This window comes from Brachybacterium endophyticum (genome assembly GCF_003130585.1).
Classification (GTDB): domain Bacteria; phylum Actinomycetota; class Actinomycetes; order Actinomycetales; family Dermabacteraceae; genus Brachybacterium; species Brachybacterium endophyticum.
This window is the reverse complement of record NZ_QFKX01000002.1, coordinates 172,333-229,187: the sequence shown is the minus strand read 5'-3', so window position 1 is coordinate 229,187 and position 56,855 is coordinate 172,333. Positions and strand designations below refer to the sequence as shown.

Below are 56,855 nucleotides of genomic sequence, written 5' to 3'. Positions count from 1 at the left end.
CGTCCGCGAGACAGGGTCACTCGCCGCGGCCGTGCGCGCCCTGCGCCCGGCCTCCGCGGGACGCTCCGCGGGGACGGCGGTGCGATCGCTGACGGCGACCATGGCGGCCCTCCCCCATGCTCTGGCCGACGACCTGCGCGCCCACGGAGGCCGCATCCTCACCGGTACGCGCGTCACCGGCCTGCGCAGGCGCGGTGACAGCTGGGAGGCCCGCCTCGACGCTGCGACGACCACCGCCCCGGACGCCGCGACCTCGGACACCGGGGAGCCGCTGCACGCCGCGCACCTGGTGCTGGCGACGGATCCCGACACCGCCCGCGGCCTGCTGTCCGGGGGAAGGCAACCCGCCGAGGAGCAACCCGCCGACGATCCCGCCGCAGCGGTCGCCCGCGCGATCCCGGAGACCCCCGCGGTCCCCGTGCGCCTGGTGCTGCTGGCCCTCACCGACGCCGCCCTGGACTCCTTCCCGACCGGCACCGGCGCCCTGGTGGCGCCCGGCACCCCCGGGATCCGCGCGAAGGGGCTCACCCACTCCAGCGCGAAGTGGGAGCACGTCCAGCAGGCAGCCGTCGAGCAGCTGGGACCGCACTCGCACGTGCTGCGGCTGTCCTACGGCCGTCCGGGCGAGGTGCTGCCGGGCGATGACGGACTGGACGAGGAGGGAATCACCGACCTCGCCCTCGCCGACGCCTCCGCGATCGTCGGCATCCCGCTCTCCCGCTCGCAGCTGCGGGCATCGCACACCGTCACCTGGCGGCGCACCATGCGGCAGGCACGCCCGGGTCACCGCGCCGCCCTCGACCACCTCGAGACCACCCTGGGCAGCACCGGGCTGCCCCTCGAGCTGACCGGCGCCTGGCGCGCCGGCACCGGGCTCGACGCCCTCGTCCGACACGATGGAAGGACATCATGACCAGCTCCGACAGCCACACGACCGAGACCACCGGGAAGGGCGGCACCACGGAGTCCGCCCAGGTGATCCGGTACACCTCGTACACCGTCTTCACGCGTGCGCAGGCGGCACCCGCCCCGCAGGCGCAGATCGCCGCCGAGATCGGCACGTTCCTGGCCGACGTCGAGGCCCAGGGCACCGTGGTGCGCGGGATCTACGACGCCTCGCTGTTCCGGGCCGACGCGGACCTGCTGCTGTGGATGCACGCCGAGACGCCCGAGGCCCTGCAGGACGCCCTGCGCCGCTTCGAGCGCACCCACGCCGCCGAGGGCCTGGTGCGCTCGTGGTCGGCCGTCGGCGTGCACCGCGAGGCCGAGTTCTCCCGCACCCACGCCCCGGCGTTCCTCTCCCCCTCGCGCACCCCGCAGCAGTGGGTCTCCGTGTACCCCTTCACCCGCTCCTACGAGTGGTACCTGCTGCCCGACGACGAGCGCCGCGACATGCTCATCGAGCACGGCAAGCTGGGCCGGGAGTACCCGCAGATCCACGCCAACACCGTGGCCGCCTTCGCGCTCGGGGACTGGGAGTGGCTGCTCTCCTTCGAGTCCGACGACCTCCACGACCTCGTGGACATGATGCGCGCCCTGCGCTACACCGGAGCCCGTCTGCACGTGCGCGACGAGCTGCCCTTCCACGTCGGCCGCCGTCTGAACTCCCCCGAGGACGTCGCCGCCATCCTGGTCTGACCCCGCCCGGGCCCTGCCCCGCCCGCGCCGATCCGGGCCACGCCCGTTCCCGTCCACCCCGCCGAACTCGTTCACTCGCCTGCGCCGCCCGACGCGCGCACCAGCTGCGACCTGGAGGTCACCTTGACCGAGAATCCCGAACCCCTCCCCTACGACGCGATCCTGTTCGCCTCCTTCGGCGGTCCGGAGCAGCAGGAGGACGTGGTCCCGTTCCTGCGCAACGTGACGCGGGGGCGCGGGATCCCCGACGAGCGCCTCGAGGTGGTAGGCGAGCACTACCGGAAGCTGGGCGGGCGCTCCCCGATCAACGACCAGAACCGTGACCTGATCTCCCGTTTCGAGGCGGCCCTCGCCGAGGCCGGCATCGACCTGCCGGTGTACTGGGGCAACCGCAACTGGGCGCCGTACACGAGTGACGTCGTGGGCCGGATCCACGCCGAGGGCCACCGCCGGGTGCTCGCCGTGGCCACCAGCGCCTACTCCTCCTACTCCTCGTGCCGCCAGTACCGCGAGGACTACGCGAAGGCCCTGGTCGCGAACGACCTCGTGGGCGAGATGGAGATCGAGAAGGTGCGCGCCTACTTCGATCACCCCGGCTTCCTCGAGCCGGTGCGGGACGGCGTGCGTGCGGCGCTCGCGCAGATGCGCGCGGCCGGCCACGATCCCCGCCGCACCCGGGTGCTGTTCTCGACCCACTCCATCCCCCACGTGATGTCGCAGGCCTCCGGGCCCGCGCACAAGACCGCCGACGACCCCTCCGCCGGGGAGGTGGGCGGCTGGTACGTCGCCCAGCACCTCGCCGGCTGCCGCTGGGTGATGGAGCAGCTCGCGGAGACCGGCGCGGACAATGTCGACGCCCTCCCAGAGTGGGAGCTGGTCTACCAGTCGCGCTCGGGCGCCCCGCACGTCCCCTGGCTCGAGCCCGATATCAACGACCGCCTGACCGAGCTCTCCGAGGACGGCGGCACCGAGGCCGTGGTCGTGGTGCCGATCGGCTTCGTCACCGACCACGTCGAGGTGGTCTGGGACCTGGACACCGAGGCGGCCGAGACCGCCGAGGAGCTCGGCCTCGCCTTCACCCGCGTCGCCACCCCCGGCACCGACGCACGATTCGTCGACGCCCTCGTGGACCTCGTGCGCGAGCACGTCGAGCCCGGTCACGCGCCCCAGGCCGTCTCCGAGGTCGGCGTCGTCGGCGACACCTGCGGCACGCTGTGCTGCCTGAACGGATCGGCGCACGCCCGCCCCGTCCCCCGCGAGGGCGTCCCCCTGGACACCGTCGAGCAGATCGCCCGGGCGATGCAGGCCGACGAGGAGATGACGGCGCTGATCGCCGAGGAGCAGGAGGCCCACCGCGGGGCGGAGGTGCCCGCATGAGCGAGGATCGTTCGCTGCTGCGCGTCGGCACCCGCGGCTCCGCCCTGGCCATGGCCCAGTCCGGCCGTGCCGCCGAGGACATCGCCGGCGCCGACGGCTTCGAGCTCGTGCAGGTGCGCACCCACGGGGACAAGGACCGCACCAGCCCCCTGGCGCAGATCGGCGGGACCGGCGTGTTCGTCACCGCCGTGCGCGAGGCCCTGCTCGCCGGGGAGGTCGACGTGGTCGTCCACTCGGCCAAGGACCTGCCCACCGCGCCGGTGCCCGGGATCGCGCTGGGCTGCGTGCCCGAGCGCGCCGATCCGCGCGACGCCCTGTGCGCCCGCGACGGCCTCACCCTCGCGCAGCTCCCGCGCCACGCGAAGGTGGGGACCGGGTCCCCGCGCCGCGCCGCCCAGCTGCGGCGTGCCCGGCCCGACCTCGAGGTCGTCGACATCCGCGGCAACGTCGAGACCCGCCTGGCCCGCGCCCTGGGCCAGGACGCCGACCTCGACGCGGTCGTCCTCGCCGCCGCCGGTCTGCAGCGGCTGGGACGCGACGAGGTGATCAGCGAGCTGCTGAGCCCCGACGTGCTGCTGCCGGCCCCGGCCCAGGGTGCCCTCGCGATCGAGTGCCCGGAGCCGGGGACCTCGCCCGAGGACGGCGGGCTCTCGCCCTTCGCGGACGGCCTGAGCGCCGCCGACCACCGGCCCACGCGGGCCGCGGTCGCCGCCGAGCGGGCGCTGCTGCGCACTCTCGAGGCCGGCTGCTCGGCGCCCGTCGGGGCTCTGGGCACCCTCGGGGAGGACGGCACGCTGACGCTGCGCGGTCTCGCGATCTCCGAGGACGGCACGTCCGTGTTCGAGGGCTCCGGCACGGCGCCGGTCGACCTCGAGGACCCCCTCGTGCTCGTGGCGGACGCCGAACGCCTGGGCCAGGACCTGGCCGCCGACCTCCTGGAGCGCGGTGCAGGGTCCGTGCTCGCCGGAGGGGACGACCCGACCTCGGACGCAACGACCTCGTGATCACCCGCCGCGTCCTGCTCCCCCGTCCCGAGGGACGCGGGGACGACCTGTCCGACCTCCTCGAGGTGGCCGGCTACGACGTGGTGCGCGCGCCGTTCGTCCAGCTCGACCCGGTGCCGGCCGAGGACCTCCTCCCCGCCCTCGCCCGCCTGGCAGGCGGCGCCTACGACCTGCTCGTGGTGACCAGCCCCGCGAGCGTGCGCGCCCTGGTCAGCGCCGATCCCGCTCCGACGGTGTCGCCGGGCACCGAGGTGATCGCCGTGGGCGGCGCCACCACCCGCGCCCTCCACGAGGCGGGCCTCGACGTCGACCTCGTCGCCGGAGGCTCCGGAGCGGCGCTCGTCGAGACGGTGCGTCGGCGCGAGGCGGAGCGCCGCGAGACCGAACGCCGGGAGGTGGAAGGCCAGGAGACGGCGGAGCGGGATCCGGCCACTGCGTCGGGCGCTGCGTCGGACGCTGCGTCGGCCGATCGCGTCCGTCCCCGGCGGGTGCTGTTCCCCGCGTCCTCGGCGGCCGCACCGACCGTGCGCGAGGGTCTGCAGGACCTCGGCATGGACGTCGACCAGGTCGAGGCCTATCACCCCCGCAGCGCTCCGCTGCCCACCGCGATCACCGGCGACCTCGCCGGCGGCGCGATCGACGCGATCGTCCTGACCAGCCCCATGATCGCGCGCCGCGCCGCCGAGATCGGCGTGCACCCGCGCACCGCCGTGATCGTGATCGGCCACCCCACCCAGGAGGCCGCCGAGGCTGCCGGTCTGCGGATCGACGCCCGCGCCGAGCATCCCGACGCCCCCTCCCTGGCCCGCGCCGTGCACCTCGCCCTCACGCGCCTCACCGACCCCGACCATACGAGCCCCGACCCGAAGGAGAGCACCCGATGACCTCCACCCCGGACCAGCGCGTCGCCGACTACCGCGCGCAGCTGCCCTCGCACCTCACCCCCTCCCGTCGGCCCCGCCGCCTGCGCACCACCGAGGCGATGCGCTCCCTCGTGCGCGAGACGACCCTGCGGCCCGCCGACCTCGTGCTGCCGATGTTCGTGCGCGAGGGCATCGACGCCCCGGTGCCGATCACCTCCATGCCCGGCGTCGTCCAGCACACCGAGGACTCGCTGCTGGAAGCGGCCCGCAAGGCCGCCGACCGCGGCGTCGGAGGGCTGATCCTGTTCGGCGTCCCGGCGACCAAGGACGCCGTGGGGTCCGCGGCGAGCGACCCGGACTCCTTCGTGAACCGGGCGATCAAGCGGCTGCGCGCGGAGATCGGCGACGACCTCGTGATCATGGCCGACCTGTGCCTGGACGAGTTCACCGACCACGGCCACTGCGGGGTCCTGGACTCCCGCGGCACGGTCGACAACGACGCGACCCTGGTGCGCTACCGCGAGATCGCGATCGCGCAGGCCCGCGCGGGCGTCCACATGATCGGCCCCTCGGGGATGATGGACGGCCAGATCGCCGCGATCCGCGACGCCCTGGATGCCGAGGGCTTCGAGGACGTCTCGATCTTCGCCTACAGCGCGAAGTACGCCTCCGCCTTCTACGGCCCGTTCCGCGAGGCCGTGGACTCCTCCCTCGAGGGCGACCGCCGCACCTACCAGCAGGACCCGGCCAACGGCCGCGAGGCCCGCCAGGAGGTCGAGCTCGACCTCGACGAGGGCGCCGACCTGGTGATGGTCAAGCCCGGCATGCCCTACCTCGACGTGCTGCGCGACGTCGCCGAGTCCTCCCCCGTGCCCGTGGGGACCTACCAGATCAGCGGCGAGTACGCGATGATCGAGGCGGCCGCCGCCAACGGCTGGATCGACCGCGACCGCGCGATCATGGAGTCGCTGCTGGGCTTCAAGCGCGCCGGCGCCTCGATGATCCTGACCTACTGGTCCTCCGAGGTCGCCGGCTGGATCCAGGACGGACTTCCCGAGCACCTGCGCCCGTTCGTCTGAGAAGGAGACACCACCCATGACGTTGGACGAGACCACCTCCCAGTCCCTCTTCGAGCGCGCCAAGCAGGTCATCCCCGCCGGCGTGAACTCGCCCGTGCGCGCCTTCGGCTCCGTCGGCGGCACCCCGCCGTTCCTCATCTCGGCCTCGGGTGCCCTGCTCACCGACGCCGACGGTAACGAGTACGTCGACCTCGTCGGCTCCTGGGGCCCGATGATCCTGGGCCATGCGAACCCGCGCGTCGTCGAGGCGGTCCAGGAGGCCGCCGGCCGCGGCCTGTCCTTCGGCGCCCCGCAGGCCGGCGAGGTCACCCTCGTCGAGGAGCTCGTGCGCCGGGTGCGTCCGCTGCAGAAGGTGCGCCTGGTGAACTCGGGCACCGAGGCGACGATGAGCGCCCTCCGGGTGGCGCGCGCCGCCACCGGGCGCGACCTGGTCGTGAAGTTCGCCGGCTGCTACCACGGGCACGTCGACGCGCTGCTGGCCGAGGCCGGCAGCGGCGTCGCCACCTTCGGGATGCCGGGATCCGCCGGGGTCACCGCGGGCACCGCCCGCGACACGATCGTGGTGCCCTACGGCGACCGCGAGGCCGTGCGCGCCCTCTTCGCCGAGCGCGGCCAGGAGATCGCCGCGGTCATCACCGAGGCCGCGCCCGCCAACATGGGCGTGGTGACCCCGCCCGAGGGCTTCAACGCCTTCCTCGCCGAGACCGCCCACGCGGCCGGCGCGCTGCTGATCACCGACGAGGTCCTCACCGGCTTCCGCGCGAGCTCCGAGGGCTACTACGGCATCGACGGGCCGGCCGCCGGCGCCGACGGCTGGGCGCCGGACCTGATGACCTTCGGGAAGGTGATCGGCGGCGGACTGCCCGTCGGCGCCTTCGGCGGCCGTGCGGACCTGATGGACCTGCTCTCCCCGCTCGGTCCCGTCTACCAGGCGGGGACGCTGTCGGGGAACCCGCTCGCGACCGCCGCGGGTCTGGCGACCTTCGCGGGGCTCGACGACGCCGCCTACGAGCGGCTCACGAGCACCTCGGCCTCCCTGCAGTCGCTCGTCGCGGAGGCGCTCACCGCCGCCGGCGTCCCCCACGTGGTCCAGACCGCCGGGACGCTGTTCTCGGTGTTCTTCCGCGAGCACCCGGTGACCACCTACCAGGACGCCAAGGACCAGGACACCGCCGCCTTCGGCCGGTTCTTCCACAGCATGCTCGAGCAGGGCGTCTACCTGCCGCCCTCGGCCTTCGAGGCCTGGTTCGTCTCCGCCGCGCACGACGGCGACGTGCTCGATCGCATCGCCTCCGCCCTGCCGGCGGCGGCGCGCGCCGCGGCGGCCGGCTGAACCGGAGCCGTCCGCGGGCGCGGGGCGGGTCGGCCCGTCGCGCCGCAACGGACCGCTGATCCGGACTTGACGGACGCTGGGTGTCCTCACGGGACGCTCGGCGTCCTCGTGCGTCGGCGCATGTCACGGCGATGTCGCGGGGCTGGCGCGGCCGACGGGGCCTCCCCCACGATGGACTCGTGCCACGGGACGCCGGCCTCGGACCGGCCGTCCCCTCCGCTCCGTAGCTCAGTCCGGTAGAGCAGCTCCCTCATATGGGGCGTGTCGCAGGTTCGAATCCTGCCGGGGTGTCCACGCCGCCGTCTGCCGCGGCCCGCCCCGCGCCGGCGGCGCAGCTCCCGGCGCGAATCCCCCGCTACCCACCGCTACTTGCTGCGTGGCTTCTTGTGGAGGCCAGGGTTCGGGGCGAGCGGGCGGCGCTGGACATGGCGCATCGACCCGTACTTGCCCGCCTTCTCCGCGGCGGGCGAGCGCTGATGGCGACCCTGCAGTCCGCCTTCCCAGGGGATCGCCCCCTCGGGCGCCGCCCAGGGGGCGTCGTCCTCGAACTCGGCCGACCTCGACCCACCGCCGGCCCCCGCAGCGGACCACGGGGCCCGGCGGGAGCCCTCCGCCGCGCCGTGCGGGGTTCCCCGGGCGACGAGCTCGCGGCTGCCCGCGAGCGCGAGCAGCGCGAAGGGCACCAGGTAGACGAAGGCCAGCGAGTCGAGGCCCGAGGAGTCGTCCGGACTCTTCACGAGCGCCCACGTGCACAGGGCGACCGGGAGCGCCCAGACCCAGGCGTTGGGCCGGCGCAGGGCGACGGCGATCGTCGTCAGCAGCAGCACGACCACCACCCGCAGGGGCGCCTCGGTGAGCACGCGCAGCCCGTCGTGCCCGTTCAGCGCACCGGCGATCGCGTGGACGGCATCGCGGCCGCCGCTGTTGACCCCGTCGTCGCTCAGATGACCGTCGCCGCCGATCAGGACGTCGGCGGCACCGTCGTCCTGGGTCGTGGTGGGCAGGTTCCCGCGCCCGTAACCCAGGGGGTCGAAGAGCCGGAAGGTGGACAGCAGCATCCCGTCGGCGACGATCGTGGGCTGATCGGCGACGGTGTCCTTCCAGACCCCGGGGAACTCGGCGACCTCGGCCGCCGTGACGCTCTGCCGACGGTAGGCGCCGTCGCCGTCGCCCGCTCCCAGCGCCGCATCGATCGAGGCGGGGTCGTAGCTCGTCCCCAGCTTCTCGACGTCGAAGACCCTGTCCAGCGTCTTCGCGTCCTGCGCGGAGAGCGAATCGGGATTCTGGTGCAGTGCGAGGGCCAGGCTCTGGATCTGCAGTCCCCGCTCACGCATCGGGTCCTCGGGGATGATGCGGTGCTGGGTCACCCCGATCGCGAGCGCCGCGGGCACCACCAGGGCGGGCAGCGCGAGCGAGACCAGCGCGGTGCGCCAGGCCTGCCATCCGTGCCGCGCGAGGACCGTCATCACCAGCAGCACCAGCAGCACCGGGATGCCGACCCGTGCGGAGCAGGCCACGACGAGCGCGACCAGCGTCCACTCGAGCATCCTGCGCGGCGCGATCTCCTCGCGCGAGCGGACGTGGTCCACCGAGAGCGCGAGCAGCCAGCACAGGGCGGCCGCGAACAGCGGGCCGGGAGCCACGGACATCGACCAGAAGGCGATGGGCAGGCCACCCAGGACCAGCACCACCAGGGCGACCGTCCTCACGCCCGGGCTCGCCACCCAGCGTCCGAGCAGCGCGGTCGCCCGCCCCAGCGCGATCAGGGTGACGGCGAGCTGGGCGAGGGAGAGGATCGCGAGCCCCACACCGAAGCCGCCCAGGTGGTCGGCGGCGAAGCCCAGCACCGTCCCGTACAGCAGGGTGAGACCGGCGCCGTGGTGCGCGGAGAGCAGGGCGTCGCCGGTGGGGACGAGGTAGTGGGCGATCGGATAGACGTCGAAGGGCGGCGGCTTCACGGAGCCGCGCTGGTCGAGGACCTCCCGTGCCTGCATCACCAGGTCCCAGGAGGAGTAGCCGGGGAACTGCAGCAGGAGGATCGGGGACCACACCACGAGCAGCAGCAGGCTCACCCGCCACCAGCGCGCCAGCAGCCAGGAGACCGCGCGCGTGAGACGCGGGTCCCGGCGTCGCAGCAGGTCACGGGCAGGGTCGAGGCGTTCGTCGGCACGTGCGAGGGTGTAGCGCAGCACGCCGCCGGCGAGCACCAGCACCACGGCGAACATCACGGCGGTGTAGATCAGCAGTCCGAGCAGGATCAGCGTGTGCTTGCGCAGGAGCTGCAGGAACAGCAGGTTCTCCCCCTGTCCCTCGAGCGGGTGGCGATCCAGCCATCCCATCGTCGCGAAGACCGTGAGGGCGGCGACGACGAGGACGGGGATGACGACGGCACCGACCTTCTCGGCCCCCCGCACCAGACGCTCCGCGCTCTCCGCCGAGCCGGCGGGCAGCGAGATGCGAGCACCCCCTCGGCGCGCCGATCGCTCGGCGGTCCTCGCTCGTTCCACGTCCGCACTCCCCTCTGCTCCCGGCGTCCGCCGCGGCCTCTGCCTGCCATCATGCGACACGGCGGGCCCTGGTACGACCTCCGGCACGCTCAGCGGACGAAGGAACCGCGCCACACGGCCGTGGACGACCCCCGGAGGGCACTCACCTGCTCGTGGCGCAGTTCACGCAGGCTCCCGGGCCGGTCAACGTGCGGCGTCGCCACGGTGAACCGTGCATGAATGCTGACCCGCCGGGAGCTCTCCCGACGAAGCGTCCACGACGCCCCGCGGCGCCCCGGTCACCGCCCGGCTCGTGCCTGTGCCCAGGGAGGGCGGCGAGCGCACGCCGCGGCCATCGGGACCCTCCCGGGACGCCGCGGGCCGGGTCCGCATCTGGGCTACTGTCACGACCGACGGCCAGGGCCCGTCGCCGGGGTGCGGACGCACCCTTCGCTCGTCCCGCGGATCGGAGGTCCACCCCCGTGTCATCACAGACTGCTGATGCCGTGCGTCGGCGGGACGAGTCGACCCCGCCCACCGCCCTGCGCGCCTCGCACGAGAGGGTGGTCCACGGGGACCGCTCGCAGCAGGAGCCCCCGGGGACGGCACGTTCGCCCCTGTGGTGGGTGCTCGCCGTGATCACCGTCGCGACCTGCATCGTTCTGCACATCGTGGTCGCGCAGAGCGCGGTGGCGCCGCGCACGCCCTGGGACGAGATCCATCCCCTGCAGATCGCCCGGATGCTCTCCGGCGATAACGACGTCCCCCGGCTCTCCGGCAGCGGCTACTACCCGGGCTGGGCGATCCTGATGACGCCCATCTGGTGGTTCACGCACGACCCCGAGACCGTGTATCGCGCCGCCATCGTGCTGGGCAACGTCATCGGTGTCGCCACGATCGTCCCGCTCAGCATGGTCGGTCGTCACCTGCGCATGACCGCGCCGCAGGCGATCGCCGCAGCGGGCCTGGCCATGTGCCTGCCGGGCCGGATCGAGCCCTCGGACTACGCGATGAGCGAGCAGCTGCTGATGTTCTGCTACGCCTGGGCGGTGCTGGGGATGTTCGCGCTGTGGAGGCGACCCACCTGGTGGCGCCTGGCGCTGTTCGTCCTGGCGATCGCCGCCGCCTACCTCACGCACACGCGCGCGCTCGCCCTGGTGCTGACCGCGGTGGTGTGGCTGCTCCTCTTCTCGCGCCGCAGCGTGGCCAAGGCCGTGGTGGGCGTGCTCCTGCTGCTCGTCTCCTGGTGGGGTGTCGACCGGGTGGCCGCCGCCATCAACCACCGCATGCTGCTGAGCGGGAGCAGCAAGTCCGATCTGGCCCTGCAGGCGCTGACCCAGGCCCGACCGGAGGCACTCGCCCAGCTCCTGGCCGGTCAGGTCTGGGCGCAGCTGGTGGGGACCGCCGGCCTCTTCGCCCTGGGCGCCGTGGTGATCGTGGTCTGGACGCTGCGGGAGGTGCGCACCCTGCACCTCGGGCCCGGCGCGTTCCTGTTCGGGCTGACGCTCAGCACCGTGGGGATGAGCGTGGTGTGGTGGTACCAGCCCGAAGCCCTGTGGGGCGACAGCTTCCACGGCCTCGAGGCCTGGGTCTACTCGCGGTACATCGACCAGGTCGCCCCCTTCCTCGTCCTCGTGGCGGTGGCGGTCCTCCTGCGCCGGGTCAGCGCGGCGGTGATCGGCATCGCGCTGGGCGTCGTCGTGCTGGTGTCGGCGGTCGTCGTGCTCTGGGTCGCCCCGCACGCCCCCCTGTGGCTCGGGCTCACGACGAACACCGCTGCGGTGAACAGCTGGCAGTCCACGTTCCCCGAACGCCCCTTCCACGAACCGCTGACGCCGACGTTCACCGGTCCGAACCGGTTCTGGCTTTGGGCCTCCTTGGCCACGACGGTCGGCGTCCTCGCGACCCTCCTGCTGCGACGACTCCCTCGCAGCGCCGTGGCGCTGCTGCTGGTGGCCGCCGTCGTCATGTCCCTCTGGGCGAACCAGGACCAGCGCCGGGCGGCCCCGAAGAAGGTCGGCGCGAGCCTCGCGAAGGTCGACCGGGCCACCGCGAGCGCGGAGCCGGAACCCGTGGACGTCGACCTCTCGTGCAGGAGCAACGGGCTGGGGACGGCCGAGATGGTCAACTGGGCCGGGTACTGGTACTCCCCGCGCCCGGTGCGCCTCGCCGACCCGCCCCAGGGGGAGCCCTTCCGCTCGGACCTCGTCATCTCCTGCCAGGACGGCTCGACGATGCGGGAGCGGGGCGCCGAGCTCGTCACCGGCGGCTCCAGCTACTCCTTCCGTCTCTGGGTGCTGCCGGGGCCGCTGCAGGACCAGCTCGCCCGCGACGGCCTGCTGGAGAAATGACCCCGTGGGCAGCACCGGTGCATGAGACGATTCCGTCGACCGTGCTCGTCGCTCCCGCCCTGCGGACCGCTGGCCTCCCCCGTCACCTCGGCCCGTTCTCACGACAAGGACCCACGCCATGCGCAGCACCCTCTTCGACGCCGCCAACCAGGAGAAGCAGACCCAGCAGCGCTGGACCCTGCAGTCCAACAAGATGCTGCGCTGCGCCCTGCAGCCGCAGGCACCGGAGATCATCGCCGCCCAGGGCGTCATGGTCGCCTACCAGGGGCAGATGGACTTCGCCTACCAGGGCTCCGGTGGCGGCATGAAGCTGCTGAAGAAGATGGCCACCGGGGAGGGCGGGAACCTGATGCGCGTTCGCGGGCAGGGCGAGGTCTTCTTCGCCCGCCGGGCCGACGAGATCTTCCTGATCCAGCTCGAGGGCGATGCGCTGACGCTGAACACCCGCAACCTCCTCGCCTTCGACTCCTCGATCCAGTGGGACGTCCGCGGCACCGGCGGCGCCGGGATCATGGCCGGTGGCCTGTTCAACCTGTTCCTGCAGGGGCAGGGCCTGGTCGCGGTCACCTCCGACGGTCCGCCGATGCTGCTGGACTGCTCCCAGCAGCCCACCTTCGTGGACCCGCAGGCCGCGGTGTGCTGGTCGGCGAACCTGACCCCGCAGATCAAGAACGACTTCAAGATGAGCTCGCTGATCGGGCGCGGCTCGGGCGAGTCCTTCCAGCTGGGGTTCCACGGCCCGGGCTTCGTCGTGGTCCAGCCCTCCGAGGGCGCGCCCGTCCCCACCAGCTCCTGAACGGGGACGGGGTCACGCATGTCCCGCCCCTAGGATGAACGCCGTGACCATCGACCCGGACGCCCCGCTGCAGCGCGAGCTGCGTGCTCTCGGCGAACGCGGGCTGCGCCGCGCGGCCGCGGCGGCGCGACGGATGGTCGCGACGGACACCTCCTCGAGCACCCCGGGCCAGGGGGCCATCGATCCGGTCCCGGTCGTGATCACGGCCCAGGAGTGGGAGGAGCTGAGCGCGGGCCTCGTCCAGCGCGCGCGCCTCCTCGACGCTCTCCATGCCGATCTCTACGGGCCGCGCACGGTGCTCGCGGGCGGTGTCGCACCCGTGGGGGCGCTCCTGGAGGATCCCGGATATCTCCGCGCCGCGGTCTCGATCCCCTCGCGCGCGCCCCAGCGACTGTTCGCGCTGAGCACCACGGTGACCCGCACCGCGGAGGGCACCTGGAGCGTGCTGCACGACCAGGTCGACGTGCCCGGCGGGGCGGGCCTGACCCTCGAGATCCGCCGGGTGCTCTCGCGCTCGGCGCCCGCGCTCTACCGCTCGACCGCGCTGCGTCGCCTGCACCCCTTCTACGAGTCGATGCGCTCGGCGCTCACGGCCCGCTCGCGCACCGACGGCACGGCCGGGCGCGCCGTCGTCCTGGTCGACGACCAGGACACCTCGACGGGCTTCGACCATCACCGCTTCGCGAACCTGCTGGGTCGCCCGGCGGTCAGCGCCACCGACCTCACCGTCCGCGACGGGGTCCTGAGCCTGCAGGGACCGCACGCGGATCCCGACGCCGCGGCCATCGACACCGTGGTGCGGATGGTCCCGTCCGCGCTCGTGGACCCCCTCGACCTGGGGCCGACGCCCCTCCAGGGCGTCACCGGGCTGCTCGAGGCGGCCCGGCGCGGCGTCGTCGAGGTGCTGAACCCCGTGGGTGCCGGGGTGCTCGAGAGCGCGGCGCTGCGCGCGCTGCTGCCCGATCTCTGCCGGCAGCTGCTGCACGAGGACCTGCGCCTGCGCGGGGTCGAGGAGTCCGCCGCACCCCTCGCCGAGCTCTCCCTCGCGCCGCACCGCGACACCTCCCGCGCCTCCGCCGACGGCGCGCCGGGGGGATCGCCGAGCGGGCCCTCGGACGGGTCGGCGAGCGGGCCCCTGAGCGACCCGACGGAGGACGGGCACCTCGTGGGCCGGCCGGTGGCCGTGCAGCTGCTGGTCGTCGCGACCGAGGACGGCTTCGAGGTGCTCCCCGGCGGCATCGCCCGCACCACCGACGAGGGGCCCGAGGCCACCAAGGACGTCTGGGTCCTCGCGACCACGGAGGATGCCGCCACCCCCGGCGCCGTGGCCCCGCTGGACGCCTCGACCGCCTCCGCACCCGCGGAGCAGGCCGACGTCGACCGGCAGGCACCGCCGGCGCTTCCCGTCCCGCCCCAGATGCTCACCCGCTCCGTCGGCTCCGATCTGTTCTGGTTCGGTCGCTACATGGAGCGCGTCGACTCGGCGAGCAGGCTGCTGCGCACGATCCGCGACGTGGCCAACGACCTGGACCCCGAGCGCGGACCCGAGGCCGACGCAGCACTGGGGGTGCTGCTGCGCGCGGTCGCCGACGTGACCGGCACCGGCGCCACGATGCAGGAGGTCGATCCCCGCGATCGCGAGCAGGTGCGCCGCGAGCTCGGCGGTGCCGCGACCGACGCCCACCGCCCCGGCAGCCTCGCCCAGTCCTTCCGGGCCCTCGAGCGCACCGCCCGCTCGCTGCGGGACATGGTCGCCGACGAGGTCTGGCCCGTGCTGACCCGCATGCGCGGCAGCCTCGAGGAGCTCACCGATCCCGTGGGCGTGATCGAGGAGCAGGTTCTGCGTGACCTGGTCGTGGGCGGCCTCGGACTCGCCGGCATCGTCAGCGACGGCATGTCCCGGACCACGGGGCGCGACCTGGTCCAGGCCGGCCGACGCATCGAGCGGGCGATGGGCCTGCTGGCCCTGCTGCGCAGCTGCTTCGATGCGCGTCGGCCACGGCGTGTGGAAGGGCGCGTGAGCGAGGCCGCCGCGACCATCCTGGACGCCGCGAGCGCCTACCGCCGCACCTACGACGCGCCCCTGCAGGGCGAGCTGCTCCTCGAACTCGCCCTCGAGGACACCACGCTGCCGCGCTCCCTGGCCTTCCAGCTCGACGCGCTGCGCGAGGCCGTCGGCCGCCTTCCCGAGACCACGACCGAGTCCCGGGCCAGGTCGCTGCTGACGGAGCTGTCCGGTCGGGTCGCCGGCTGGCGGGCGCGGGAGCTGCTGGCGGTCGACGAGCAGTCGGCCGGCGCGGGGCCGACCGTGCTGGTGGCCGAGACGACAGCAGCGATGGGAACCTTGCGTGAGCTCTCGGAGGCCCTCGAGGAGGAGTACTTCCGCGTGCCCGAGAGCACGTCGACCTGGGGGTTCGATGATGTTTGAGAAGCCCCGTCCGCTGATCCCGCTGCGTCCGGAGGACCAGGAGCAGCCGCCGCCTGCCGTGGACTACGAGGTCCACCACCTCACGCGCTACCGCTACGCCCGCCCGGTGACCAGCAACTACGGCCGGGCGCACGTGGAGCCGCGGGCGACCCCGCACCAGCGCGTGCTCTCCCACGAGGTCACGGTCGAGCCCGAGCCCGCCGTGCTCACGGCCCACACCGACTTCTACGGGAACTCCTCGACGTTCCTGCTGGTGAGCACCCCGCACGAGGAGCTGGCCGTACACTCGCGGGCGCACGTGAGTGTCTCGCTGCCGCAGTACCCTCTGGACGCCCTCTCAGTCTCCTGGGAGAAGTGCACGCCGGAGCACTGGGGGCCGCTCGTGCCCGCCGAGGCGATCGACTTCACCCACGACTCCCCGCGGATCCACACCACCCCGGAGGTGCAGGCGATCGCCGCGGAGGTCTTCACACCGGGCCGTCCGGTCGGCGAGTGCCTCGCCGAGCTCACCCGTCTGATCCACTCGAGCTTCACCTACGCCTCGGGGGCGACCACCGTGACCTCGCCCCTCGAGGAGGTGCTGGCCGAGCGCCACGGCGTCTGCCAGGACTTCGCGCACGTGGGTCTCGCGGTCGCGCGCAGCGTGGGGCTCGCCGCCCGCTACGTCTCCGGCTACCTGCGCACGGCCCAGGCCTCGCTCGAGTCGCTGGGCACCCGCCCGGACGGGGAGATGATCGGTTCGGCCGCCTCCCACGCGTGGCTGAGCGTGCTGGTCCCCGGCGCGGGCTGGGTCGACATCGACCCGACCAACAACACCTTCGTCGACCAGCGCTTCGTCACCACCAGCTGGGGGCGCGACTACACCGACGTGCCGCCGCTGAAGGGGATCGTCGTCGGCCCGCCCGGGGCGACCTCCACGCTCGACGTGTCCGTCGGCGTGGTGCCGGTCCCCACCGATGCGAGCGGCACCGGCTCCGGCGCACCCGAGCCCGCCTGAGCGGACCCGTCCCTGCGTCCGGTGCGCTGCCGACGGGAGGGGTCGTCAGGCATGGTCGACGGGTGCGATCGACGGGCGCTCCCAGTGGTGGCGCCGACGAAGGGTCCCGCCGACGCCTCCCGGCCCTTCCCTCCCGCGCCCCGCCGTGCGTAGAGTGGGCGCCGCACACTTTGTTTCAAGGAGGAAATATGTCGTTCACCCTGGGCATCGTGGGGATCGGGCAGTTCGGTACCCACTTCGCCGAGCTGTTCTCCGCCCACCCCGAGATCTCCGGTGTCTATGCCGTGGACTCCGTCCCCGAGCGCATCGACGCGATCGAGCAGCGCGAGGACTCCCCCGTCCGCTTCGCCGGGCGCTTCTCCTCCGTGGAGGAGCTGCTGGCCTCCGACGTCGACGCCGTCGCCATCTTCACCCAGCGGTGGACCCACGGCCGGATCGCGATCCAGGCCCTGCAAGCCGGCAAGCACGTCTACTCGGCGGTGCCGATGGCGATCGAGGAGGAGGAGATCCGGGAGATCACCCGCCTCGTCGAGCAGACGGGCCTGGTCTACATGATGGGCGAGACCAGTCAGTACAACGCGGCGGTGGTGCTGGCCCGCAGGATCCAGCGCTCCGGCGCCTTCGGCGAGGTCTTCTACGCCGAGGGCGACTACGTGCACGACATGGACCTGGGCTTCTACGACGCCTACAAGTACTCCGGCGGCGAGGACTGGAAGGCGACCGCCTCCTACCCACCCCTCCTCTACCCCACCCACTCGATCGGCGGGATCCTGGGCGTCCTCCCCCAGCGCCACGCGGTCTCGGTCTCGGCCATCGGCCGGCCCGACACCCGCGGCGACGGCGTGTTCGACAAGGACGTCTCGACGTTCGACAACGACGTCTCCAACGCCTTCGCCCTGTTCGAGATGGACAACGGCGGGGCCTTCCGCACCAATGAGCTGCGGCGGGTGGGCTACCCCTCCCACAAGCGCGAGTCGCGCTTCCGCTTCTTCGGCGAGACCTCGAGCTTCGAGGAGACGATCGACGTCACCTACTGGCACGACAAGAAGACGGTCCTCGAGGTCAGCGACCTGATCCGCACGCAGGGAACGATGAGCCTGGACGACCCGCGCCTGAAGGACGTCTCCCCCGCGCTGCGCGACGCCTTCGTGGCCGGCTCCGCCCGCTCCCACCACCAGCAGCGTCTGCCCGCCCAGTTCCAGGGCAAGCCCAACGGCCACGAAGGCGCCCACCACTTCCTGGTCGACGACTTCGCGCGCGCCGTCGGCGCCGGCGTGCAGCCCGTGGTCAACGCCTGGCAGGCCGCCCGGTACACGCTGCCCGGCGTGATCGCCCACCAGTCGATGCGCAGCAACGGCGCGCGCCTGGAGATCCGCGACCTCGGCAACTGCCCGCTGCCCGTGCAGGACCTGGACGCCGACCAGCCCGCCCTGGACCAGGCCGGACTCGAGGCGCTGCTCGCCGAGGCGTGACCAGCAGCGACCGGGAGGGGGTGGAGCGTGATCCCGCACGCTCCACCCCCTCCCGGCCTGCAGTCCGAGGAATTTCGCGTATAGGCTGGTGCGTAAATCGAGACCAACGGCGACGCCGCCCTCGCCGGACGCGTGCAGCGACCGCGGGCGCTCGCCCCGGGAACCTGAGGTGCGATGTCCACGAATCAGCCTTCCGCCCAGCCCCTGCGACTCGCCGTCATCGGCTCCGGTCCGGCCGGGGTCTATGCGGCCGAGACGTTGCTGCGCTCCACGCAGGTCAAGTCCGGTGAGCTCGAGGTCGAGTGCGACCTGTTCGACGCCCTGCCCACACCGTTCGGCCTGATCCGCTACGGCGTCGCCCCCGATCACCCGCGGATCAAGGGCATCATCACCGCCCTGCACCGGATCCTGGACCGCGGCGACATCCGCTTCCTGGGCGACGTCGAGTTCGGCACCGACCTCACCCTGGACGAGCTGCGCGAGCGCTACGACGCCGTCATCTTCGCCACCGGCGCCCTCAAGGACGCCGAGCTCGACATCCCGGGCATCGACCTCGAGGGCTCCTACGGCGCCGCCGACTTCGTGGCCTGGTACGACGGCAACCCGGACTACCCGCGCACCTGGCCCCTGGAGGCCGAGCAGGTCGCCATGATCGGCAACGGCAACGTCGCGCTCGATGCCGCCCGCATGCTGTCGAAGTCGGCCGACGAGCTGCTGCGCACCGAGATCCCCGAGAACGTGTACGAGGGCCTGACCGCCGCCCGCACGACCGACGTGCACGTCTTCGGGCGCCGCGGCCCCGCGCAGTCGAAGTTCACGCCGTTGGAGACCCGCGAGCTCGCACACCCCCGCGGGGTGCAGATCGTCATGGATCCGCGCGACTTCGAGGTCATCACCACCGAGGAGCGCGAGGCGATCCGCGCCGACCGCCGCCGCGAGCAGGTCTACGCGACCTTCGAGGGCTGGCTGCACGAGCAGCAGGAGCGCGAGGCCCGCGGCGAGGAGCCCACCGATTCCCAGGGCGGCCCCGTCGAGCGTCGCCTCCACCTGCACTTCTGGCACAAGCCCGTCGAGGTCCTCGGCGAGGACGGATCCGTGACGGGGATGCGCTTCGAGCGCACCCGCCTGGACGACGAGGGAGCCATGGAGGGCACCGGCGAGTTCCTCGACTACGACCTGCAGGCGGTCTACCGGGCGATCGGCTACTTCGGCTCCGAACTGCCCGACGTGCCCTACGACGAGACCCGCGGCGTCATCCACAACGAGGCCGGACGCGTCACCGAGGCCGAGGGCGAGCCCCTGCCGGGCATCTACGCCAACGGCTGGATCAAGCGCGGGCCCGTCGGCCTGATCGGGGCGACCAAGTCCGACGCCACCGAGACCGTCGCCAGCCTGCTCGAGGACCTCGCCGCCGGTTCCGTGCCCACGGCTCCCGACCGCGAGCAGGACTCGATCCTGCGCCTGCTCGAGGACAAGGGCGTGCAGTACACGACCTGGCAAGGGTGGACGGCCCTGGAGGAGCACGAGATCTCCCGGGGCGCCGCCGTCCAGGACAGCGAGGGCAACCCGCGTCCGCGCGTGAAGGTCGTCCCCCGCGAGGAGATGGTGCGGGTGGCCCGCGAGGCGCAGGCGCGCGAGCAGGATCCGGCCTCCGCCGACCACTGATCCTGTCGGCGATCCCGGCCCGGATCACACCGGCCCCTCGGCACAGGAGGGGCGCCTCCCCTATAGTGGAATCATCGTTTCACTATAGGAGGTTCCGTCATGCGTGCCGTCACCCATCAGCAGTTCGGTGAGCCCACCGACGTCCTGGAGCTCACCGAGATCCCCGATCCCGCGCCCGCCGCGGGCGAGGTTCTCGTGCGCATGGTGCTCAGCCCGATCCACAACCACGACCTGTGGACCGTGCGCGGCTCCTACGGCGTCAAGCCCGAGCTGCCGGCCCGCGCCGGCACCGAGGCCCTCGGCGTCGTCGAGCAGCTCGGCGAGGGCGTCACCCAGCCGGCCGTGGGCCAGCGCGTGGTCGCCACCTCGCAGCTGGGCGTGTGGGCCGAGCTCTTCACGGCTCCCGCCGACTCGCTGATCCCGGTGCCCGACGGACTGGACGACGAGACCGCGGCGCAGCTCGCCGCGATGCCCTTCAGCGCGCTCTCGCTGCTGCAGCAGCTGGACCTCGCCCCCGGCGAGACCCTCGTGCAGAACGCGGCGAACGGCGCCGTCGGCCGTCTGATCTCGCAGTTCGCCCGCGCCCGCGGCGTCAACGTGGTGGGCCTGGTGCGCCGCTCCTCGGGCGTCGACGAGCTCGCCGAGCAGGGCATCACCGGCGTGGTCGCGACCGACACCGAGGGCTGGGAGGAGCGCGCCCGCGCCCTGATCGGCGACGCCCCCGCGCGCGCCGGCATCGACTCCGTGGGCGGCGAGGCCGCCGGACAGGTGATGTCGCTGCTGGCCGACGGCGGGAAGCTGGTCGTCTTCGGGGCGATGGCCGCCCCGGTCATGGAGATCCCCTCGGGGCCGGTGATCTTCCGCGACCTTCACATCGAGGGCTTCTGGGGCGCGACGGTCTCGAAGGAGATGCCCACCGAGGAGCGCTCCGAGCTGTTCCGCGAGATCATCGGGCGCCTGCTCGAGGGCTCGGTGACGCTGCCGGTGGAGGCCACGTACCCGATCGCGGAGGCCCGCCAGGCAGCCGCCGCGAACCTCGAGGCCGGGCGCACGGGCAAGGTGCTGCTGCGTCCGTGAGCGATGTCCCCGCGACGTGTCGGGAATGCGTCGCGAAGGAGACGGGGCCCGTCGGGAGATCACTCCCGGCGGGCCCCGTCCGCATCTCGCGCCGCGACCTCAGTCGTCGGCGACGCTCACGTTCACGGGGATGTTCCCGCGGGTGGCGTTGGAGTACGGGCACACCTGGTGCGCCGCGTCGGCGAGGGACTGTGCGGTCTCGTGGTCGAGCTCGGGGATGACCACCTCGAGATCGACGGCGAGCGCGAAGCCGCCCTCGTCGTTGCTGCCGATGCTCACGCGGGCACCGACGCTCGATCCGTCGATGGACACCTTCTTCTGGCGGGCGACGACCTGCAGCGCCGAGTGGAAGCAGGCGGCGTAGCCCGCTGCGAACAGCTGCTCGGGGTTGGCGCCCTCGCCCGAGCCGCCCATGTCCTTGGGGACGGCCATGTCGAAGGCGAGATCGGACTGGGAGACCTCGACGTGGCCGTCGCGGCCGGCGCCGGTGGCCAGTGCCTCGGTGGAGTAGAGCGGCTTCATGATGGTTCCTTTCGATCGGTGCTGCGGATGGTCTGCGGGTCGACCGGGCGCGGCGCGCTCAGGACGTCGAGGTCCGCAGGGGCTCTCGGGCCGCGTCCAGCGCGCTGCGCGCGGCGGACGGATCGACGCGGGACATGACCAGGGCTGCCAGCAGAGCGGAGACGCCGGTTTCGGTGATCCGCTCGCGCTCGGCAGCCGGGGCCTCGGGGAAGCGGGCGGCGACGCCCGCCCCGAAGGCTCGCACGAGCTCGGCGCGGTAGGAGGTGATCACCTCGCGCACGGACTCCTCCCGAGCGATCCCGGCGCAGGCGGTGTTCACGAGCAGGCAGCCGTCGGGGAGGCTCTCGGAGCCTCCGGGCTCCCCGAGCAGATCGGCGGCGCGACCGAGGTAGTCCGCGAGAGCATGGGGCGAGGGATCGGTGGCGAGCAGCGGAGCGAGACCCGGACGCACGACCTCCTCGAGATAGTTCGCGATCGCGGCCTCGAACAGCCCTCGTTTGGAGCCGAAGGCGTGGTAGATGCTCGAGGCGTTCAGCCCCGTCGCCTGCTGGATCGCGCTCATCGAGGTGTTCTCGTACCCCTCGGCCCAGAACAGGGAGCGGGCCGAGCGCACGGCATCGGCCGTCGCGAAGGTGGCGGTGCGTCCCATCGTTCACTCCCTCTCCGGTCGAAGCACTGCTTTGCTCGGGTGCCCGCGACCGCGGACTTCCGGGCGTCCGCTCTTCGGCGACATGGCCAGTACGCCGTCCCCAGTCTATAGTGGAGCGAGCATTTCAGAAACCCCTCGGGAGGGACACATGCTGATCCTCGGACTCGTCCTGTCCACGGCGGCCGCTCTGCTGCACGGCTACATCTTCTGGCTCGAGTCGGTGGCCTGGGGCAGCGAACGCGCTCAGCGGATCTTCGGGCGGCAGACCCCGCAGGAGACCGCGGCGACCCGCCCTCTCGCCCTCAACCAGGGGTTCTACAACCTGTTCCTCGGAGTGCTCGCGCTGCTGGGCGTGCTGCTGAGCGCTGTCGGCGCGCACACCGCGGGCCTCACCCTGGCCTTCGCCGGTACGGGATCGATGCTCGGCGCGGCGCTCGTGCTGGGCATCAGCTCGCCGCCGCATCGTGGCGCGGCAGTTCGCCAAGGAGCACTGCCCCTCCTCGCGGTGATCGCGCTGGGGGTCGCGACGCTCTGAGGGCCGGCGCAGCTCCGCTCGACGCTGCCGTGCGCACGCACCCTCGGCGCACCGGGAGCTTCGACCCATCGCGAGCCCTGGCGCACTGCGAGCTCAGAACACCGGGCGCCCGCCGGTCACGCCGAGCACGGTGCCCGAGACGTAGGAGGCCTCGGCCGGACTCGCCAGGAACACGTAGGCCCCGGCGCACTCGGCGGGCTGACCGGCGCGCCCCAGCGGGGTGTTGCCCCCGAAGGCGGTGTAGTCGTCGGCCACGCGCGTCGCCACGTTCAGGGGCGTCCAGATCGGCCCGGGGGCGACAGCGTTCACGCGGATGCCTTTCGGGCCCAGGTCGGCCGCCAGGTTCACCGTGAGGTTGTTGATCGCCGACTTCGTGGAGGCATAGTCCATGAGCGGCACGGAGGGGTCGTAGGACTGGATCGAGGTCGTGTTGATGACCGAGGAGCCGGGGTGCAGGTGCGGCACCGCCTCCTGGGTGATCCAGAACATCACCTCGAGGTTGGTGGTCAAGGTGCGATGCAGACGATCGGAGTCGATGCCCTCGATCCCCTTCGGCTCGGCCCGACCCCACTGGAAGGCCGCGTTGTTCACGAGGATGTCGAGCCGGCCCAGCTCCTCGACGGTGCGGGTCACCAGCGAGCGGGCGTGGGACTCCTCGCGGATGTCGCCGGGCAGCAGCAGGGCGCGCTTACCGGCGTTCTCGATCCAGCGCTGCGTCTCCTCGGCGTCCTCCTGCTCGGCCTCCATGTAGGAGATCGCGACGTCGGCCCCCTCGCGGGCGAAGGCGATCGCGACCGCCCGGCCGATCCCGGAGTCACCACCGGTGATCAGGGCGGCGAACCCGTCGAGCCGGCCGTGACCCACGTAGCTCTCCTCGCCATGGTCCGGGACCGGGTCCATCGGGGCGGTGAGGCCGGGAGGGTCCTGGTCCTGGGCGGGGAATGACGGTTCGCCGCCCTTCGTGCCGAGCGCGCGGGCGCGGGCGGCCGGGGAGGTCGGGAAGTCCTGGTCGATCGGCTGGTTCATGATCCCTCTCCTTCGCGTGGAAGGCTTTCCACACTACGGGCAGGGACGCAGCGGAGCGACCCTCAGCGGCGGATGGAGACCAGATGGTCGGCGATGCGGTCCACGGCGTCGGCCAGCAGCCCCACCTCGGGCAGCGTCACCAGGCGGAAGTGGTCCGAGGTCGGGTAGTTGAACCCGGACCCCTGGGTGACCAGCAGCTTCTTCGAGCGCAGGAGGTCCATGGCGAACTGCTCGTCGCTCTCGATCCGGTACATCTCGGTGTCGATGCGCGGGAACATGTAGAGCGCGCCCTGCGCCTTGACCACGGAGACGCCGGGGATCTCGCTGAGCCCCTCATAGGCGACGTCGCGCTGATCGCGCAGGCGGCCGCCGGGCAGCAGCAGGTCGTCGATCGACTGGTAGCCGCCCAGCGCGGTGGCGACCACGTGCTGGGCCGGCACGTTGGGGCACAGCCGCATGTTGGAGAGCACGTCGAGGCCCTCGATGAAGCTCGCGGCGTCCTCCTTCGGCCCGTACAGCGCCATCCAGCCGGCGCGGAAGCCGGCCACCCGGTAGGCCTTCGAGAGGCCGTTGAAGGTGATGGTCAGCAGGTCGGGCGCGAGCGCGGCGACATGGGTGTGCTCGATGTCGTCGTAGAGGATCTTGTCGTAGATCTCGTCGGCCAGGATCATCAGGTCGTGCTTGCGGGCGACCTCGACGATCTCGCGCAGCACGTGCTCGGGGTAGACCGACCCCGTGGGGTTGTTGGGGTTGATGACGACGATCGCCTTGGTGCGCTCGGTGACCTTGTCGGCGAGGTCGCTGACGTCGGGCCACCAGTTCTGCTCCTCGTCGCAGCGGTAGTGCACGGCGCGCCCGCCCGCGAGCGAGACCGAGGCGGTCCACAGCGGGTAGTCGGGAGCGGGCACGAGCACCTCGTCGCCGTCGTCCACGAGCGCCTGGCAGGTCATCTGGATCAGCTCGCTGACCCCGTTGCCCAGGTAGATGTCGTCGAGCTCCATCCCGGGCACACCCCGGGTCTGGTAGTACTGCGCGACGGCGCGCCGGGCCGAGACGATGCCCTTGGAGTCCGAGTAGCCCTGGGCGGTGGGCAGGGTGCGGATCATGTCGACGAGGATCTCGTCGGGCGCCTCGAAGCCGAACGGGGCCGGGTTGCCGATGTTCAGCTTGATGATCTTGTGGCCCTCTGCCTCCATGCGCGCTGCCTCTGCGGGGATCGGTCCGCGGATCTCGTAGCAGACGTCGCGCAGCTTGGAGGACTGGGTGAGGATCATCGTTGGGCTCCTTGGGTCCGGACCCGGTGGACGGCCGCCGGGGGCGACCGCGGTCCCGCACGGCACGGGATTCGGGCCAGGGTATCGCCGGTGGTGGGGTGCTCTGCGAGCGCGTCTCGCGCGGCGCGGGCGCGGATGCCGCCACACCCCGTGGCCGCCGCGGTGCCGGACGTCGTGCACCGCCTGCCGGCACCCCTTGACGTCGGGACGCACTCCACTTAGTTTCGTCCCGTAAGTAATCGGGGGTCGATGGCGACACCGCAGGTCGACGGGAGCCGCCGGCCGGTGACTGCCCGAGCGCTGCCCATGAGAGGACGAAGATGTCTGCTGCATCCACGGCGGGATCCGTCGACGCCGGTCCCCGGCGTCCGGCAGGACGGCGGAAGAAGCGCGACGACACACGCCTGGCCCTGCTCTTCATCCTGCCGGCCGGGATCGGACTGCTCGTGTTCCTGGTCTGGCCGCTGCTGACGGGCCTGTACTTCTCGCTCACCGAGTACTCGATCCTCACCCCGCCCAAGTGGGTGGGGCTGGAGAACTACACGACGATGCTGAGCGACCCGGTGTTCTGGAAGTCGCTGCGCGTGACCGTGCTGTACGTGGCGATCAACATCGGGGTGCAGACGGTGCTCGCCCTGCTGATCGCCGTGCTCATGCAGCGCCTGACGCAGTCGACCTGGCTGCGCTCGCTCGTGCTCACCCCGTACCTGGTCTCCAACGTGGTCGCCGCGATCGTGTTCCTGTGGCTGCTCGACTCCCAGCTGGGCATCGTGAACCTGCTGCTGCAGGCGGTCGGCTTCGACCCGGTCAGCTTCTGGGCCTCCGAGACCTGGGTGATCCCGACGGTCGCGCTGGTGAACGTGTGGCGGCACATGGGCTACACCGCGCTGCTCCTGTTCGCGGGCCTGCAGTCGATCCCCGAGCAGCTCTACGAGGCCGCCCGCACCGAGGGCGCCGGCGAGATCCAGCTGTTCCGCCGGATCACCCTGCCGCTGCTGCGGCCGATCCTCGCGCTCGTGCTGATCATGACGGTCATCGGCAGCTTCCAGGTCTTCGACACGATCTCGGTGACCACGCAGGGCGGCCCGTCGGACGCCTCGAAGGTGCTGCAGATGTACATCTACGAGAACGCCTTCGGCCAGTACAACTTCGGGTACGCCTCGGCGCTCTCGGTCGCGCTGCTGGTGATCCTCATGATCATCACCTTCGCCCAGTACTTCCTGACCCGCGCCGGCCAGTCGGACCTGGACTGAGCGGACAGAGAGGACATCGCCATGACCACGACCTCCGCACCCGCCGCCGACGGTCCCCGCTCCACGCCCCTCTCCCCCGGCGCCTCGGCCGACGGCACCGGGATCTCCGCGGGCCCGCGCACGAACGGCGCGTCGGCCCACCGTTCACCCCGTTCCCGGCGATCCGGTCGCACCCGCCGACGACTCGGCCCGGGCCGCCTGCTCGCCTGGATCGTGATGATCGTGATCCTGGTGATCACGCTGTTCCCCTTCTACTGGATGCTGCGCACCGCGCTGTCCTCCAACACCGCTCTGGCGACCGACCCCACGAGCCTGCTGCCGGTGGGCTTCTCGCTGGGCGGCTTCGAGCGCGTGTTCGGCCTGCAGGACGTCGACACGGCGGTCGCCCAGGGCGGCTCGGGCGCATCGATCACCTTCTGGCGCTACCTGCTGAACACGGTGATCGTGGCGACCGCGATCACCGTGGTGCAGACCTTCAGCTGCGCGATGGCGGCCTACGCGTCCTCGCGGCTGCGCTGGAAGGGCCGGGAGACGGTGTTCCTGGTGTTCCTGGGCGCGATGATGATCCCGCAGATCTTCACGCTGCTGCCGAACTTCATCCTGATCAAGAACCTGCACCTGGTGGACACGCTGCTGGGGATCATGCTGCCCACGCTGTTCATCTCGCCGTTCGCGATCTTCTTCCTGCGCCAGTTCTTCAACAACATCTCGCGGGAGGTCGAGGAGGCCGCCCTGATCGACGGGGCCAGCAAGGTGCGGGTGTTCTTCACGCTGATCATCCCGATCAGCACCGCGCCGCTGGCGACGCTCGCGCTGCTGACCTACATGACCGCGTGGAACGAGTACTTCTGGTCGCTGATGGTCTCGTACACGGACTCCTCGCGGGTGCTCACCGTGGCGCTCGCGGTGTTCCGCGCCCAGTCCCCCAACACGGGCACCGACTGGGCGGGCCTGATGGCCGCGACGCTGGTCGCGGCGGCCCCCATGCTGATCCTCTTCGCCCTGTTCGCGAAGCGGATCGTGAACTCCATCGGCTTCAGCGGGATCAAGTGAGGGACGCAGAGATGACACGGACGACCCCTTCCTCCTCCGGTCGCGCCCTGACCCGTCGCAGCGTGCTGGGCGGGACGGCCGCGCTCGGTGCGGCCGCTGCGACGGGAGCCCTGACCGGCTGCGGTGGCAGCGCCGGCGCGAGCGGGACGACGCAGCTGGACTACTGGCTGTGGGACGCCAACCAGCTGCCCGGCTACTCCCAGGCGATCGACCTGTTCATGCAGCGCAACCCCGACATCGACGTGCGCATCACCCAGATGGGCTTCGACGACTACTGGACCAAGATCACCGCGAGCTTCGTCGCCGGCGCCGGGCCCGACGTCTTCACCGACCACCTGGGCCGCTACCCCGAGTTCCTCAAGCTCGACGTCATCGTGCCGCTCGACGACTTCGCCGAGATCGCCGAGATCCCCGACGACCAGTACCAGCCGGGCCTGCAGGAGCTGTGGACCGGTCAGGACGGCAAGCGCTACGGCCTGCCCAAGGACTACGACACGATCGCGATCATGTACGACGCGAAGGCCCTGGAGGAGGCGGGGCTCGCGCCGAAGGATCTCGAGGGCCTGGACTGGAACCCCGAGGACGGCGGAAGCTTCGAGGAGGTCCTGAGGCGCCTGGCCAAGGACACCAGCGGCACGCGCGGCGACGAGAAGGGCTTCGACCCCACGAGCATCGCCCGCTACGCGCTCGGGGCCGACGCCGGGATCGACTACACAGGGCAGTCCACGTGGTCGCCCTTCGCCTTCTCCACCGGTTGGACGTTCACCGACGAGAAGACCTGGGGCACCCGCTTCAACTACGACGACCCCGACTTCCAGGCGTCCCTGGACTGGTACTTCGGGCTCGTCGACAAGGGCCTGCTGCCGCCCTTCGGCATGTTCGGCGATTCCAGCCCCGCCCAGTCGCAGATCCAGGGCGGGAAGGCGGCGATCGCGCTCGCGGGCTCGTGGATGATCGGGACGTACGCGAACCTCGAGGGCGTGGACCTGGGCATCGCTCCCCTGCCCGCCGGCCCCGTCGGTCATCCCGTGTCGATGTTCAACGGGCTCGGCGACTCGATCTCCGCGCAGTCGGAGCACCAGCAGGAAGCAGCCCGGCTGGTCGCGTTCCTGGGCTCCGACGACGCCCAGGAGATCATCGGCAGGCGCGCCGTCGTCTTCCCCGCCTCGGATGCCGGCACCGCCGCGGCCAGCGAGGCCTACGAGTCCAAGGGTCTGGACGTCTCCCCCTACACCGATCGGGTGAAGAGGGGCGAGACGGGGCTGTACCCGCTGGTGGAGAACGCCGCCGAGATCATGGCGATCATGCAGCCCGCCTTCGACGACCTCTGGATGCGCAAGATCAAGGCGTCCGAGTTCACGGCCTACAACGACAAGGTCAACAAGCTCTTCGAGTGAGGGACGAGCGGGGCGGGCGGAGCGTGCAGGGCGAGCGAGGTCCTCGCGCCCCGCTCAACGCGGCACGTGCCCGCTGATGAAGCGGCGCAGGGCGATCACGGCGGCGCCGCGGGTCCAGTCGTCGAAGTCGGCGGGCAGGAAGCGCACGGCGACGTCCCTCTGCACCCGCGCGAGGTGGGAGCGCAGCGCGCTGTCGAACTCGTCGCCCACCGTCAGCAGGTCCACGGCTTCCCCACCCAGGATGAGGGCGTCGGGGTCCAGGACACCCACCAGCCCGGCGCCGGCCACGGCGACGGCGTGGGCGACGTCGGCCGCGACGGCGAGCGCGTCGGCATCCCCCTCGCGCGCGGCGCGCACCAGGGCGTCCAGCCCTTCCCCCTCGCCCAGCGCTCCGCGGGAGCGGGCCGCCTCCAGCACCCGGGCGGTGCTCGCGACCTCGCGCAGCAGCACACCGCGCCCGTCGCGGGTGATGGTGGGCAGGGTCCCGGTGAGCCCGGCGAGGTGGGTGCGCCCGCGGTGGACCTCGGCGTCCTCGACGCTGCCCAGGCCCACGCCCGCGCCGATGGTGATGACGGCGAAGGACCGGTGGCGACGCCCGATGCCGAACCAGGCGTGCCCCTCGAGCAGGGCGTGGAAGTCGTTGCTGACGCTGACGGGGAGCCCGAGGGCATCCTCGAGGTCGGCGCGGAGGGTGACGGGCTCGCTCCAGCCCAGCATGGCGGAGGAGGCGACGGTGCCCTCGTCGTCGACCTGCGCGCCGATGCCCACGCCCACCCCGGCGACCCGCGGATGCGCGGCGAGGAGGGGCGAGCACAGCTCGAGAGTCGTGGTCAGGACCGTGGAAGGGGCGGAGTCGGGCAGGGGCGCACTGAGCTCCTCGAGGGCTGTCCCGCGCACGGTGACCACCGCGGCGTAGACGCTCTGCGCGGTGATCTTCACGCCGATGAAGCGGGCGTGGTGCTCGTCGACGTCCAGCGGCTGCTGGGGTCGCCCCTTGGACTGCGGCTGCGGCGGCAGCTCCCGCAGCAGTCCGGTCTCCAGCATCTCGCGGGTGAGGCGGGTGAGCGTCGGCCCCGAGAGACCGAGCAGGCGCGCGAGGTCGGTGCGGGCGTGGGGCCCGTAGCGGACCAGGTGCTCGTAGACGTCACCGGCCGTCGCGGAGCAGGGCGCCGCCGGCAGCTCACGGCGCACCGACGGCTCGCCCGACGCGCGATCCGGCGAGGTCTCCGTGGTCACCGGGCTCGACCCCTTCGCGCTGTCCATGGCCTCAGGGTACGGAACGGTGCAGGTGCGCGAGGGGCGGAACGCCGCAGGTGCGCGCGGCGATGCCCACTCGTCACCGGCCGCCGGTCGCCTCGATCCGTCGGTCCACCCAGCCGGTCACGCGCCGTGCGAGGTCGACGTCGCAGGCCGCGGCCGAGCGGCGCAGCAGTGTCGGGCGTCCGCGGCTGGCCGTCGGCCCGTCGGGTCCGACGTAGGAGCCGTGCGGCAAGGGCTGGGTGGCGGCGAACAGCACGGACTCCGCGCCGCGGGCGGCCGGCATCGCGATCGGCCTGCTGGCGGCGGTGACCAGGGAGTCGAGCCGGTCGGATCCGGTGGCCCGCTGGATGTTCGTCAGCGCCCAGCCGGGGTGCGCGATCTGCACGTCCACGCCGGTCTCGCGCAGCTCCTCCGCGAGATCGAGGGCCCACAGCATCGCGGTCAGCTTGGAGCGTCCGTAGGAGGCGGCGATGCTCCATCGGGTGCGCGCGAAGTCCATGTCGCCCAGGTCGATGCGGCCGGCCTTGTGAGCGTTGGAGCCCACCAGCACCACCCGCTCCCGCACGAGCGGCCGCAGCAGGGTGGTGAGCAGGCGGGGCGCCACCGCGTTCACGGCGAGCGCGCGCTCGAGACCGTCGGCCGTCTCCTCGCGGCGACGGGTCACCGTCCCGGCGCCGTGCACGAGCAGGTCGACGCCGCGCTCCCCGACGGTCTCGACGATCGCAGAGGCACCCTCCCGCACCGACGCCAGCGAGGCGAGATCGAGACGGACGAGGCGGGCGGCGTCGGGGCGGCCGGTCTCGCGGAGGATCCGCTCGCGCACGGCCTCACCCTTGGGGATCGAGCGCACGGGCAGCACCAGGTCGGCTCCCCACCGTGCGAGCTGCACGGCGGCCTCGCGGCACAGCCCGTCGCTCCCGCCCGTGAGGACGATCAGGCGGCCGCTCAGGTCCGGCTCGCGCAGGTGCTCCCAACCCATGACTGTTCGCATGGGGTCACGGTAGACCCGGATCCGCCTACCTGGTCCTCGCCCGGATGGCCTGACCACGGAAGTCTCCGCCCCTAGGCTGGTCACCATGCCCCGCACACACGACGATGTCGTCCCCGCCGCCGATCCCGAGCCCGCAGCCGACGGCCCCGACCTCACCGGCAACCCCTTCGCCGATCCCTCCGAGCTCCCCTACGGCCTCCCGGACTTCGCGGCGATCCGCACGGAGCACTTCCTGCCGGCCCTGCGTGCGGGCATCGCCGAGCAGCGCTCCCTGATCGAACAGGTCGCGACCGACGAGGACATGCCGACCTTCGCCACCGTGCTGCGCCCGCTCGCGGAGGGCTCACCGATCCTGCAGCGCACACTGCCCGTGCTGTTCCATCTGCTGGCCGCCGACGCCACCGAGGAGCTGCAGGAGGTCGAGGACGAGATCGCCCCCGAGCTGGCCGCTCTCGAGGACTCCGTGTGGCTGGACCCGCGGCTGTTCACGCGCGTGCGGGCGCTGGTCCGTGACGCCGACTCCCTGGCGCTCAGCGACGAGGAGCGGTACGTCCTCGAGCGCACGTACCTGCGCTTCGAGCTGCACGGCGCGCAGCTCGACCCGGCGCAGAAGGCGCGCCTGGGCGAGGTGAACCAGGAGCTCTCGACCCTGCAGACGCGCTTCACCCAGCAGACCAAGGCCGATCTGCACGGCGCCGCGCTCCACCTCACCGACGAGGCCGAGCTCGCCGGGCTCGACGCGTCCCAGCGGGAGTCCGCGCGCCTGGCCGCGCGGGAGGCCGGTCTGGACGGCTGGCTGCTGACCCTGATCCTGCCGACGATGCAGCCGCTGCTGGCCTCGCTCACCGACCGCGACGTGCGCGAGCGGCTGTACACCGCCTCGCGCGAGCGCGGCGAGGAGACCTGGGGCCTCGCGAAGAAGATCGCGCGGCTACGGGCGGAGAAGGCGCACCTGCTGGACTTCGAGGACTTCGCGGAGCTGGCGGTGGCCGACCGCACCGCGGGCACCCCGGCGGCCGTCGAGTCCTTCCTCGCCCAGATCGCCGCTCCCGCCGTGCGCAATGCCGATCGTGAGGCGGAGCGCGTCGCCGAGCGCGCCGCGCGTGACGGTCTCGACGAGCTCGCCCCCTGGGACTGGTCCTACTACTCCGAGCTGATCCGCACCGAGGAGTACGCGGTCGACCAGTCGGAGCTGCAGCCCTACTTCGTGCTCGAGACGGTCCTGGAGGACGGCGTCTTCCGAGCCGCCCACGAGGTCTACGGACTCTCGTTCACCGAGCGGGAGGACCTCACCCCGCCGCATCCGCTGGCACGGATCTGGGAGGTCACCGGCGAGGACGGCGAGAAGGTGGGGCTGTTCATCGGGGACTACTTCACCCGGCCCAGCAAGCGCGGCGGCGCCTGGATGAACACGCTCGTGGACCAGTCGCGCCACGACGGCACGCTGCCGATCGTCATGAACACACTGAACGTGAGCCGTCCGGCCGAGGGACGACCGGCGTTCGTCACCCTCGACGAGGTCGACACGATGTTCCACGAGTTCGGCCACGCCTTGCACGCCCTGCTCTCCGACGTCGAGAACGCCTCGGTCGCGGGCACCGTCGTCGCGCGGGACGTCGTGGAGTTCCCCAGTCAGGTCAACGAGATGTGGGCGCTGCGCCCCGGGATCGTCGAGCACTACGCGCGGCACGTCGAGACCGGCGAGGTCGTTCCCGACGAGCTGCTGGAGAGGGTGCGCGCGGCCGCGCAGTGGAACGCGGGCTTCCGCACCCTCGAGCACGTGGCGGCCGTGATGCTCGACTGGCGCTGGCACCGTCTGGGCGAGGACGACACGATCGGTGACCCGCACGCCTTCGAGCAGGCCCAGCTGGAGCAGGCCGGCCTCGCCCATCCGCTGATCTCGCCGCGCTACCGGACCGGCTACTTCCAGCACACCTTCTCCGGCGGGTACGCCTCGGGCTACTACTCCTACCTGTGGGCCGAGGCCTACGACGCCGACGCCGTCGCCTGGTTCGAGGAGCAGCTGGCGGATGGAGCCTCGCCGCGGGAGGCCGGGCGCCGCTTCGCGGAGGCGATCCTCTCGATCGGGGGTTCCCGCGACCTGCCGGCCGCCTACCGATCCTTCCGCGGCCGCGAGCGCGACGCCCGCTTCCTGCTCGAGCGGCACGGGCTGGTGTGAGGGTGGGGCCGGTGGGTCCGGGGGGCCGGGGTACCCCGGGGTCCGGTGGAAGCGGCGCCCGGTGGAGCCGGTGCATCCGGCCGGTCCTGCCCCGTCGGCCCAGGGAACTCTGACATGCTCGGTCCCATGAGCCAGGACCAGAACGCCGCAGGCGATCAGCCGACGATCTTCACCTCCTACGAGATCGACTTCATGCTGTCCCTGAGCAGGACCGACGCCGCGCGGATCACGCGCAAGCAGATCGGCATCCCCGGTGTCCCCGGCTTCGGCGCCGCCGCGGACCACGTCACCGCCGCGGTCACGGCTGGCCTGCGGGCACGCGGGAAGCTCGTGCACCGCGAGGGCGAATGGGTCCTGGGCACCGAGGGGGAGCGCATCGCCGCCGTCCTCAACGGCGCCGACCGCTGGCTCGGGATCGCCCTGGCCCGCGGCGAGGCGATGCGCGCCGCGTTCGTGATCCGCGGCGAGACGGACGTCCTCATGCTCACGCAGGACGACCTCGACTCCTTCCAGATCACCTCGCTGGGCTCGTCGGACCAGGTGCCGGCGGCGGTCGCGCGGATCGCCACGACGTTCCTGCGCCAGGGCCTGGGGCACACGGTGAACCTGCGTCGCACCGACGCCGGCGACGACCGCGGCACCACCCCGCTGATGCTCCGCGTCGAGGAGGACGGCAGCTGGCAGTCCGGCCACCTGCCGATGACGGAGGACGGCATGCTCAGCGTCTCCCCCATCGCCGCGGACGGCATCGAGGAAGCGGTCGCCGAGCTGTGGGAGCGCGGGGAGAGCTCGGCACGGAGCACCGCGGCATGACCCCGAGCCGGGAGGACAGAGCATGAGCGGGGCACGCGGGAACCTGGACTGGGTGCCGGCAGGCGACGCGCTCGCGTCCGTCGCACCGCCCGTGGCCGACGCCCTCCGCGCCGGCGCCGCACCCGGCGCCGAGGTCGCGCCGATCGACCCGGACCTCGCCGACACCGCCGCCTTCTGCGAGCGCTACGAGGTCGACCTCGAGGCCTCGGCGAACTGCGTCGTGGTCCTGGGCCGACGCGGCGAGACCCAGACCTATGCCGCCGTGATGGTGCTCGCGACCGACCGCGCCGACGTCAACAAGCGCGTCCGCAAGCACCTCGGAGCGCGCAAGATCAGCTTCGCCGAGCAGGGCGAGGTCGAGCACGCGACCGCGATGACCTCCGGTGGCATCACCCCCGTGGGTCTGCCGGAGGGGTGGCCGATCCTCGTCGACGAGCGCGTGGCCGCCTCCGAGGCACTCGTCATCGGCGGCGGCGTGCGCGGCGCGAAGCTCCTGGTCTCCGGCGCCGAGCTCTCCCAGCTCCCCGGCGCCGACGTGCTGGACCTGGTGACACCGGAGTCCTGACGCCCCCGGGGCCCGGGGCCCGGGGACTATATGCCGGCGCAGGACGGGGGCGCCGGGGCATCGGGGCTCGGACCACTCGGCCTCGTCACCCCGCGGCGACGCTCCCGGCTTCCCTCGCCCGGCGTCGCGCCCGCACCCGCGACCAGATCCGCAGCGCGCGGTAGATCAGGTATCCGCCGACGAGCAGCAGGACGACGGCGATCACCCCGGCCAGCACCGGCAGGGCGATGGCGAGGATGCCGACGACCAGGGCCGCGACGTCCTCGACACCGGAGACTGCGACGTTGGAGACCGGCTCGGGTGAGGTGTTGACGACGGCCCGCGTGGCGGACTTCGCGCCGTGGGCTCCGAAGGCTGCGACGACTCCGATCACGGCCAGCACGACGGCGTTCATGGTGTCGCTCTCGCCACCCAGCAGGTAGCCGATCGCGCCACCGGCGACGGGGCGCACGACCGTGTGGACGACGTCCCAGAAGGAGTCGAGGAAGGGGATCTTGTCGGCCGCGAAGTCGACGACCAGCAGCACCGCCGTGATGATCAGGACGTCGGCCCTCTGCATCACCTCGGGCACCTGGTCGATGCCCAGGAACCTCCCGCTCGCGCCGAGCAGGAACAGCATGAGGTAGGGCCGCAGGCCGCTCACCCAGCCCGACCCCAGCGTCATCATCAGCGCTTCCATGGGCTCAGCGTAAGCGAACCACCCATCGCCCCCGGCTCGGCCATCTCACCCCTCTCCCACGCCCAGCCGCCGACTTGCCCCAGCCATCGTCACTCCCCGGCCAGTGCCCCGCTTTACCCATAGCCCCTCCCCAGCCACCGCCCTGGCCTACCCATAACCCCTTCCCGACCACCGCCCACCTGTTCGCCGATGGCTCCGGGTGAGGTCTCAACCCCTATGGAGCGTCGAGCCCTCACCCGGAGCCATCGAAGCGACCGCCGACCGAGCATCACTGCCCGAGGCCCCGCCCCACCTCCGCCTCACCCTCCACACCGGCTCGCCCCACCCTCCACACCCCGCCCTCACCCACGCGTCCTACCCTGGTGTCATGCCCTCGGATCCCACGCCCCGCTTCCGCCGTCCCGCGCCGTTGTTCCCTGCGCGCGCGGAGGAGATCCCCGGTGCGCCGGATCCGCAGCTGGCCACGGAGCTGGGCCACGAGAGCGCCCGCGCGCTGCTGAACGGGGTGTATGGCAGCACCGATCCGCAGGTCGTCGAGCGGGTGCTGCACCTGGTGGAGTCCGAAGGGCTCGACGACCTCGCGACGCTGTGGTCGGGCTCGCCGGCGACCACGCTGCCGGGGGCGCTGTGGCGGTTGTACGTCCTGCACACCTGGGTGCGACGCAACGGCGAGGACGTCAGCCGCCGCTTCCGCGAGGGGACCCACACCGTCCCGGGGCTGCGGTATCTCGCCGGGGTCGCCGAGCCTCCGGACATCGAGCAGGTCCGCACGACGATGGACGAGATCCTGCGTGGTGCCTTCACCGGGGACCTGCCGATCGCCCTCGGCCGCGCGGGCGCGGTCGCGGTGCTCTGCGCCCACGGGACCGCGCACCTGGCCGATCGCGAGAGCACCCACGAACAGCAGCAGGCCATGACCCGGCAGGCCTCCCGTCTGCTCTCGACCGGCGAGGAGCTCACCGCCGCCGCGCGGATGGCCGAGGCCGGAACCCTCAGCTGATCCTGCGCACCGGGCGTACCTCCCCCACCCCGGACCTGCACGGACGTCATCCACCGCACACGTCCCCACACGTGGGATGCACGGCGAACCGGCGATGTCCTACGATGGTTCTGCGTCGGGCCGCGGTTGCCCCGGGCTCCAAAATTCGCCGCTACGAGCGGCCTTCGCGCCGTCAGGCGCACCCGGTCCGGCGCGCCCCCTTCCCCGGGTGCGTGGCGTCGTCCGCCCCACCCGGAGCTGCTCGCCCCCGTCGAATCCGTGTCCGCTCCGTCCTCGCGAGGAGACGTCGTGCCGCTGCGCTTGTTCTCCCGTCGTTTCGAGAGCTCCCTGCACGATCTCTTCAATGATCTGGCACAGGTGCTGGTGGCCGGGGCCGAGATCCACTCGCGCACGCTGGGGCAGTCCTCCCGCGATCGCGCCCGCAGCGCCCCGCGGCTGCACGAGCTGGCGAGCGACTCCGCCCAGCTCTCCCACCGGATCGCCAACCGCCTCGCGGACTCCCTGATCACCCCGTTCGAGGCCGATGCCCTGCACGACCTCGCGCTGACCATGTCCGACCTGATGTACGCGCTCGAGCGCACGGCCTCGCTCTCTGCCGCCCGTGGGGCGGCAGCGGTCCCCGATGTCCTGCTGGAGGCGGCCCAGCTGATCGAGCGCGGCTGCGAGCTGACCGTCGAGGCGGTGTGGAAGCTGCAGGCGGTGCAGGAGCTCGAGGGCTACGCCCAGGAGATGCGCCGTCTGCGCCGTCAGGGGGACTCGCTGGCCCTGCGTGCCCGCACGGAGACGTACGGCCGCGGCGGTGCCGCGGCGGACCTGCTGCGCGAGCGCGATCAGGTCGAGAGCGTCGAGGCGAGCCTGCGGCTGCTGGACGAGCTGGGACGCACCGCGGACCTGCTGCGCGTCAAGGCACCGTGAGCGGGGCCCGCTAGATGGTGTCGTCCTTCTTCGTCGTCGCCGTGGTGCTGGCCCTGGCCTTCGCCTACGTCAACGGCTTCCACGACGCCTCCAACGCGGTGTCCACGACGATCGCGACGCGGGCCATGTCGGAGCGCTCCTCCCTCGTCCTCGCCGCGGTGCTGAACCTGCTGGGCTCCCTGCTGGGCCTGGGCCTGTCCCTCGCGGGCACCCACTGGGCGCTCGACCTCGCGGGCCTGAACTCGTTCTCCGACGTCCCGATGCAGGGTGAGCCGCTGCTGCCCCCGATGCTCGCGGGCATCGTCCTGGCGGTGATCGCCTGGTCGCTGGCCACCTGGGCACTGGGCATGCCCTCCTCCACGTGGCAGGCGATGCTCGGGGCTGCCGCCGGGGCCGCGCTCTCCCTCGGCCTGGCGGTGCCGTGGGCATCCGCCCTGCCCCTCGTGCTCGCGCCGATGCTGACGGCGCTCCTGGTGGGCGGCGCCGGCTCGTACCTGCTGGCCCGCGTGATCCGTCGGCTGGGTGCGGACGACCGCATCGGCATCGGCAGCCTGCAGTTCCTCCAGACCCTCTCGGCGGGCGCCGTGGCCACGGCGCACGGCTTCGCGGACTCGCGGATCGCGATGGGCGTGATCGTGCTGGCCGCCTCCTACGAGGGCGTGGACCTCTCCCGCAGCGCCGGGGCGATCGTGGCGATGGTGGGCGTCTCGCTCGCGCTGGCAGCCGGGACGCTGGTGGGCGGGCGACGCATCATCCGCACCCTCGCCCGGCGCCTGACGAACCTCGCGACCGTGCAGGGCTTCGCGGCCGAGACCGTCACCGCGCTGATCGTGATCCTCGGCGCGAGCTTCTCGGCCCCCTCCGTCTCGACCTCGCACTCGCTGACCTCGAGCGTCGTCGGCTCCGGCCTCGCCCTGGGCCCGCGGCAGATCCGCTGGAACGTCTTCGGCGGGATCGTCGGCGTCTGGGTGGTGACGCCCCTGGCGTCGCTGGGGCTGGGGGCCGTGTTCACGCTGCTCGTGCAGCGCCTCACCACCTGACCGGCCGACGATCCCCATCCCTGCCCTGTCCCGTCCTGCGCACTGCACTCCGCGCCTGTGGTCTGCGCCCTGCCGACGTTCGGGACCTCTCGTTATCCTGTCCCGACCCGACGACGCCTCATAGGAGGTCCGATGCCCTCGCCCGACGAGCGCCCCGCCGCACGCCCGCGCCCCGACTACGGGCTGCCCGGTCCGACACCGAGCGAGCAGAGCGCGAACGGAGCCGACTCCTCTCGGCCCGAGTACGGCCGCCCCGACGAGGGCCGCCCGGCGACCGGTCAGCCTGCCGGCGGCTCCGCCGCGCCCTTCGAGTCCTCCGCCCCCTCCGCGCCGTCGGGCTTCGTGATGCCCAGCGGGGGCGCGGCAGCGACCACCGCCCCACCTCGTCGGCGCGGGAAGCTGCCGTTGATCCTCGGGATCATCCTGATCGTGGCGGCCTTCGTGATCGCGATCGTCGGGCTGGTGCTGGGCGTGCGCAGCATCATGGGCGCGGTGGGCGACGGGCCCGCGAAGATCTCGAACGGCACGGCCGACGTCAAGCTGGACCGGCTCGAGATGCTGGTCGTCTACGTCCCGTCCGAGGACGCCGACAGCGCGACGTGCACGACGTCGAGCCCCGGTGACAAGACCGTGGAGACGGAGTCCGCCGGCCAGTCGATCACCTTCCCCGACGGCTCCTCCTACGTGCAGAAGCTCGGGGTCGCCGCGACCGACTCCACGACCGTGACACTCACCTGCAAGGGCACCAGCTCCGCCGATGCCGCCTACATCGGGCCGATGAACCCCACGAAGATGCTGCTGCCGCTGATCGGCGGACCGGCGCTGGGCGTGATGATCGGCCTGGTCGGCCTCGTGCTCGCGATCATCGGGATCGTGCTCCTGGTGCGGACTCGGCGGGCCTGATTCTGATGACGACCCCACAGAGCCGGCCCCGCCCCGAGTCCCGCCCCACCGGCGACTCCGACCCGAACACCGGCCCGTCCGGCCCGCGCCCGGTGCCGCCGAGCGCTCCCGGGCCCGCACGCGCCGGCCTGTCGATCGTGATCGCGCTGGTCGCAGCGCTCCTGGTGTGGGTGCTGGCCACCCCCATCGCGGGACTGGACCTGCATGCCGGGAGCTTCTCGGTGGACCCCGGCGCGATCATCCCGGCGATACTGATGCTGGGAGTCCTCGCCTGGGCTCTGCGCCTGGCTCTCGGATTCGCGTCCCGCGGTGCGAAGATCTGGACGATCATCGCCGTCGCGGTGATGGTGCTGTCGCTGCTCGGACCGATCGTGCTGGGAGCCAGCGGCGGAGCGCTCGTGGCGCTGCTGGCGATGCACCTGCTCGTGGGCGGTGTCCTCATCCTCGGTCTGCGCGGCCCGCGCGGGGCGCTGCACGCCTCCCGTACGCAGAAGCCCGAAGTGCCCTCCTCCTGAGCTCCCGCGGCCGCGGACCTGCGGCGTTCTTCCTCCTCGCACGTCCGCCCTCGCTCATACTGGTGGCATGCCGGAACTGCCGGAGCTCGACGCCGCCGTGGCGCAGATCGACCGCCTCCTCGTGGGGCGTCGCCTGCACGGCGTGGACGTCGCCGCCATCAGCGTCCTGAAGACGGCGGATCCGCCGCTCGCCGACCTGACGGGTCACGAGCTCACGGGAGTACGTCGCCGCGGCAAGCACCTGCTGCTGGACCTCGAGGGCGTCACCCTGGTCATGCACCTGGCGCTCGCGGGATGGCTCCGTCACCACGCCGAGGCCCCCTCCGGTCCGCCCGGCCCGCGCAAGGGACCCCTCGCCCTGCGGATGGTCTGGGACGACGACTCCGCTCTCGACGTCACCGAGCAGGGCACCCGCAAGGCGGTCGCGCTGTGGGCGAGCACCACGCCGGAGGACCTGGAGACCCTGGCCCGCCTGGGACCTGAGGCCGACGCCGTGGACGCGGATGATTTCGCCCGCCTCTGCACGGGGACCCACTCCCACCTGAAGACGGTCCTCACCGACCAGACGCTGCTCGCGGGCATCGGCAATGCCTGGTCCGACGAGGTCCTGCACACCGCTCGCCTCTCCCCCTTCGCGGCGGCCGACGGGCTGGGCCGCGAGGGTGCCGTGCATCTGCACGCGGCTCTGCGCGAGGTGCTGGAGCGTGCCGCGCAGGGACTCACGGGCCTGCCGCTGGATCGCATCAAACGGGCGAAGAAGGCATTGCTGCGGGTGCACGGCCGCGCCGGCGAGGAGTGCCCGGTGTGCGGGACGCGGATCGCCGAGGTCTCCTTCGCCGAGCGCTCCCTGCAGTACTGCCCGACCTGTCAGACCGGAGGGCGGCGCCTGAGCGACCGTCGGATGGATCGTCTGCTGCGCTGACGTCGCGACCGGATCCCGGGGGCCGACGGGGCCTCCCGGGCCGTGGACGCTCCCCATCTCACGCACCGGGCCGGGAACGGCAGCGCCCAGCCCGGGTCCCTAGAGTGGCGGCTGCAGCCGATGCGAGGGAGAGAAGATCATGGCGCAGCACGAGCGAGCAGGTCAGAAGGCCCGCCCGGAGGATCTGGTCGACGTCGCGACCCTCCTGGACGCCTACTACGACCTCCATCCCGACCCGCGCGACCCCGATCAGGCGGTCGTGTTCGGCACCTCGGGGCATCGCGGCTCCTCCCTGGACACCGCGTTCAACGAGGACCACATCGCCGCGACCACGCAAGCGATCGTGGAGTACCGGGCCGCACAGGGCATCCGCGGGCCGCTGTTCATCGGCCGTGACACCCACGCCCTGTCGACGCCCGCCTTCGACACGGCGCTCGAGGTGCTCGGCGGCAACGACGTCACCGTGCTCGTCGACTCCCGCGACGCCTACACCCCCACCCCGGCCGTCTCGCACGCGATCCTGGTGCACAACCGCGACAAGGGCGCGCAGGACTCGACCCGGGCCGACGGCATCGTGGTCACCCCGAGCCACAACCCGCCGCGCGACGGCGGCTTCAAGTACAACCCGCCCCACGGCGGTCCTGCGGGCTCGGACGCGACCGGGTGGATCGCCGACCGCGCCAACGAGCTGCTCGGGGACGGCATGTCGGGCGTGCGCCGGATCGATCGTCGTCAGGCCCACGACCGCGCCGAGCGCTACGACTACCTCAAGAACTACATCGACGACCTGCCGAGCGTGGTGGACCTCGATGCGATCCGCAATGCCGGCGTGCACATCGGCGCGGACCCGCTCGGCGGCGCCTCGGTGGACTACTGGGCGATGATCGCCGAGATGCACGATCTCGACCTGGACGTCGTGAACCCGAACGTCGATCCGCAGTGGTCGTTCATGACCCTGGACCGCGACGGCAAGATCCGCATGGACTGCTCGAGCCCGTGGGCGATGGCCTCCCTGCTCGAGGTCAAGGACCGCTACGACATCGCCACCGGCAACGACGCGGACTCCGACCGCCACGGGATCGTCACGCCCGACGGCGGACTGATGAACCCCAACCACTACCTCGCGGTCGCGATCCGCTACCTGTTCGCCAACCGGCCGAACTGGCCGCAGAGCGCGAAGGTCGGCAAGACGATCGTCTCCTCCTCCCTGATCGACAAGGTCACCGCGTCGCTGGGACGGGAACTGTTCGAGGTCCCGGTGGGCTTCAAGTACTTCGTGCCCGGGCTGATCGACTCCTCCGTCGGCTTCGGCGGCGAGGAGAGCGCTGGCGCCTCGTTCCTGCGCACCGACGGGAAGGTGTGGACCACCGACAAGGACGGCATCATCCTGGCGCTGCTGGCCTCGGAGATCCTCGCCGTCACCGGGAAGACGCCCAGCCAGCTGCACGCGGAGCTGGTGGAGGAGTTCGGGGCGAGCGCCTACGCCCGCATCGACGCCCCCGCCGATCGCGAGCAGAAGGCGCGCCTGAAGGCACTCTCGCCCGAGGAGGTCGCGGCGACCGAGCTGGCCGGCGAGTCGATCACGGCCAAGATGACCGACGCACCCGACGGCTCCGCGATCGGCGGACTCAAGGTCTCCACCGAGAACGCCTGGTTCGCCGCACGCCCGTCGGGCACCGAGGACGTCTACAAGATCTACGCCGAGTCCTTCCGCGGGGAGGAGCATCTCGCCTCGGTGCAGGATGCCGCCAAGCAGGTCGTGGACAGCGCGCTGGAGGGTCCTGCCGACGCGTGACGCCTCGTGACCTCCTTCCCCAGGACTCCACGAGGGCAACACGCCGGTCGCGGTTACTCTCCAGTAGTCTGACGTCCGATGTCCGGCCGGTGAGCGCACGAACGGGCGTTCCGAGCCCGGGCCTGCGGCTCGGCGCGTCCGCCGGGGGTACGCCGGAGCCCCTCCGGAGATGCCAGGACTCCTCCCAGGCCGCTCCCGGCGATGAGCGCTCATGCACACGGTCATTGCGCGATCCGGCCGAACAAGGCAGGGTGGTAGTTGGCCAAGGAATAGTAACGACTCGGCAAAGGCACCACGGACAACCCCCGCACAAACCCGCTCAAACCCTTCGTCAGGTCAGGACGAATACCGCTGACCTGCAAAGACGAAGCAAGCCCCGTGGGAAACGCCCGCCATGTATCGTTCCGCAGAGCATTGACCCCACCACGTGGGAACCCCGACCGATGACGGATCGCCGACCGGCGAGCCGCCCAGCGTGACGCGACGAGAGGAGGCGCATGCGACGCACCGCACACGTACGCACTGGACGTGACGCCCGCGCGGGCCGCATGCACCTGCGCGCCGCGTCCGTGATCGCGCTCGCTGCGCTCGGCGTGGGCCTCTCCCCCGCCATCGCGGACACAGCCTCGAGCACCCCGACGACCCAGGCGGTCGCCGAGGCGAGTGACAACAGCTCCTCGGACGCGGGGTCCACTGCCGAGGAGAAGGCCCCGACGCAGGAGCAGAGCGACGGGCTGAGTGAGACGACTCAACGGAAGTCGAACGGCCCGGAGAAGCCTCCGAAGGTCGAGCCTGAGGCCACGTCGGGGGGTAACGATCCTCAACAAAGCGAAAGTTCTTCGCCGGGCACTGGCACGCCTTCGAGCAATACACCTCCGAAGACTTCGAGTGACACGCCGCCGACGAGTGAGTCTCCGTCCGACGGAACTCCTACCGATCGCCCCACCCTTTCGCTCAACTCCGACGATCCTCTCGTTGCCGGAAATCCCGTGGAGGTCGAGGGAAGCCACTTCCCTGCCGGGGTGAAGGTCGCGGTCAAGTTGGAGAACCCACAGGGCGCCGTGCTCAAGACGGCATCTGAGAGCCCGAGCTCGAAGGGCTCGTTCTCCGCGAAGTTCCGAACTGATGCGGATGCGACGAAAGGTAACTACCGAGTCACTGCCACCTCAGGAAGCGGCGCTACTTCGAAGCCCGTGACCACGACGTTCGAGGTCACCAGTCCCGACGGCGACGAGCCCGAGACCCCATCGCCGACCACACCCGGAGACGACGACTCCGAGCCCCCGACCGCAACCGACCCCAGTGACGGCGGTGGCGAAGGTGGCGGCACGGGCTCACCGTCAGACACGGGCCGCGTGCCCCCGGAGGACGCGAGCAGCCCGTCGACCTCGGAGTCGTCGTCGTCCAGCAGCTCCTCGTCCTCGGCCACCCCGTCGGACGGGGGGTCCGAGAGCCCCTCGAACACCTCCGAGGTGCCGTCGTCCCCGACGTCGGACGATCGCTCTGACGAGATCGAGCTCGGCTCGCCGCAGGACGACGAGGAGACGAAGGCCCACGAGACGTCGGACGAGCCCACGAAGCAGCCCGAGGAGAAGTCGAAGGAGCCGACGGAGGAGAAGACCTCCGAGAAGCCCCAGCAGACCTCGGACCAGCCGACGACGAGTTCGGACGACGCCACGCAGGCGGCGGCGACCATCGAGGACGACAACACCTCGAGCGGCCCCACCACGGTGACCACCGCGGATGATGGCGGCGGCCCGCTGGTCAAGCTGTTCAGCTCCATCGGCGGTGAGGACTCCAGCGCCATGGGCCGCATCCGCCAGGTGTTCATCGTGACCCTGGGCGTCGCCTTCCTGACCGCGGCCGGGTTCACGGCCGCCTCCTGGCTGGGCCGCCGCGGCACCCACCGCGCCGCCGGGCTCAAGCAGATCTTCCACCGTCGCCACTGAGGCAGCGGACGAGTCTCGATCGGTCGAGGCCCGACGGGCCGAGGGTGACGCCGTCACCCGGTCAGCATCCCGCCGTCAGACCGTGCCGGCGGTTCCCTGCAGTCGCGCTGCGGCGCGGTCCACGGAGGCCAGCTGCGTCTTGAGGTAGACCACGAGCGAGGGCATCGAGCGGATCATCGCCAGCACCGTGCGATCGAAGGCCTTCTGGCCCTCGTACCAGGGGTCCGGCACCGCCATCTCCTCCTCGCGCGCGTTCGCGGGGACGACGGGATCGAACTGGCGCCACAGCAGCACGTCCGGATGCGCATCCTCGTCGGCGATCTGATCGACCTTGCGGCGGATGGTCGCGGCGTGCTCCGCCGTCATCGCGAGCACCAGGTCCCAGGTCACCAGCTCGGACTGGTGGACGGTGCGGGCGGTGTGCTCGAAGGGCTTCTCGTATCCCGCGCGCACCAGCGCTTTCACGGTGCGATCGTCCATCGGCATGCCCTCGGAGTCCCAGCTGGTGCCGGCCGACCCGACCTCGATCCGCTCCCCCAGCCCGGCCTGGTTCAGGCCCTGACGCAGGATGACGGCCGCCGCGGGGGAACGACACATGTTCCCCGTGCAGACGGTCAGAACGCGGAAATCGGGCACGGCGCCATTGTGACAGTCCGGGGAACCCTGCGCGGCCACACCTGGATATGGCAAGGTGGGACCGACCTCGGGGCGGCGACCGTACTGCTCGATGACCTCTCCCAGGTAGAATCGACAGCGGGTGAGCGCGGGGCCGCTCGTCCCGACGCCAACCCGAACGAACCGGAGGAGACCATGGTCGACATCATCCGTGCACGCGAGGACGACTGGTCACTCGTCCGCGAGATCCGGCTGCGTTCGCTCTCGACCGACCCCGACGCCTTCGGGCAGTCGTGGGAGCGGGAGAGCACCTACGACGACGACGCCTGGACGACCCGTGTGCAGGATGCGGCCTGGTTCCTGGCCCTCGAGAACGAGCAGCCCGTTGCCGTCGTCGCCAGCCGCCACGAGGCCGACTCCCCGGACAACGAGCGCGAGCTCCAGGCCATGTGGGTGACGCCCAATGCGCGCAAGAGCGGCATCGCCCAGAAGCTCGCCGAGGCCGTCTGCTCGTGGGCCAACGAGGACGGCGCCGACACCGTCACCCTGTACGTCGGCCCCGAGAACACCAGCGCCCGCAAGACCTACGAGGCTCTCGGCTTCGCCGACACCGGCGACCGCTGGGAGGTCGAGGCGGACGATCCTCGCTCCTCCTGGATCAAGATGTCGCGCAGCGTGTGACCCGCGTGCAGCCGGAGTCCGCGGCTCTGCAGCCCCACTGGTCCGCGAGGATCGAGGACGTCAAGAATGCCGCGGTCGCCGGCCTCCTGGACACCTTCGGGTGGGTGCTGCGGATCAAGCCGTTCACGGGCTTCGGCACCCCCGGCCGGGTCCGCGTGATCGCGCGCGTGCTGTGGGCACGCCCCACCGCCCCGTCGGACTACCATGACCAGCCGGTCTGGGACATGCGCTCGATGGCCGTGCGCGGATGGCGCAGCTTCCTCTCCCAGGTCGCACCCCACCGAGACGTGCGCATCGAGCTGGGTGACTCCGTCTTCCTCGCCCGCTCCGACCGTTCGGGGCTGCTGGACGTGCAGCTCGAGGCGGATCTCGAGCCCGGCGTGCACATCGCGCGGATCTCGACCACCTCGGAGAACGTCGTCACCGCCGAGGTGCACGTGCACAGCACCGAGGGCGACTTCGGCATCGTCAGCGACATCGACGACACGGTCGTCGTCACCTGGCTGCCGCGTCCGCTGCTGGCGTTCTGGAACGCCTTCGTCATACCGCAGACCTCCCGGCGCGCCGTGCCCGGGATGGCGAACCTCTACCAGCACGTCGCCCGGAGCAGTCCGTCGGCCCCGTTCGTCTACCTCTCCACCGGCGCCTGGAACGTGTTCCCGGTGCTGCAGCGCTTCCTGTACAAGAACGGCTACCCCGACGGACCGCTGCTGCTGACCGACTGGGGGCCGACGAACACCGGCTTCTTCCGCTCCGGCCGGGAGCACAAGGAACGCACCCTGGAGCAGCTGGCGCGGGAGTTCCCCGACACGAAGTGGCTGTTGATCGGGGACGACGGCCAGCACGATCCCGCGATCTACGCGGCCTTCGCCCGTTCCCACCCGCAGAACGTCGCCGCGGTCGCGATCCGCGAGCTCACCGAGAGCGAACAGGTGCTCTCGAGCGGCCTGCGCGCCCGGCGCCATCCCGATCTGCCGGCCGACTCCGACGTGGTCTGGGTGCAGGGACCCAACGGCCATGCCCTTCTGCACGCCCTGCGCCGAGAGGACCTCATCCCGTGACCGCCCCCGACGCCTCCCCGCGAACCGCACCGGCGATCCGCGAGGCCGGCCCCGCGGACGTCGACGCGATCGTCACCGTGGTCAACCGTGCGTACCGCACCCAGGGCGGCTGGACCACCGAGGAGCACCTGGTGGGCGGGGACCGCGCCGCAGCGGCCGACGTGCGCGCGGCGATCGAGGACGACGTGCACCTGCTGCTGGTCGCCGAGCGGGACGAGAGCATCGTCGGCTGCTGCTACACCGAGCTCCACGAGGACGGCGCCGAGCTCGGGCTCTTCGCCGTCGACCCCACCGTGCAGGCCGGCGGCGTCGGCGGTGCGTTGATGGAGGAGCAGGCCAGACGTCGAGCGGCGGAGGGCGTGGCGCGCCTGAACATCCGGGTGCTCGAGTCCCGGCCGGAGCTGAAGGCCTGGTACGCGCGGCGCGGCTTCGTCGCCACCGGCGAGACGGTGCCGTTCGCCGGGAACGAGGCGGACCTGAAGGTCGTCGGACTGCGCATGGCGGTGATGGTGCGCGAGCTCGCCTAGGCTCGTGCCATGAGCACCGATGCCCACTCGCCCTCCCCCGATCGCTCAGAGACCTCTGCCGATCGGCACGACCCCGCCCCCGATCGGTACGATCCCTCCCCCGATCGCTACGAGACCACCGCCTACCGTCGGGTCGGCGATTCGGGGCTGCGGCTCCCGCCGATCTCGCTGGGCTTCTGGCAGAACTTCGGCGAGGAGCGGGACCTGTCGGACCTGCGCGCGATCGTGCGCCGCGCCTTCGACCTGGGCGTCACGCACTTCGATCTCGCCAACAACTACGGCCCGCCACCCGGCAGCGCCGAGACCAATCTGGGCCGCATCCTCGCCCAGGACTTCTCCGGTCTCCGTGACGAGCTGGTGATCTCCTCCAAGGCCGGGTACGGGATGTGGGAGGGCCCCTACGGCGACGGCGGCTCCCGCAAGTACCTGCTGAGCTCGCTGGACCAGTCCCTCGCACGCCTGGGCCTGGAGTACGTCGACATCTTCTACCACCACCGTGAGGATCCCGAGACGCCGCTCGAGGAGACCATGGGAGCGCTCGCCCATGGCGTGCGCTCGGGCAAGGCCCTGTACGCGGGGATCTCGAACTACTCCCCCGAGCACACGCGCGAGGCCGCCCGCATCCTCGAGGGCCACGGCGTGCCGCTGCTCATCCACCAGCCGTCGTACTCGATGTTCAACCGCCACGTCGAGAACGGACTGCTGGAGACCGCTGCCGACCTGGGCATCGGGCTCGCCGTCTTCTCCCCGCTGCAGCAGGGCCTGCTGACCGGCAAGTACCTCCAGGGCGTGCCCGCCGACTCCCGGGCCGGCGGCTCCTCGCCGTTCCTCAGCGCCGAGCAGACCGAGAACGAGACCTACCTCGAACGCGTCCGCGGCCTCTCCGCGATCGCTGAGAGGCGCGGGCAGAGCCTTGCCAGGATGGCCCTCGCCTGGGTGCTGCGGCATCGGCAGGTCAGCACCGCACTGGTGGGGGCCTCGAGCGTGCGTCAGCTGGAGCAGAACGTTCAGGCCGCGCAGGACAGCGAGTTCACCGATGCCGAACTCGCCGCGATCGACGAGTTCGCGGTCGACGGCACCGGTCGCCGCTGAGAGGTTCACGCTCGATAGGGCCGGCCGACGCTCCGTGCTCATCGGTCGCCGGAACCGGTCGAGCGTGAACACGCCACGGCCGTCGAGACATTGGTTGAGCGTGAACACGCCACGGCCGTCGAGACATTCGACAGTGAACTTTCCGCTGTCGACGAAAGTGGTCGGTGCTGAACGTTACGACGCTCTCACCTGCAGGTGTTCACTGAGAAGATCGTGTGCGAGATGCCACCGACCCCTCGAGACGGCGAGGCCGCGATGCAATGATCGGGGCGTGCTCACCAAGGATCAGGACAGGCAAACCTCGCCCGCGGCTCTTCCGCGCGGCGGTGCCCGAGCGCGTCCTCTCGAGGAGGATCGGCGACATATGATCGTCCGCGCCCTGATCGCCGCGACCTCGATCGCGATGTTCTTCGTGGTCTATCTGCTCTCCGGCTGGTACGGGCCGACGGAACGCCTGGACCTCGCCATCCTCAGGATGCTGGAGATCCACGGGACCCCTGTGCTGCTGTGGGCCGTCTCGGTGCCCTCGCTGATGCTGTGCAGCATCGTGGTGGTCCTGATCGCCGTGCGCCGCAACAAGGCGATGCTGGGCGTGCGGGCCTTCGCGATCCTCGCGGCCTGCAACGTGCTGGGTCAGGTCCTCAAGGACTTCGTGCTCGAGCGCGACGCGATCGCGACGAGCCAGGGCAACTCCTTCCCCAGCGGCCACATGATCGCCTTCGCTTCGGTGGCCCTGGCCCTGTGGATCGTGCTGCCTCACGTGATGCGCGGCGTCTACACGGTCGTCGCCTCCCTCCTGCTCAGCGTGGTCGCCTTCGAGCTGGTCCACTACGGGTGGCACCGCCCCAGCGACGTGATCGGCTCGATGCTCCTGGTCACCGCCGTCGGCGCGATCGGGGGCGCTGCCAGCGCGAGCCGCGAACGCCACCGCGAGGAGGAGCCCCAGCCGATCCTCCCGCCGGGGGCGTAGAGGCAGCGAGGCCACGCCGGCCCGCCGGCCCGCGCAGTCGCCTGCCCGCGCCGGCCCGCCTGCCGCGCAACCACGCACTCGCGCACCCGTCTATATGACAGTTCCGTGCCGAGAACCGACGTTCTTGGCACGGAACTGTTATAAAGACGGGGTGACTGCCACAGACCGGGCGACTGGGCCCGTAACAGGGCAGCGGTGGCACTCGGCGCGGGTGACTGTGCCGGGTGACGTCCGGTAGTGGCTGGCCAGCTGGGCGGAACGCGACACCACGAGTCCGGCCCCTCCGACCCCTCTATAGGAGAGTTCCGTGCCGAAAACCGACGGTTCTGGCACGAAACTCTCCTATAGAAGGGGTGGCTAGCCGAGGTGGCCAGACGGGGTGGCCGGACGGGTGCCAGGCGCGGCGACCAGACGGGGCCAGCCGGGGCGGCCAGACGTCGCGTCCCACCCAGCCGCCCCGAGCCGCCCGATCAGAAGATCGCGTAGACGACCAGCACGAATGCGAAGCCGACCAGGGACTCGATGGCCTGCTGGACGGTCCACGTCTTCAGGGTGGTGGTGACGTCCATGTTCATCAGTCGGCCCACGAGCCAGAAGCCCGAGTCGTTGACGTGTCCGGCGAAGACCGAGCCCGCGGCGGCGGCAAGGGTGATCGCGGCGGTGTCCACCGCTCCGAAGTCCCCGGCGATCACTGCCGGGGAGAGCAGTCCGCCGGTGGTCACCAGGGCCACGGTCGCCGACCCCTGTGCCAGGCGCAGCGCGAGGGCGATGACGTAGGCGGCGACGATGATCGGCATGCCCCAGGAGTTCAGCGTCGAAGCGAGCGCATCGCCGATGCCGGAGGCCTGCAGGACCGCGCCGAACATGCCGCCCGCGCCGGTGATGAGCATGACCGAGGCGACCTGGCCCAACGTGGATTCCACGAGCTTCTCGAGGGCCGAACCGGACTGACCGCGGAACTTTCCGAGCACGAGCATCGCCACCAGGACGGTGATCAGGAGCGCGACGGGCGAGTTGCCCAGCAGCCGCAGGCCCTGCACCCAGACGGCGTCGGAGTCGACGACGCCGGCAGTGCCCAGGGCGTCCAGGCCCGTGTTGAGCAGGATCAGCACCAGTGGGAGCGCGACCACGCCCAGCACGGTGCTCACCTTCGGCGGGGTCGCGGGCTGGTCCTCGTCGGTGCCGAAGAGATCGGGGACCAGCAACGGCGTGCGCTTGTTGGCGACGGTGGCCCACAGGTAGCCGGAGACGAACCAGACCGGGAAGGCGATGACGAGACCGACCAGGAGCACGACGCCGAGGTTCGCCCCGAAGAGATCGCTGGCCGCAACGGGCCCCGGGTGGGGCGGCACGAAGACGTGCATGACCGAGAACGCCGCCGCGGCGCTCAGCCCGTACAGCAGCAGGTTCTTCCCGCCCAGGCGTCGGGCGACGGCGAAGATGATCGGCAGCATCACCACCAGTCCCGCGTCGAAGAAGATCGGGAAGCCCAGCAGCAGGGAGGTCAGGCCCAGGGCGAACGCGGCGCGCTTCTCGCCGAACCGCGCGACCATCGCCTCGGCCACGACCTTGGCGCCGCCGCTGGATTCGATGAGCCTGCCCAGCACAGCGCCGAAGCCGATCAGCAGTGCGACCTCGCCGAGCGTGGAGCCGAAGCCGTCCACGAGCACGTCGACGAGCTTGCCGGTGGGGATGCCGGTGGCGAGGGCGGTCAGCAGCGAGACCAGGACCAGCACCAGGAAGGCGTGCAGCCGCACCTTGATGACCAGGAACAGGATCAGCGCGACGGCGACCGCCGCGATGCCGAGGAGAGGCCCGGCGCCCAGGGTCTGGGACCAGTTGTCCATGCGGATTCTCCGTTGAATGCGTGAGGGGAAGCGTGAGCGGCGCGACTGGCGCAGCAGACGGTGTCGCGACGGCGCGAGGCTCGGTGACGACCGACGGCGCCCGATCAGCGGGCTCACCCCAAGGTACTATTAATCGCGCGCTAAGATAGCACCATTGCGAGTCGCTCTGGGCGCACGATCGTGCTCCGTCACGGCAGGGGATCATCGGCCCGGAGCAGCGCAGCCCTCGACGACGAAGGAGACGCGATGCCCGCTGGTGTGCATCAAGGAGTCCTGGAGGATCTGGGACGTCGGATCGCGATCGGCGATCTGCCCGAGGGGTCCGTGCTCACCCTCTCGGGGATCGAGGACGACTGCGGCGCGTCCAGGACCGTCGCCCGGGAGGCCGTCCGCGTGCTCGAGTCGCTCGGCATGGTCGAGTCCCGCCGACGAGTGGGCATCACCGTCCAGCCGCGTCGGCAGTGGGACGCTTTCTCCCCGCGGCTGATCGACTGGAACCTGAGCGGGCCGTTCCGCCAGAGCCAGCTGGAGGCCCTCGCCGAGCTCCGCGTCGCCGCCGAACCGATGGCAGCCCTGCTCGCCGCCCGTCGCGCGAGCGTGACGCAGAAGGCGGAGCTCCGCCGACTGGCGGACACCCTCGTGGATCTCGGCGAACGCGGCCTCGGCGACTCCGACGAGTACCTCCAGGCCGACGTCGACTTCCATGGGCTGGTGCTCGAGTCCTCGGCGAACCCGCAGCTCGCCACGCTCGACGGTCCGATCCGGTCCGTCCTGCTCGGACGCAATCGGCTGGGGCTGACCCCCTCCACCCCCGTCCCCGGCACCCTCGAGGAGCACGTGCGCGTGGCCACGGCGATCGCCGATGGTGACGGCGAGGCCGCGGAGGCCTGCTCCCGCTCCCACATGCACACCGTCTGGCAGGAGCTCTCCTCCCCCGGCGCCTGGGACGCCTGAGGCTGCTCGCGCCTCGCGGCGCGTCGCCTGGGCTCGCAGCGCCCTCACCCTCGCTCGCGAGACCCGCGCCTCCCATCTGCGATCCCAGGTCTTCTGCGTTCTCAGGTCTTCACAGAACTACAGGACGAACGCCCGCGCTCGTACGTTGAACGGGTCCACGGATCCCGCAGAACGGGGTGCCCCGGGCGTCTGCGGTGGTCAGCCGCGTATCCGGGGGTGTGGTCGCGACCGCGCTGATCCCGGTTGCCCCCAGGGCTCCTCGGATCGAATCGACGACCTGCTCACTCGAAAGGTGCCGCATCCCGATGCCCGACACCGGCCATGATCCTCGCCCCTTCGACCACGAGGCCTGGGACGCCCTGCTCGCCGATGCCGCCGAGCACGTCCGCTCGCGCGAGACGGAGCACGAGCTGCCTCGCGACCTCCTGGCCCGTGCCCTCCGACTCGGCTTCGGACGCGTCCGCGTCCCGATCTCGCACGGAGGATTCGGGTGGTCGCTCCGGGAGACCTTCGAGCACCTGGTCGATCTGGCCGCTGCCGACTCCCATCTCGCCCACGTCTTCCGCGGCCACTTCGTGCTGCTGGAGGAGGCGGCCGCCTTCGCCGACCCGGCCGTGCGGGACCGCTGGTTCTCCCGCGCGGTCGCCGGTGAGTTCATCGGCAACGCCCAGTCCGAGAAGTCCGAGACCCTCGACGTCGCGACGACACTGACCCGGGACGGCGATCAGTTCCTGCTCAACGGCACGAAGTACTACACCACCGGCAGCATCTACGCGGACTGGATCGATCTCGCGGCCAAGGCCGAGGACGGCGAGACCGTGATGGTCGCCGTCGCGACCGCCCAGAACGGCGTGACGTGCGAGGACGACTGGGACGGCTTCGGCCAGCAGCTCACCGGCACCGGCACGACGCACTTCGTCGACGCCCGCGTCGACCCCCGGCACGTGCGCGGCATCGAACGCTCCACCGCCTGGGGCCAGCTCCGACAGGGGCTGTTCCAGCTGGTGCTGCTCGCGGTGCTCGCAGGCGTCGGCCAGTCCGCGCTCCGTGAGGCCGTGACCTACGTGCGCGGCAGGCACCGCCTGTTCGGTCGCCTCGACGTCACCGAGGTCCGGGAGGACCCACTCGTCCAGGACACGATCGGGTCCGTGTCCTCGGCCGCGTTCACGGCACGCACCCTGGTGATCGCTGCGGCGCAGCAATGGGACGAGATCCTCGAGCGACATCGCGCGGGCAGCGCGACGGAGGGCGACTTCCGTGGCGGCAAGCGGGACGTCTACCGCATCCAGGGCGAAGTCATCGACCGCGTGCTGACCCTGACCACCGAGATCTTCGAGGTCGGCGGCGCATCCCAGGTCTCCTCGGCCCGCGGCTTCGACCGCTTCTGGCGCCACGCCCGCACGATCGCCTCGCACAACCCCGTGAAGCAGCGTCGACGGCTGATCGGCGCCTACGAGCTCGGGGTCGAGGAGAGCGCCGAGCAGTTCGGGGACGTCGCTCCTCCGACCCCTGCGCCCAGGGCCGACGACCCCCGGGCCCGAGTCGGGGCAGGTGCCGGAGCCGGTGCCGGTGCCGCAGCCGGAGCCGGTCATGCATGAGGACCGGTACGCCGCGGCCGGCGGCGCCGCATCGCGAAGTCGTCGGTGGGACAGCGGTCCGCAGCGTCTCGAGGCGGCCCTCTCCGAGGCGCACGACCAGGAGCGTCGGATCCGACGACGCAGGCTGCTGGGCGGGGGCGTCGCGGCCGTCGCAGCGGCCGGCGGCCTGACCACCTGGGGTCTCGCCTCCCACAGCGATCCGAGCAGCGCCGCGGCTCCGTCGGCGTCGGATCGTCCCGTGCGCGGGGGCACCCTGGTGTACCTCGACGCCGAGTCCAGCCGATCCACCCAGCCGCAGGCCGCCGGGACCTGGCAGGACTCCGCCTACCTCGAGAACATCACCGACCGCCTGGTGTGGAAGGACCCGGAGACCGGTGAGATCCAGCCCTACATCGCCGAGAGCTGGCACGTCTCCGAGGACGCGACGACGTACACCTTCCGCATCCGCGAGGGCGTCACCTACTCCGATCACACGCCGCTGGACGCCGCGAGCGTGAAGCGCAACCTGGAATGGCAGGCCCGAGGGGACGAGCGCAACGGGATCCAGCCCTCCACAGAATGGCCCCGTCCGACAACGATCACGAGCGAGGGGTCCACGGTCACCGTGCGCCTGCGCGCCCCCTACAACGACTTCCTCGACGTGCTCTCCGGCTGGGGTGCCTCGCTGGTCGCGGACCGGACCATCAACGCGCCCCTGGAAACCCAGCAACAGATCACCGGGATCATCGGCAGCGGACCCTTCGTCGTCGAGAGCGAGAAGTACGGCGAGCGGATCGTCTTCGCCCGCCGCACGGGCTACGACTGGGCACCACCGGGCCTGCGTCAGCAGGGCGAGGCGCTCCTCGAACGCGTCGAGGTGCACGCGGTGACGGACGATACGACGCGCCTGGGCACGCTCCGCTCGGGTGAGGCCGACGCGATCCGCTACATCCAGCCGGCCGACGAGCGGAACCTGGCCGACGAGGACGGCTTCCAGGTGCTCGCCGCGCAGGGCATCGGCGCCACCAACCAATGGCACCTCCGGCAGTCGATCCCCGCTCTCCAGGACGTGCGGGTGCGGCGGGCGCTGCAGGTCGGCATCGACCGGAAGACCCTGCTCTCCGACCTCTACACCGACAACTGGTCGGTCGCACGGAGCGTCGTCACCGAGGACACCGTCGGCTTCGTCGACCAGGAAGAGCGGCTCGCCTTCGACCCGGACACGGCGAACGGGCTGCTCGACGAGGCGGGGTACGACGAGCGGGACGACGAGGGGTACCGCACCAAGGACGGCGAGCGCCTGTCCCTTGTGACCGTGATCGACGTCTACGACGCGACCGCGAAGCCGCTCTACCAACTCGTCCAGTCCCAGCTCAAGGAGCTCGGTGTCCAGCTGATCCTCCGCGACGCCGACTACTCGCAGGTGTCCGAGGCCTACGCGGCGCCGGATGTGGCGATGGTGCGCTCGGGCTGGCCGTACCCGGCGCCCTGGGCGACCCTGCGCACGATCTGGGAGACGAGCCGCACCGATGACTTCGCGATCGAGGGCGGGGACCCTGCCCTGGACGAGCTGCTGGCGGACCAGGCCACCGCGAAGGGCGAGCGCGCGCGGGCCTCGGCGCTCGCGGACCTGCAGGAGTACGTGGTCGCGAACGCCTACACCATCCCGCTGCTGAAGGACTCGCAGATCTTCGCGGCGAAGAACGACGTCAACGGGCTCTCCTGGAGCGCCGAGGCCCGGCCGCTGTTCTACAGCACCTGGCTCGACCGGCCATGACCTCCCCCGGAAGGACCTCGACCATGCTCGCACGCACCAGATACGTCCTCACCCGGATCCTCCAGGCCCTCCTGGTCGTGGCGGTGACCTACGTCCTGACCTACTGGGTCCTCTTCGCGCTGCCCGGCGACCCGGTGAAGAACCGTCTGGACAATCCGCAGAACCCGGTCCCACCGGATCAGGCGCGGGCCATCATCGAGTACTACAACCTGGACGAGCCCGCCATCACGCAGTTCGCCATCACCGTCGGCCGACTGCTGCACGGCGACCTCGGTTACTCCCTGGGCACGGGCCGTGCCGTCAGCGATCTGGTCCTCCAGGGACTCGGGTCCACCGTGGTCCTCGCCCTGGTCGCTCTGGTCGTCGCGGCCGTGATCGCAGCCGTCGTCGGCACGCTCGCCGTCTTCGCGCCCTGGGAGGCCGTGCGTCGCCTGGCACGGCTGGTGCCCGGCCTGTCGCTGGCCACACCCAGCTTCCTGATCGGGTTGTTCCTGCTGCAGATCTTCTCCTACCAGCTGGGCTGGGTCTCCGCGCTGAAGACCGAGGGAGCATCGACCGTCGTGCTCCCCGCCATCACGCTCGGCATCTCCGTCAGCCCCGCCATCACGCAGGTCCTCATCCAGGGACTGACCGAGGCGAGCGGCCGCCCCTTCGTCAAGGTGCTCCGCTCCCGCGGCCTGTCCGGCGGGGCGATCGTCGGCCGGCACGTCTTCCGCAACGGGTCCATCCCCGCGCTGACCCTTCTGGCCCTGACCATCGCGGACCTCATCGCGGGGTCGGTGATCGTGGAGTCGGTGTTCAATCGTGCCGGCCTCGGCTACGTGACCGAGCAGGCGGTGCGCTCGCAGGACGGCCCCATCGTGCTCGCCGTGGTGCTCCTGGCCTCCAGCCTGTACACGCTGATCAACCTCGCCACGGACCTGCTCTACCCCGTCATCGACCCGCGGATCGGCATCGCGGAGCCGCCGGGGCGCCCGGCCCGTCGGACCCCCGCGCCGGTCTCGGCCCGTGCGGCCGCCGACGCACCCGAGCCCGCATCCGCATCCGCATCCGCATCCGCATCCGCATCCGCATCCGCAGAAGGAGCGTGACCCCATGACCGTCGCCACCCGTGCCTCGGCTCCCGCCGGTGCGCGCAGAGCACCGCGCACCGGCCGCGGCCTCCCCGCGATCGGCGCAGCGGATGCCGCCGCCGTCCTCTTCCTGGTCCTGCTGCTGATCGCCCTGATCGCACCGTCCCTGCTCGCGCGGGCCGATCCCCTGGCAGCAGCGGATGGGCAGGGCCTGCTCGCCCCGTCCACCGCCCACTGGTTCGGGACCGACTACCTGGGGCGCGACGTCTACACGCGCGTCGTCCACGGAGCGCGGGCCTCTCTCAGCGCGTCTGCCGTGGCGGTCGCCGTCGGACTGGCCGGGGGTCTCACCCTGGGAGTGGTCTCCGGCTACCTGGGCGGGGTCGTGGACTCGGTCATCAGCCGGCTGATCGATGTGCTGCTGTCGGTCCCCGGCCTCCTGCTGTCGATGGTCATCGTCGTCTCGCTCGGGTTCGGTGCGGTGAACGCGGCCATCGCCGTGGGCATCTCCTCCATCGCCAGCTTCGCGCGGGTGACGCGATCCGGGGTGCTCACCCTGCGCTCCTCGGGGTACGTGGAGGCGGCGCAGCACCAGGGCGCCTCCCGTCTGCGCACCCTGGCCCACCACATCCTTCCCAATGCGGTGGGGCCGGTCGTCTCGCTGATCCCCCTGCAGTTCGGGGGCGCGATCGTCTGGATCTCCTCGCTCAGCTTCCTGGGGTTCGGCGCGGTCCCGCCCAGCCCCGAGTGGGGGCTCCAGGTGTCCGAGGGCCGGCAGTACCTGCTCTCGGCGCCCTGGCTGCTACTGGCTCCGGGAGTGGTGATCGTGCTGACCGTGCTGTCGGCGTCGCATCTGCAGGGCCTGTGGGAGAAGATTCGG

General features: G+C 71.7%; 49 protein-coding genes and 1 tRNA gene (2 of these 50 only partly in view). 40 read left to right on the top strand and 10 right to left on the bottom strand.

The window, feature by feature from the left end; translation table 11 throughout:
- The 8 genes from DEO23_RS05430 to DEO23_RS05395 all read left to right on the top strand — a co-directional run.
- Nucleotides 1-913: the 3' portion of a protoporphyrinogen/coproporphyrinogen oxidase gene (locus DEO23_RS05430; protein WP_109275007.1), read on the top strand. 566 nt of this gene lie to the left of the window's left edge; only the last 913 of its 1,479 coding nucleotides appear in the window; the start codon falls outside the window, past its left edge; its stop codon occupies nt 911-913.
- On the top strand, nt 910-1,638 hold the full coding sequence (hemQ, locus tag DEO23_RS05425; protein WP_109275006.1) for a hydrogen peroxide-dependent heme synthase: 729 nt from the start codon (nt 910-912) through the stop codon (nt 1,636-1,638). Before DEO23_RS05430 ends, hemQ begins: the two co-directional genes overlap by 4 nt.
- Nucleotides 1,639-1,761: 123 nt before the next feature.
- On the top strand, nt 1,762-3,015 hold the full coding sequence (locus DEO23_RS05420) for a ferrochelatase (protein WP_240613231.1): 1,254 nt from the start codon (nt 1,762-1,764) through the stop codon (nt 3,013-3,015).
- Nucleotides 3,012-4,019 carry a hydroxymethylbilane synthase gene (hemC, locus tag DEO23_RS05415; RefSeq protein ID WP_109275004.1) on the top strand — a complete coding sequence of 336 codons (1,008 nt, stop codon included), beginning with the start codon at nt 3,012-3,014 and terminating at the stop codon, nt 4,017-4,019. The genes DEO23_RS05420 and hemC overlap by 4 nt, the downstream gene beginning before the upstream one ends.
- The gene (locus DEO23_RS05410) at nt 4,016-4,903 is read left to right on the top strand and encodes a uroporphyrinogen-III synthase (protein ID WP_109275003.1); all 888 of its coding nucleotides are present in this window, start codon (nt 4,016-4,018) and stop codon (nt 4,901-4,903) included. The genes hemC and DEO23_RS05410 overlap by 4 nt, the downstream gene beginning before the upstream one ends.
- Nucleotides 4,900-5,961: a porphobilinogen synthase gene (hemB, locus tag DEO23_RS05405; protein ID WP_109275002.1), complete on the top strand. Its 1,062-nt coding sequence runs from the start codon at nt 4,900-4,902 to the stop codon at nt 5,959-5,961. Before DEO23_RS05410 ends, hemB begins: the two co-directional genes overlap by 4 nt.
- Nucleotides 5,962-5,977: 16 nt before the next feature.
- On the top strand, nt 5,978-7,294 hold the full coding sequence (gene hemL, locus DEO23_RS05400) for a glutamate-1-semialdehyde 2,1-aminomutase (RefSeq protein WP_109275001.1): 1,317 nt from the start codon (nt 5,978-5,980) through the stop codon (nt 7,292-7,294).
- 217 nt (nt 7,295-7,511) lie between these two features.
- Nucleotides 7,512-7,588, top strand: a tRNA-Met gene (locus DEO23_RS05395).
- A gap of 71 nt (nt 7,589-7,659) precedes the next feature.
- Here the strand turns inward: DEO23_RS05395 and DEO23_RS05390 are convergent.
- Nucleotides 7,660-9,801 carry a DUF6020 family protein gene (locus DEO23_RS05390; protein ID WP_109275000.1) on the bottom strand — a complete coding sequence of 714 codons (2,142 nt, stop codon included), beginning with the start codon at nt 9,799-9,801 and terminating at the stop codon, nt 7,660-7,662.
- A gap of 461 nt (nt 9,802-10,262) precedes the next feature.
- On the opposite strand from DEO23_RS05390, the gene DEO23_RS05385 reads away from it, so the two are divergent.
- The 7 genes from DEO23_RS05385 to DEO23_RS05355 all read left to right on the top strand — a co-directional run bounded on the left by DEO23_RS05385 (nt 10,263) and on the right by DEO23_RS05355 (nt 20,566).
- Nucleotides 10,263-12,131, top strand: coding sequence for a hypothetical protein (locus DEO23_RS05385; protein WP_133249842.1), 1,869 nt, complete (start codon nt 10,263-10,265; stop codon nt 12,129-12,131).
- A gap of 118 nt (nt 12,132-12,249) precedes the next feature.
- Nucleotides 12,250-12,927, top strand: coding sequence for an AIM24 family protein (locus DEO23_RS05380; RefSeq protein ID WP_109274998.1), 678 nt, complete (start codon nt 12,250-12,252; stop codon nt 12,925-12,927).
- Between the two features lie 43 nt (nt 12,928-12,970).
- Nucleotides 12,971-15,355 carry a circularly permuted type 2 ATP-grasp protein gene (locus DEO23_RS05375; RefSeq protein WP_240613230.1) on the top strand — a complete coding sequence of 795 codons (2,385 nt, stop codon included), beginning with the start codon at nt 12,971-12,973 and terminating at the stop codon, nt 15,353-15,355.
- Nucleotides 15,348-16,352 (top strand): transglutaminase family protein, encoded by a 1,005-nt coding sequence (locus DEO23_RS05370; protein WP_165831735.1) that lies wholly within the window; start codon nt 15,348-15,350, stop codon nt 16,350-16,352. Before DEO23_RS05375 ends, DEO23_RS05370 begins: the two co-directional genes overlap by 8 nt.
- Before the next feature lie 188 nt (nt 16,353-16,540).
- The gene (locus DEO23_RS05365) at nt 16,541-17,824 is read left to right on the top strand and encodes a Gfo/Idh/MocA family protein (protein WP_109274996.1); all 1,284 of its coding nucleotides are present in this window, start codon (nt 16,541-16,543) and stop codon (nt 17,822-17,824) included.
- Nucleotides 17,825-17,998: 174 nt separating this feature from the next.
- Entirely contained in the window at nt 17,999-19,489 is a 1,491-nt protein-coding gene (locus DEO23_RS05360) for an FAD-dependent oxidoreductase (protein WP_109274995.1), read from the top strand.
- Between the two features lie 99 nt (nt 19,490-19,588).
- Nucleotides 19,589-20,566, top strand: coding sequence for a zinc-binding dehydrogenase (locus DEO23_RS05355; protein ID WP_109274994.1), 978 nt, complete (start codon nt 19,589-19,591; stop codon nt 20,564-20,566).
- Nucleotides 20,567-20,665: 99 nt separating this feature from the next.
- Here the strand turns inward: DEO23_RS05355 and DEO23_RS05350 are convergent, their stop codons facing one another.
- On the bottom strand, nt 20,666-21,088 hold the full coding sequence (locus tag DEO23_RS05350; RefSeq protein WP_109274993.1) for an organic hydroperoxide resistance protein: 423 nt from the start codon (nt 21,086-21,088) through the stop codon (nt 20,666-20,668).
- Between the two features lie 58 nt (nt 21,089-21,146).
- Nucleotides 21,147-21,737 carry a TetR/AcrR family transcriptional regulator gene (locus DEO23_RS05345; protein WP_109274992.1) on the bottom strand — a complete coding sequence of 197 codons (591 nt, stop codon included), beginning with the start codon at nt 21,735-21,737 and terminating at the stop codon, nt 21,147-21,149.
- Nucleotides 21,738-21,885: 148 nt separating this feature from the next.
- Between DEO23_RS05345 and DEO23_RS05340 the strand changes: the two genes are divergently transcribed.
- Nucleotides 21,886-22,272, top strand: a complete 387-nt coding sequence (locus DEO23_RS05340; RefSeq protein WP_109274991.1) for a DUF1304 domain-containing protein — start codon at nt 21,886-21,888, stop codon at nt 22,270-22,272.
- A gap of 93 nt (nt 22,273-22,365) precedes the next feature.
- On the opposite strand, the gene DEO23_RS05335 is transcribed toward DEO23_RS05340, so the two are convergent.
- On the bottom strand, nt 22,366-23,298 hold the full coding sequence (locus tag DEO23_RS05335; RefSeq protein WP_109274990.1) for an SDR family oxidoreductase: 933 nt from the start codon (nt 23,296-23,298) through the stop codon (nt 22,366-22,368).
- A gap of 62 nt (nt 23,299-23,360) precedes the next feature.
- On the bottom strand, nt 23,361-24,572 hold the full coding sequence (locus tag DEO23_RS05330) for a pyridoxal phosphate-dependent aminotransferase (protein WP_109274989.1): 1,212 nt from the start codon (nt 24,570-24,572) through the stop codon (nt 23,361-23,363).
- Nucleotides 24,573-24,892: 320 nt separating this feature from the next.
- Here DEO23_RS05330 and DEO23_RS05325 point away from each other — a divergent pair, with 320 nt between their 5' ends.
- Genes DEO23_RS05325 through DEO23_RS05315 form a run of 3 tightly spaced genes read left to right on the top strand, consistent with a single transcriptional unit; the run spans nt 24,893 to nt 28,275 of the window.
- Entirely contained in the window at nt 24,893-25,825 is a 933-nt protein-coding gene (locus DEO23_RS05325) for a carbohydrate ABC transporter permease (protein WP_109274988.1), read from the top strand.
- Between the two features lie 21 nt (nt 25,826-25,846).
- The gene (locus DEO23_RS05320) at nt 25,847-26,878 is read left to right on the top strand and encodes a carbohydrate ABC transporter permease (protein WP_240613229.1); all 1,032 of its coding nucleotides are present in this window, start codon (nt 25,847-25,849) and stop codon (nt 26,876-26,878) included.
- Between the two features lie 11 nt (nt 26,879-26,889).
- Nucleotides 26,890-28,275 carry an ABC transporter substrate-binding protein gene (locus DEO23_RS05315; RefSeq protein WP_109274987.1) on the top strand — a complete coding sequence of 462 codons (1,386 nt, stop codon included), beginning with the start codon at nt 26,890-26,892 and terminating at the stop codon, nt 28,273-28,275.
- Nucleotides 28,276-28,329: 54 nt separating this feature from the next.
- Here DEO23_RS05315 and DEO23_RS05310 read toward each other — a convergent pair whose 3' ends face one another.
- Nucleotides 28,330-29,538 carry an ROK family protein gene (locus DEO23_RS05310; protein ID WP_109274986.1) on the bottom strand — a complete coding sequence of 403 codons (1,209 nt, stop codon included), beginning with the start codon at nt 29,536-29,538 and terminating at the stop codon, nt 28,330-28,332.
- Between the two features lie 73 nt (nt 29,539-29,611).
- Complete coding sequence (locus DEO23_RS05305; protein ID WP_109274985.1) at nt 29,612-30,526, bottom strand: SDR family NAD(P)-dependent oxidoreductase; 915 nt, start codon at nt 30,524-30,526, stop codon at nt 29,612-29,614.
- An 85-nt stretch (nt 30,527-30,611) separates the two neighbouring features.
- On the opposite strand from DEO23_RS05305, the gene DEO23_RS05300 reads away from it, so the two are divergent.
- From DEO23_RS05300 to DEO23_RS05290, 3 genes are all read left to right on the top strand, one after another.
- Nucleotides 30,612-32,705, top strand: a complete 2,094-nt coding sequence (locus tag DEO23_RS05300; protein WP_109274984.1) for a M3 family metallopeptidase — start codon at nt 30,612-30,614, stop codon at nt 32,703-32,705.
- A gap of 126 nt (nt 32,706-32,831) precedes the next feature.
- On the top strand, nt 32,832-33,518 hold the full coding sequence (locus DEO23_RS05295; protein ID WP_109275598.1) for a hypothetical protein: 687 nt from the start codon (nt 32,832-32,834) through the stop codon (nt 33,516-33,518).
- Nucleotides 33,519-33,540: 22 nt separating this feature from the next.
- Entirely contained in the window at nt 33,541-34,083 is a 543-nt protein-coding gene (locus DEO23_RS05290; protein WP_109274983.1) for a YbaK/EbsC family protein, read from the top strand.
- 85 nt (nt 34,084-34,168) lie between these two features.
- Here DEO23_RS05290 and DEO23_RS05285 read toward each other — a convergent pair whose 3' ends face one another.
- On the bottom strand, nt 34,169-34,762 hold the full coding sequence (locus DEO23_RS05285) for a DUF4126 domain-containing protein (RefSeq protein WP_240613228.1): 594 nt from the start codon (nt 34,760-34,762) through the stop codon (nt 34,169-34,171).
- A 367-nt stretch (nt 34,763-35,129) separates the two neighbouring features.
- On the opposite strand from DEO23_RS05285, the gene DEO23_RS05280 reads away from it, so the two are divergent.
- The 8 genes from DEO23_RS05280 (at nt 35,130) to DEO23_RS05245 (ending at nt 43,801) form a co-directional block, all read left to right on the top strand.
- Nucleotides 35,130-35,762, top strand: a complete 633-nt coding sequence (locus DEO23_RS05280; protein ID WP_109274981.1) for a hypothetical protein — start codon at nt 35,130-35,132, stop codon at nt 35,760-35,762.
- Between the two features lie 288 nt (nt 35,763-36,050).
- Complete coding sequence (locus DEO23_RS05275; protein ID WP_109274980.1) at nt 36,051-36,677, top strand: DUF47 domain-containing protein; 627 nt, start codon at nt 36,051-36,053, stop codon at nt 36,675-36,677.
- Nucleotides 36,678-36,691: 14 nt separating this feature from the next.
- A complete protein-coding gene (locus tag DEO23_RS05270) occupies nt 36,692-37,717 on the top strand; it encodes an inorganic phosphate transporter (protein WP_109274979.1) in 1,026 nt (341 codons plus the stop codon).
- 132 nt (nt 37,718-37,849) lie between these two features.
- Nucleotides 37,850-38,620: a hypothetical protein gene (locus DEO23_RS05265; protein WP_109274978.1), complete on the top strand. Its 771-nt coding sequence runs from the start codon at nt 37,850-37,852 to the stop codon at nt 38,618-38,620.
- Between the two features lie 5 nt (nt 38,621-38,625).
- Complete coding sequence (locus DEO23_RS05260; RefSeq protein WP_109274977.1) at nt 38,626-39,135, top strand: DUF6069 family protein; 510 nt, start codon at nt 38,626-38,628, stop codon at nt 39,133-39,135.
- Between the two features lie 67 nt (nt 39,136-39,202).
- Nucleotides 39,203-40,057, top strand: a complete 855-nt coding sequence (locus DEO23_RS05255; RefSeq protein ID WP_109274976.1) for a DNA-formamidopyrimidine glycosylase family protein — start codon at nt 39,203-39,205, stop codon at nt 40,055-40,057.
- Between the two features lie 139 nt (nt 40,058-40,196).
- Nucleotides 40,197-41,852, top strand: coding sequence for a phosphoglucomutase (alpha-D-glucose-1,6-bisphosphate-dependent) (pgm, locus tag DEO23_RS05250; RefSeq protein WP_109274975.1), 1,656 nt, complete (start codon nt 40,197-40,199; stop codon nt 41,850-41,852).
- A 1,355-nt stretch (nt 41,853-43,207) separates the two neighbouring features.
- Nucleotides 43,208-43,801 (top strand): hypothetical protein, encoded by a 594-nt coding sequence (locus DEO23_RS05245; protein ID WP_133249841.1) that lies wholly within the window; start codon nt 43,208-43,210, stop codon nt 43,799-43,801.
- Between the two features lie 75 nt (nt 43,802-43,876).
- Here DEO23_RS05245 and DEO23_RS05240 read toward each other — a convergent pair whose 3' ends face one another.
- Entirely contained in the window at nt 43,877-44,437 is a 561-nt protein-coding gene (locus tag DEO23_RS05240) for a low molecular weight protein-tyrosine-phosphatase (RefSeq protein WP_109274973.1), read from the bottom strand.
- A gap of 174 nt (nt 44,438-44,611) precedes the next feature.
- Here DEO23_RS05240 and DEO23_RS05235 point away from each other — a divergent pair, with 174 nt between their 5' ends.
- The 5 genes from DEO23_RS05235 to DEO23_RS16050 all read left to right on the top strand — a co-directional run bounded on the left by DEO23_RS05235 (nt 44,612) and on the right by DEO23_RS16050 (nt 48,747).
- A complete protein-coding gene (locus tag DEO23_RS05235) occupies nt 44,612-45,097 on the top strand; it encodes a GNAT family N-acetyltransferase (protein ID WP_109274972.1) in 486 nt (161 codons plus the stop codon).
- On the top strand, nt 45,094-46,158 hold the full coding sequence (locus tag DEO23_RS05230) for an App1 family protein (RefSeq protein ID WP_240613227.1): 1,065 nt from the start codon (nt 45,094-45,096) through the stop codon (nt 46,156-46,158). The genes DEO23_RS05235 and DEO23_RS05230 overlap by 4 nt, the downstream gene beginning before the upstream one ends.
- Nucleotides 46,155-46,685 carry a GNAT family N-acetyltransferase gene (locus DEO23_RS05225; protein ID WP_109274971.1) on the top strand — a complete coding sequence of 177 codons (531 nt, stop codon included), beginning with the start codon at nt 46,155-46,157 and terminating at the stop codon, nt 46,683-46,685. The genes DEO23_RS05230 and DEO23_RS05225 overlap by 4 nt, the downstream gene beginning before the upstream one ends.
- 9 nt (nt 46,686-46,694) lie before the next feature.
- Nucleotides 46,695-47,777, top strand: coding sequence for an aldo/keto reductase (locus DEO23_RS05220; protein WP_109274970.1), 1,083 nt, complete (start codon nt 46,695-46,697; stop codon nt 47,775-47,777).
- A gap of 364 nt (nt 47,778-48,141) precedes the next feature.
- The gene (locus DEO23_RS16050; RefSeq protein ID WP_165831734.1) at nt 48,142-48,747 is read left to right on the top strand and encodes a phosphatase PAP2 family protein; all 606 of its coding nucleotides are present in this window, start codon (nt 48,142-48,144) and stop codon (nt 48,745-48,747) included.
- Nucleotides 48,748-49,217: 470 nt separating this feature from the next.
- Here the strand turns inward: DEO23_RS16050 and DEO23_RS05210 are convergent, their stop codons facing one another.
- Nucleotides 49,218-50,594, bottom strand: a complete 1,377-nt coding sequence (locus DEO23_RS05210) for a GntP family permease (RefSeq protein ID WP_109274968.1) — start codon at nt 50,592-50,594, stop codon at nt 49,218-49,220.
- A gap of 246 nt (nt 50,595-50,840) precedes the next feature.
- Here DEO23_RS05210 and DEO23_RS05205 point away from each other — a divergent pair, with 246 nt between their 5' ends.
- From DEO23_RS05205 to DEO23_RS05185, 5 genes are all read left to right on the top strand, one after another.
- Nucleotides 50,841-51,548, top strand: a complete 708-nt coding sequence (locus tag DEO23_RS05205; RefSeq protein WP_109274967.1) for a FadR/GntR family transcriptional regulator — start codon at nt 50,841-50,843, stop codon at nt 51,546-51,548.
- A 305-nt stretch (nt 51,549-51,853) separates the two neighbouring features.
- On the top strand, nt 51,854-53,146 hold the full coding sequence (locus DEO23_RS05200) for an acyl-CoA dehydrogenase family protein (RefSeq protein WP_109274966.1): 1,293 nt from the start codon (nt 51,854-51,856) through the stop codon (nt 53,144-53,146).
- On the top strand, nt 53,139-54,902 hold the full coding sequence (locus tag DEO23_RS05195) for an ABC transporter substrate-binding protein (protein WP_133249840.1): 1,764 nt from the start codon (nt 53,139-53,141) through the stop codon (nt 54,900-54,902). Before DEO23_RS05200 ends, DEO23_RS05195 begins: the two co-directional genes overlap by 8 nt.
- A 23-nt stretch (nt 54,903-54,925) precedes the next feature.
- Complete coding sequence (locus DEO23_RS05190) at nt 54,926-55,993, top strand: ABC transporter permease (RefSeq protein WP_109274964.1); 1,068 nt, start codon at nt 54,926-54,928, stop codon at nt 55,991-55,993.
- 4 nt (nt 55,994-55,997) lie between these two features.
- A protein-coding gene (locus DEO23_RS05185; protein ID WP_109274963.1) for an ABC transporter permease crosses the window boundary here: on the top strand, nt 55,998-56,855 show its 5' portion. 15 nt of this gene lie beyond the right edge of the window; 858 of the gene's 873 nt are visible here — the first part of the coding sequence; the start codon lies at nt 55,998-56,000; its stop codon lies off the right edge, out of view.

What these genes read in the sequence shown, in the direction of transcription:
- hemQ (WP_109275006.1), top strand. Translation starts at nt 910, where the DNA reads ATGACCAGCTCCGACAGCCACACGACCGAGACCACCGGGAAGGGCGGC.
- hemC (WP_109275004.1), top strand. Translation starts at nt 3,012, where the DNA reads ATGAGCGAGGATCGTTCGCTGCTGCGCGTCGGCACCCGCGGCTCCGCC.
- hemB (WP_109275002.1), top strand. Translation starts at nt 4,900, where the DNA reads ATGACCTCCACCCCGGACCAGCGCGTCGCCGACTACCGCGCGCAGCTG.
- hemL (WP_109275001.1), top strand. Translation starts at nt 5,978, where the DNA reads ATGACGTTGGACGAGACCACCTCCCAGTCCCTCTTCGAGCGCGCCAAG.
- DEO23_RS05380 (WP_109274998.1), top strand. Translation starts at nt 12,250, where the DNA reads ATGCGCAGCACCCTCTTCGACGCCGCCAACCAGGAGAAGCAGACCCAG.
- DEO23_RS05370 (WP_165831735.1), top strand. Translation starts at nt 15,348, where the DNA reads ATGTTTGAGAAGCCCCGTCCGCTGATCCCGCTGCGTCCGGAGGACCAG.
- DEO23_RS05365 (WP_109274996.1), top strand. Translation starts at nt 16,541, where the DNA reads ATGTCGTTCACCCTGGGCATCGTGGGGATCGGGCAGTTCGGTACCCAC.
- DEO23_RS05360 (WP_109274995.1), top strand. Translation starts at nt 17,999, where the DNA reads ATGTCCACGAATCAGCCTTCCGCCCAGCCCCTGCGACTCGCCGTCATC.
- DEO23_RS05355 (WP_109274994.1), top strand. Translation starts at nt 19,589, where the DNA reads ATGCGTGCCGTCACCCATCAGCAGTTCGGTGAGCCCACCGACGTCCTG.
- DEO23_RS05350 (WP_109274993.1), bottom strand. Translation starts at nt 21,088, where the DNA reads ATGAAGCCGCTCTACTCCACCGAGGCACTGGCCACCGGCGCCGGCCGC.
- DEO23_RS05345 (WP_109274992.1), bottom strand. Translation starts at nt 21,737, where the DNA reads ATGGGACGCACCGCCACCTTCGCGACGGCCGATGCCGTGCGCTCGGCC.
- DEO23_RS05340 (WP_109274991.1), top strand. Translation starts at nt 21,886, where the DNA reads ATGCTGATCCTCGGACTCGTCCTGTCCACGGCGGCCGCTCTGCTGCAC.
- DEO23_RS05335 (WP_109274990.1), bottom strand. Translation starts at nt 23,298, where the DNA reads ATGAACCAGCCGATCGACCAGGACTTCCCGACCTCCCCGGCCGCCCGC.
- DEO23_RS05330 (WP_109274989.1), bottom strand. Translation starts at nt 24,572, where the DNA reads ATGATCCTCACCCAGTCCTCCAAGCTGCGCGACGTCTGCTACGAGATC.
- DEO23_RS05325 (WP_109274988.1), top strand. Translation starts at nt 24,893, where the DNA reads ATGTCTGCTGCATCCACGGCGGGATCCGTCGACGCCGGTCCCCGGCGT.
- DEO23_RS05320 (WP_240613229.1), top strand. Translation starts at nt 25,847, where the DNA reads ATGACCACGACCTCCGCACCCGCCGCCGACGGTCCCCGCTCCACGCCC.
- DEO23_RS05315 (WP_109274987.1), top strand. Translation starts at nt 26,890, where the DNA reads ATGACACGGACGACCCCTTCCTCCTCCGGTCGCGCCCTGACCCGTCGC.
- DEO23_RS05310 (WP_109274986.1), bottom strand. Translation starts at nt 29,538, where the DNA reads ATGGACAGCGCGAAGGGGTCGAGCCCGGTGACCACGGAGACCTCGCCG.
- DEO23_RS05305 (WP_109274985.1), bottom strand. Translation starts at nt 30,526, where the DNA reads ATGCGAACAGTCATGGGTTGGGAGCACCTGCGCGAGCCGGACCTGAGC.
- DEO23_RS05300 (WP_109274984.1), top strand. Translation starts at nt 30,612, where the DNA reads ATGCCCCGCACACACGACGATGTCGTCCCCGCCGCCGATCCCGAGCCC.
- DEO23_RS05295 (WP_109275598.1), top strand. Translation starts at nt 32,832, where the DNA reads ATGAGCCAGGACCAGAACGCCGCAGGCGATCAGCCGACGATCTTCACC.
- DEO23_RS05290 (WP_109274983.1), top strand. Translation starts at nt 33,541, where the DNA reads ATGAGCGGGGCACGCGGGAACCTGGACTGGGTGCCGGCAGGCGACGCG.
- DEO23_RS05285 (WP_240613228.1), bottom strand. Translation starts at nt 34,762, where the DNA reads ATGGAAGCGCTGATGATGACGCTGGGGTCGGGCTGGGTGAGCGGCCTG.
- DEO23_RS05280 (WP_109274981.1), top strand. Translation starts at nt 35,130, where the DNA reads ATGCCCTCGGATCCCACGCCCCGCTTCCGCCGTCCCGCGCCGTTGTTC.
- DEO23_RS05270 (WP_109274979.1), top strand. Translation starts at nt 36,692, where the DNA reads ATGGTGTCGTCCTTCTTCGTCGTCGCCGTGGTGCTGGCCCTGGCCTTC.
- DEO23_RS05265 (WP_109274978.1), top strand. Translation starts at nt 37,850, where the DNA reads ATGCCCTCGCCCGACGAGCGCCCCGCCGCACGCCCGCGCCCCGACTAC.
- DEO23_RS05260 (WP_109274977.1), top strand. Translation starts at nt 38,626, where the DNA reads ATGACGACCCCACAGAGCCGGCCCCGCCCCGAGTCCCGCCCCACCGGC.
- DEO23_RS05255 (WP_109274976.1), top strand. Translation starts at nt 39,203, where the DNA reads ATGCCGGAACTGCCGGAGCTCGACGCCGCCGTGGCGCAGATCGACCGC.
- pgm (WP_109274975.1), top strand. Translation starts at nt 40,197, where the DNA reads ATGGCGCAGCACGAGCGAGCAGGTCAGAAGGCCCGCCCGGAGGATCTG.
- DEO23_RS05235 (WP_109274972.1), top strand. Translation starts at nt 44,612, where the DNA reads ATGGTCGACATCATCCGTGCACGCGAGGACGACTGGTCACTCGTCCGC.
- DEO23_RS05220 (WP_109274970.1), top strand. Translation starts at nt 46,695, where the DNA reads ATGAGCACCGATGCCCACTCGCCCTCCCCCGATCGCTCAGAGACCTCT.
- DEO23_RS16050 (WP_165831734.1), top strand. Translation starts at nt 48,142, where the DNA reads ATGATCGTCCGCGCCCTGATCGCCGCGACCTCGATCGCGATGTTCTTC.
- DEO23_RS05210 (WP_109274968.1), bottom strand. Translation starts at nt 50,594, where the DNA reads ATGGACAACTGGTCCCAGACCCTGGGCGCCGGGCCTCTCCTCGGCATC.
- DEO23_RS05205 (WP_109274967.1), top strand. Translation starts at nt 50,841, where the DNA reads ATGCCCGCTGGTGTGCATCAAGGAGTCCTGGAGGATCTGGGACGTCGG.
- DEO23_RS05200 (WP_109274966.1), top strand. Translation starts at nt 51,854, where the DNA reads ATGCCCGACACCGGCCATGATCCTCGCCCCTTCGACCACGAGGCCTGG.
- DEO23_RS05195 (WP_133249840.1), top strand. Translation starts at nt 53,139, where the DNA reads ATGCATGAGGACCGGTACGCCGCGGCCGGCGGCGCCGCATCGCGAAGT.
- DEO23_RS05190 (WP_109274964.1), top strand. Translation starts at nt 54,926, where the DNA reads ATGCTCGCACGCACCAGATACGTCCTCACCCGGATCCTCCAGGCCCTC.